Below are 48,345 nucleotides of genomic sequence, written 5' to 3' on the forward strand. Positions count from 1 at the left end.
TCGATATGTCGATACCGATAAAGTAGCAGAAGTTCTGTCTGTTCATAATAGATAGGATTTTAGATAACTAACCAGTATCCAGATAACCATCGAACCCCTGATAATAGGTCTAAAAACCTGAATTTCCATCTGATGCCGTTCTGGAGATAACTGACGGGGGCTTTTATCAAATAAAGTATAAGCCCACAGCTTTGAGTAGCGTATAATTCGCCCCCATCAGTTTGGTCACAGTTTATTATTATTGGGGCTATTCCCCGATAGAAAGTTAACAATTACGGAAACTCACTAACATATAAATAATCCCTAAATAAAGTGCGTTCGCAAAACTAAGGGGGAGTAGCAAGAGGGTAACACGCTGCGCGATGTTACATTTTTATAACTCATTTTATTTCAGGCGATTACGTGTTTATGGATTTGATCGATTTTCATCAATTTGCGACAAATGCGCTTTTAAGCCCTGTAAACAGGCAGGTTTTTGCGACAAATCCTATTTAGATAGCGGTAATGAAGGGTAATTTAGGTAGTCCTCACCACATTCCCCTACACTGGGTTTCGGGGAAAGAGGTTCGTCCAAAAGGTCTTGAACACAGGCCAAAAATGTCAATTTGATAGTATTAAAATCTTGTCAGCCATTTTTGACCTGAGTTCGCTGGGCATCCTAACTTGGAATGGATAATCTTTAACTTTTGTGATTTATTTTCCTTTTTAATACACTCCCAACAGCATACCTTTTTTGATAGAAAAAATACAGGATTCTAAATTAGTCGGGCGCATAAACCGGTCGGCTACGTCTTCCTATTTATAGCCCTCTCCTAATTTAAAATCCCGAAGGTAACAACTATCAAAAAAGGTATTGCGACGGCTCTGGAGGAAGTAAATGAAACACCAAAATCTCGTATGCGTTTTGATCTACAAATCTATTCTGTTGAGCAAAAAAGGATTTGCTCAAGATGAAATAAGTAAATGGTTTATTTCTCATTTTCATTAGTAACAGCATTTGCTTTATTTTTTTTTGTTTTTTGCGGAAAACAAAAATCTTCTATTTTTTTAAAGAATATTGATTAGTTCTTGATATTTTGAAATATTGTCGTGCGGTATTAATTGGATGATTAGTTCTCATACTTGTTGTATAACACGATATCGACTTTTATGGCTTAGAATTTTAAAATTAAAATTTACCTTCTTTTTTTAACTATAAAAATAAACATTCAATAAGGCGGTAGTCCACAACATACAATCTTCAAAATCTTTGGAGTGTATATTTGAAGTTCTAAAATTGGGTACTACAATACGTCTATTTTGCTAGTTTTAGAGTATAAGTTTTTTAGGTTTTTTTCAACAAAATTTTCCTGTGTAAATTATTGAGCTTTGAGTTTTTATTAAGGATAGTGTGAATTTTTAGCCTAACATAAGATTAAAAGTTTGACAATATGAAATATTTAAAGTTAGCGCACTTTTTTAAAACGAATATATTTAGTATAAATCGAAACATTATTTTATTGTGCTCAACATATAGTTTAAACTATTTTTTTTATTTTTGACTCAAGACGATTTAAATATTTACATAATATTTCAGATTGTTTTTCTCACACGTTACAATCTTTTTATCTATAAGTAGCCTTATTTAAAGCAAGATGGTTATCACTATGCTTTTAAAATTTGGTTTTAATTTCTTTATACTAGTTTATTAAATACTTTTTTAGATGAAAAGAATCGGAATAGTTTTAGTGCTTTTTAGTGCGTTTTTAACCGTATCCTGTAAACAAAAAAAACAGGCCGAAAGTTTAAAAACTCCTGATGATCATATCGCGTTTATAGAAAGTCAATTAGAATTTGCAGATAAACAACTTAGTGGTTTGCTGGTTAAAGCAGAAGCTAAAAACCAAAATCCCCGTACTTTAGAAAAGGATTCTTCTATATATTTTATAGATAGTGCTTCATTTGATTGGACCGAAGGTTTCTTTCCGGGAAGTTGCTGGTATCTATATGAAGCTACGGGAGCTGATAAATGGAAAGATGCAGCGATGCACTTTCAGGGATTATATAAGTCTCACAAAGAGTTACCGGCGTATCATGATTTAGGCTTTGTTTTTAATTGTTCATATGGCAATGGTTATCGCTTGCTCGATAAACCTGAATATAAAACGGTATTGATGGATGCAGCCAAAACTTTGGCTAATCGTTTTGATCCAAAAGTAGGTGCGATAAAAAGCTGGGATGCAGATAGAGGTTGGCAAGCAAAACGAGGCTGGGAATACCCGGTGATTATAGATAATATGATGAATCTTGAACTGCTTTACGAGGCAACTGCAATGAGTTCAGATTCGGTGTACGCTAAGATAGCTTCTGCACATGCAGATAAAACAATGGCACATCACTTTAGAGATGACTACAGCTCGTATCATGTTATAGATTATGATTCAATTACGGGCAATGTGCGCAAAAAAGAAACTGCGCAAGGCTTTGCAGATTCTAGTTCGTGGGCTCGTGGTCAAGCCTGGGGACTTTATGGGTATACGATGTGTTATAAATACACTAAGGATCAAAAGTATCTTGATATGGCTAATAAAATTGCCGACTATATTTTAAATGCTTCAGAAATCCCTAAAGATGGAATACCCTATTGGGATTACCACACATCAGATAAAGAAACAACACCCAGAGATGTTTCAGCAGCAGCTGTAACAGCTTCAGCATTGGTGTCACTTAACAATTTTACAGCTGGTAAATATGAACAAGAAGCGCTAAATCTTGTACAAACCTTATCAACTCCTGTGTACCGTTCAGAACTAAATACGAATGAAAACTTTTTACTTAAGCATAGTGTAGGCAGTATTCCTCACGATAATGAAATTGATGTGCCGCTTAACTATGCAGATTATTATTATCTGGAAGCGTTATTGCGAATAAAAACCTACTATTCAAAAAAAAAGAAATAACCAGATTTATGAATGATCCCGTATATCGTGTAAACCAAATAGAAAAAAACTTAGTAAAACTTACCGGTAGGGTAGATGCAGCACAATTGGCACAAGCTAATGCACTTACGCACTTTATATCACCCTGGGATGAGCAGCCTATAAAACCTATAACATTTAAAGCGTTATATGACACAGACTATTTCTATTTTAGTTTTAATGTTGAAGATGATTCGGTATTCACCGAATTAAAAGACGATTCTAAAACCAGCATAGCGCATTCAGATCGCGTAGAACTGTTTATGAGAGCAGATGCGCAAATGAGTCCATATTACTGTTTGGAGATTGATACACAGCCGCGTATTATGGATTTTAAAGCAATGCCTAATCGAAATTTTGACTTAAGTTGGAATTGGCCAAAAGGCGAAATTGATGTAAAATCTTCTGTATTAAAAGATCACTTTAAGGTAGAAGGAAAAATTAGTCTAAAATCGCTAAAAGCACTTAATCTCTTAAAACAGGATGCTCGAGGTACCTTTATGGAAATTGGTGTTTACAGAGCTAAATATAATCAAGACGAGATGGGTAACAATCAGGCCACCTGGATTACTTGGGTAGATCCCAAAACTCCAGAACCTGAGTTTCATATAGCAGACTCTTTTGGGATTTTTCGCTTTGAATCTTAATTTAAGTATTGTGGATAATTTTCGGTATTGATAATATCAATAGGAAGCGTTAAAGATTCTTGTAAAGGCTTATCAAATAAGAAAAACTCAATCAGATTGGTTAAACTTAAATACACTTGTTTTTTAGGATCTTGATGTATTAAAAAGGCAATTTTGTCTTCTTCTAAGTATTTGATATTTTCGGCCACGAGGTCATAACCTATAATTAAACTTTTTGGTAAATAAGCTGCAATATGATTTGCTAGTAAATAGGCTTTAGAAGTTGTAACAAATAATCCGTCAACGTCATCAATAGATTTTAAAAAGTTTTCTATAGTCTGATCAAACGGAATTTTAGATTCTTTTTTAATGTTGTGAACGTTAATGGTATAAGCTAATTCTTTTTGAGCAAAATAATCTTTAAAGCCGCGTTCCTTTTCCTGCATATGCGAGGCATTTTGAAAGGCCTCATCTATATGCAAAACAGCTAGCGTAGCTTTATTTCCTAATAGCATATTAAACAACTTTGCCGCAACACGTCCACTTTGAAACAAATCCTGACCAATCTCGAGGTTAATATGTGGTTCTTTAATATAGTTATTAAATGTAGCGATTTTAATACCTGCAGCTACACACATTTTTGCAACATGCTCTGCTTCCTTATAAAATAACGGAACCATTAATACAGCATCTGGTTTTTCGGCTATGACTAGATCGGCAGCTTTGGTAAATGATTTTGTAGACTTTGGTTTAAATACACCTTTATTTATTTTAATACCAAAATGACTAAATTCCTGCTCGACCTGCTTTATAGCTTCATAACAGGGAAGCCAGTAGGGGTCTGCATCAGCATCGGGTAATAATATGGCAATATTATAGATCTTATTATTTTTAAGACTCTTTGCAATAGGATTGGGTTTATACTCAATTTTATCAAGTACTTTATTTACCTGTTCCAAAGCTTTGGGAGATACTTTTCCGCGCTTATGAATTACACGATCTACAGTGCCTTTAGATACGCCAGCTAATTCTGCGATATCTTTAATGGTGTAATTTTCTTTCATTAAGACAAAGATAATAATCTATATGAATTACCATACCAACGTGTGCTCGATAACATTTTTTAATGTGTTCGAGCACATTTTTATTAAAATTGCTTTTTTTTCACATTCTTTTTAGATAAATTGTACCAGATTTAAAGATTAATAACGTGTGAGAACAAATAATCTTCTAAATAATAAACTGATTTACAGGATTTTATGATTTGTAAATTAATAGGAAATCAAATCGTGTTAATACAGGTTTTTAAACTCAGGTTTAGAAAACTATTAACAATCAACCAAAATTTTTGAAAAACACATTTATGTCAACAGAAATGCAAAATTCTAAAGGACCTACACTTGTCATACTTGCTGCCGGAATAGGGAGTAGATATGGTGGTTTAAAACAGCTAGATACATTTTCGCCGCAAGGGGATACTATAATTGATTTTTCGATCTATGATGCGATTGAGGCTGGGTTTAAAAAAATTGTATTCATTATAAGAGAGAATTTATTAGAAGAGTTTAAGGAGGTTTTTGAACCTAAATTAAAAGGTAAAGCTGAGGTAGATTATGTATTTCAAGAATTAGACCGTGTGCCAGATCTCTATGTAGATTCTAATCGCACTAAACCTTGGGGAACAGGACACGCCTTATTACTAACTAAGGATGTGGTAAAAGAAAATTTTGCAATCATTAATGCAGATGACTTTTATGGGCGAGAGTCTTTTATAATAATGGCAAATGCTCTAAATGATATAGATAGGGATTCTTATCATTTTAATATGGTTGCTTTTCAGCTTAAGAATACAGTATCAAATCACGGGTATGTTTCTCGTGGCGAATGTAAAGTCTCTAAAGATGGCTATCTCGAGGATGTGACCGAACGTACACATATTGAGAAACAAGGGGATAAAATTTTAGTAGAAAACAAGAGTGGTGGCTTAGAGCCTATTGATCCGGAGACATTTGTGTCTATGAACTTTTGGGGTTTTACGCCTAAATGTTTTGAATTTGGATGGGAGCTTTTTAATGAATTTCTGGAGCGCAGTAAAGGCAATATAAAAGCCGAATTTTTTATACCTACCGTAGTAAATGAGATGTTACAATCTGATAAAGTAAGTGTAGAGGTATTAAGTACCCCCGAAAAATGGTTTGGAGTAACTTATAAAGAAGATAAAGCCATTGCGCAAACAGAAATTAAAAAATTAAAAGATAACGCAGTTTACCCGGTGCACTTATGGGATTAAATACAAACAAATTAATAGCTTCAGTTTTTAATGCGTTTAATCATAACTGCACAATTACTGATATAGAAGAATTTTCTAGTGGTCACATTAATGATACCTATTTTATAAGCACTGCCGAAGGACAACAATTTGTATTGCAGCGTATAAATGATGAGGTTTTTAATAATGTAGAAGAGCTGGTTAGTAATAAAGTTAAGGTGAGTAAGCATCTTGCTGCAAAACTTCCAGAATTAGATTCCGAAGAAAAATACAGACGTGTTCTTACTTTTTTACCTGCCAAAACAGGTGCTTACTATTATCAAGATGCTTCCAATAAATATTGGAATTTAACCTACTACATAGCAAAGAGTGTTTCGTTTGATACGGTTACAAATAAAGAAATTGCTTATGAAGGCGGAAAGCTCTTTGGTAAATTTATAAGTCAGACTAGTGATTTTGATGCGTGCCAATTGGTAGAAATAATTCCGGGATTTCACGATGTTCCCAGACGTTTATTGCAATTTGAGCAGGCAAAGAAAAAAGCATCTGCAACGCGCTTAGAACATGCAGCTTCTCAAATTGAAAAGGTAGCGGTATTACAAGAAGAAATGGTCTTGTTACAGCAGTTAAAGGATGAAGGTAAAATTCCAACCCGAGTAACTCATAACGATACAAAAATTTCGAATGCGCTGTTTGACGCAAATAATAAGGGTTTGTGTGTTATCGACACAGATACAGTAATGCCCGGTATTGTACATAATGACTTTGGAGATGCAATACGTACCATCTGCAATACTTCCGAAGAGGATCAAAAAGACTTAAGTCTGGTATCCTTTAATGTAGATTACTATGAAGCATATCTCAAGGGGTTTTTAGAGGAATTACGAGACTCATTAACAGAAGTTGAAATTCAATTTTTGCCGCTAGGCGCAAAAACTATAATCTTCATAATGGGTTTACGATTTCTAACAGATTATCTGGCGGGCGATGTGTATTATAAAACTTCGTATGACGAGCACAATCTAGATCGGGCTAAAAACCAATTTAAACTCATCGAAAGTTTTGAAGATCAATATAATGAGATTTTAAAACTGAGCAAATCTATTGTAAAAGTAAAACAGCTATGAAAAAATATGTAATAACGGGTGGGGCCGGTTTTATAGGAAGTCACATTGCAGAACATCTTGTGGGAGAAGGTCATGAGGTTGTTGTATTGGATAGTTTACGCACTGGATTTCAAAAAAATATCGATCCTTTTAATTTAAAATTTGAGCAAGGCGATATTAGAAATATCGATACTGTAAATAAATTAGTTACCGGTGCATCAGCAATTTTTCATCTTGCGGCATTAGTTAGTGTGCCAGAATCTATAAGTAAAATAGCCGAATGTAATGCAATTAATGCTCAGGGAACAATTAATATTCTCGAAGGGGCAAAAAGCGCAGGAAATTGTAAAGTAATCCTATCTTCTTCTGCGGCAAATTATGGTGATAATCCGGTTTCTCCCAAAGTAGAAACGATGACACCAGAACCTTTAACACCCTATTCTATTACTAAGCTTGATGGGGAGTATTACCTCGATATGTACCGCAATCAGTTTGATGTACCTACCACTTCTTTGCGCTATTTTAATGTATTTGGTCCGCGTCAAAACCCAAAGTCGGCTTATGCTGCAGTAGTTCCTATTTTTATTTTAAATGCATTGCAAAACAAGCCACTTATAATTTATGGTGATGGGCAGCAAACGCGTGATTTTATCTATGTAAAAGATGTTGTAGCAGCAAATTTACTCGCATCACAAACAGGTAAAGGGGTTTATAACGTGGCATTAGGAAACAGTACTTCTGTGCTGGAACTGGCAGAATTTATTATCAAAATCACCAATTCAAAGTCTGAGATACTTTTTAAAGAAACGAGAGCTGGTGATATAAAGCACTCTCAGGCAAATCCAGAAAAATTTCAGAAAGAAGGGTTTAAACCAAAGTATTCTATAGAAGAAGGTTTAAAAGAAACTGTAGCATTTTATGAAAGTGAATTGCTGGCACAAGTAAAACAAGCATAATGGCCGATACTGCAACACATATAAAAGAACCACAGGATTCAAAAAAAGTTTCGATTGCTATTATAGCCGGAATGTTTTTTATACTGGGATTTGTAACCTGGATAAATGGGGCGCTTATTCCATTTATGAAGGCTATTAATGAACTTACCGACCAGCAGTCGTATCTTGTTGCATCTGCATCTTACATCTCGTTTGTGGTGATGGCGCTTCCGGCATCTGCCATATTAAAACGAATAGGCTACTGCAAAGGGATGTCACTGGGTTTATTTATTATGGGGTTAGGGGCATTGGTTTTTGTGCCGGCCGCAGAAGCACGTACATATTCTTATTTTCTCATAGGAATATTTATTCAGGGAGCAGGAATGACGTTGTTACAAACAGCGGTAAATCCTTATATCACCATTTTGGGTCCTATTAAGAGTGCTGCAAAACGCATTGCAATTATGGGGATTTCTAATAAAGTTGCCGGAGCTCTGGGATCCCTGATATTTGGTGCTTTATTACTTTCGGGGATTGAAGCAACTCAAGATAAAATCAAGCTTGTTGAAACTAGTGAGAAAAATATATTACTAGATCAAATGGCAGATAGCGTGGTATGGCCCTATATTATTATGGCTATATGCCTGTTTATTTTTGCACTGCTTATACGTAAAGCACCATTACCCGAGCTAGAAGCTACCGAATCTGATGAACCGGGAGCAGAAGTTTCAAAAAAAACGGTACTTCATTATCCGCATTTGCTATTTGGGGTTTTAGCACTTTTTGTTTACGTAGGTGTTGAGGTTATTGCTGGTGATAGTATCATTTCTTACGGTTTGGCACAGGGGTTTCCTGCAGAACAATCTAAGTTTTTTACCTCTTATACGTTGCTTGCAATGGTTTGCTCTTATGCATTAGGAATATTTTTAATACCTAAGTACATAGAGCAACGCAACGCATTAATTATAAGTGCCACATTAGGTATTGTTTTAAGTGTGTTAATCATCAATACCACAGGATTTACTTCGGTATTACTAATCGCGGCATTAGGTATTGCAAATGCAATGGTATGGCCTGCAATATGGCCTTTATCGCTTAGTAATCTAGGAAAACATACAAAAACAGGTTCTGCATTGCTGGTAATGGGTATTTCTGGTGGTGCGTTAATTCCACCTTTATATGGTAGACTTGTAGATGTTAATAAAGCAGATTTAATACAAGAAGGAACTACCGCTGCAGTTGCTGCGGGAGAAGCAGCAAACTCAGGTTACATCTTATTAATCCCTTGTTACCTTATTATCTTATTATTTGCAATTTGGGGATGTCGCATAAAAAGTTGGTCAAAATAAAAACAATAAAAAGAAAACAAGAATGTTTACTAGTACAATAGACACTGCTACCGAATTTGAAAAACGTTTTGAGAAAATCAATACTCATGTTTTTGATAATTCCGCGAATGCGTCAAAAGCAGTAGCTCAACAAATAGCTGCACTTATTAAAGAAAAGCAAAGCCAAAATAAAACTTGTGTATTAGGATTAGCAACGGGCTCATCGCCTAAGAGCTTGTATGCAGAACTGGTGCGATTACATCGGGAAGAGCAGTTGAGCTTTAAAAATGTAATCACTTTCAATCTGGATGAGTATTACCCAATGAAGGCAGAATCGATACACAGTTATGTACGATTTATGAATGAGCAGCTTTTTGATCATATAGATATTTTAAAAGAAAATATTCATATACCCGATGGAACGCTTGCAAAAAATGAGATTGCTGGTTTTTGTACTCAATATGAGGATCAAATCGAAAAAACAGGAGGGATTGATTTACAAATCTTAGGAATAGGAGGTAATGGTCATATAGGCTTTAACGAATCTGGATCTTTGCAAAATTCTAAAACACGACTGGTAGCACTAGACCACAGTACCCGTATTGCTGCAAGTAAAGAGTTTGAAGGTTTAAAAAACACACCCCGTACGGCAATTACACTTGGCGTTCATAAAATAATGGAAGCTAAGCGGGTTATTCTTTTAGCCTGGGGCGAAAGTAAATCTGCAATTATTGCAAAAGCAGTAGAAGAAGGACTTACTAATCTTGTGCCGGCATCTTTTTTACAAGAGCATCAACACGTAGATTTTATATTGGATAAAGAGGCTGCGTCTAAACTTACCCGTATTAACAAACCGTGGTTAGTAGAAGAAGTAAATTGGACCGATAAACTGATTAGTAAAGCGGTTTTAGATTTGGCCATAAGCTTAGAAAAACCCATTCTAATGCTTACCGATGCAGATTATATTGAGAACGGAATGAGCGATTTGCTGGCACAAATGGGCCCGGCATACGATATCAACATACGCATATTTAATAAACTACAAAATACGATTACGGGCTGGCCGGGAGGAAAACCGGGTGCAGATGATAGCAAGCGACCAGAGCGAGCACTGCCAGCTAAAAAACGCGTGTTAATTTTTAGTCCGCATCCTGATGACGACATCATAAGTATGGGGGGCACGTTTAAGCGATTACACGAGCAGGGACATGAAGTACATGTGGCTTACCAAACATCAGGAAATATAGCAGTAGCCGATGATGAGGCGATACGTTTTGCAAAATTCATTACAGATTATAATGAGGCATTTGGTATTTCTTGTGACGAAGCTCAAAGTATTTATAATAAGAGTTTTGATTTTCTAAAAACCAAAGAAATAGGAGGGATAGACATTCCCGAACTTCGAAAAATTAAAGGGATTATTCGTCGTGGAGAAGCTCGAGCTACCAGTCATTTTGTGGGCTTACCCGATATTCAGATTCATTTTATGAATTTGCCGTTTTACGAAACAGGTGCAATTGAAAAAAATCCATTGGGTGCTGAAGATATAGCGCTTACAATAGATCTTATAGAGCAAATTAAGCCACATCAAATTTACGCAGCTGGAGATCTTGCAGATCCGCATGGAACGCATAAAGTGTGTCTTGATGCTGTTTTTGAGGCTTTAAAACAAATCAAACATAAAGATTTTATGAAAGACTGCTGGTTGTGGTTATACCGCGGTGCTTGGCAAGAATGGGGTATCGACGAGATTGATATGGCGGTACCTATGGGACCAGATCAGGTAATAGAAAAGCGTTTTGGAATATTTAAGCACCAGTCCCAAAAAGACGGAGTTGTTTTTCAAGGGTCAGACAGTAGAGAGTTTTGGCAACGTGCAGAAGATCGTAACCGCGAGACCGCAGAGTTGTATGATAAGCTCGGACTTGCGCATTATGCAGCAATGGAAGCTTTTGTAAAATGGGAATATTAATAGAATAACAATGACATTAATAAAATCAATATCGGGAATACGAGGTACAATAGGTGGTGCTACAGGTGATAACTTAACACCTTTAGACACTGTAAAATTTGCAGCAGCTTACGGTACCTGGTTAAAAGCTGAGAATACAAACCAAAAAATAAAAATAGTAATAGGTCGTGATGCCCGTTTGTCTGGTAGTATGGTAAGCGGATTAATCAGCAACACATTACTAGGGCTGGGAATAGATGTGATAGATTTAGAACTATCTACCACACCTACAGTAGAACTAGCGGTCGTAAGAGAAGCGGTACATGGGGGAATAATTGTAACCGCAAGTCATAATCCCAAACAATGGAATGCCTTAAAATTACTTAATCATAAAGGCGAATTTTTAAATGCTGAAGAAGGAAGTAAAATTATAGCACTCGCTGAGAAAGAGGCTTACGATTTTGCTGAAGTAGATGATTTGGGAAGTTATTCTGTAAATACGAATGCAATTGAGGCGCATATCGATGAAGTATTGGCATTAGAACACGTTGCAGTTGAAGCAATAAAAGCCAAAGGTTTTAAGGTTGTGGTCGATGCTGTAAATTCTACGGGAGGAATCGCTATCCCTGCGTTATTAGACCGATTAGGCGTGACCTGTATACCATTATACTGTGAGCCTACGGGACATTTCCCACATAATCCTGAGCCCCTGGCAGAACATTTAACAGCTATTTCTAAACGTGTAGTTGAGGAGCAGGCAGATTTAGGATTTGTGGTAGATCCAGATGTAGATAGGTTGGCTATTGTAAATGAAGACGGGACTATGTTTGGGGAAGAATATACACTCGTAGCTTGTGCTGATTATATTTTAGGTAAAACACCGGGAACTACAGTATCTAATTTGTCTTCAACACGCGTACTTAATGATGTAACTGTAGGCTATGACCAAGCTTATTTTGCCAGCGCAGTAGGTGAAGTAAATGTGGTTACCAAGATGAAAGAAGTAGAAGCGGTAATAGGTGGAGAGGGGAATGGAGGTATTATTTACCCCGAATCACATTATGGACGTGATGCTTTGGTAGGTATTGCTCTGTTTTTATCGCATCTCGCCGAAACCGGAAAAAGCTGTAAAGAATTACGTAATTCTTATCCTGCATTTTTTATAGCCAAAGAGAAATTAGAGTTACCTGCAGCTACAGATATTGATGCATTATTAATGCAGATACAAAAGGTCTATGCCAACGAAGAAGTTAATACAATCGACGGGACTAAAATAATCTTTAAAAATAAAGAGTGGGTGCATATGCGTAAATCCAATACAGAACCTATTGTACGCATTTATGCAGAGAGTGCTTCACCAAAACAAGCAGAAGAACTTGCTCAATTGATGATAAAAATGATAACAGATTTAATTTAAAAAGCTACCACATTGCAAAATATGCGCTTCTATATATCACGTTTACTGGCTTTACTTCTTTTGATAAGCACGGCTATATATATGACCGCATATACAGAACCGTTATTTTTTAATGATAAAGTTGATAAAGCCATTATAAAAGCTTTTATAAAAGATTCTATTCCCGTGGAAATTGATCTTATTTATGATAATGACTCTTTGCCCGATCAATATTATAGTTATATCGAGACCCCAGTCTGTGAAAAAGGAATTTGTTACGATCTTAAAGTACATTTGTATTGGGATTTATTAGGAAACTTTGTTAACTATAAAGAGGTAGCTTCAGATCCTTTTACAAAATACGAGCACGAGCTTTTTACTGCTGAAGATCACAGTAAACTCCGTAAGATTTTAGCAGATAAAACTTCGCCACTTGCCAATTATAATCCGGAAGATTTAGTCGATAAGAGTAAAACCTTATATTCTCCATTAATAGATGCTGTGGTAGGGGCAACCTATCCTGCTTTAAAAAGTAGTGTGGTGCCGGGAGCAGTTTATAGTACACATACCTTATGGAATATTGTAAACGGTACTTTGGCAGATAAAATTAAAGCTTATACTATAGCACATAGTAATGAAGCTGTTTTATTAAAAATGGCACATTCTTCTAGTAAAGATTTACAACTTTATGCATTGCGTAATCTTGATACAGCTAGTACCAGTTACCCTAAAGTTTTAATACAACTTGTAAAAGATGGTATAGATTACGTTCCTTATTTCGCAATTGCGAAAATCACTCAAGAAATGTGGCTAGATGCATCCCTACAAAATGAACTTATAAGCTTGCTTGCAACTACTGATTTTGAAATGCAAAATGAAATATTAAACGGGTTGAGTGCTACACAGCTGAGTGCTTCAAATACTGCTGTTTTATTAGATCAATACATTAGTTTAGAAGAGAGTCAGTATAAAAAATTAACCTCAATTCTAAAAAATAATATTGCCCATTTCAGCCATAAAGAGATAAAAACATTACAAAAAATAGCTGCAGAAACTAACAATACGTTTGCTCATTTTGCTAACGAATTATTAAAAAGTAAAACTGAATAAACGCCTTAAAAATAACAGTATGAATAAGAGAAGAGGGTTTTTAAAAACATTAGGTATAGGGTCAGGAGCCGTTGCTCTGGGAGGTCCTATAAGTACTTTATTTGCTGCAAATAACAGCGAGTTCTCCTTTGATGGGGATAACAATACGATTAATAGAGGTGAATTTCTTTTAAAAACGGAAGCTTATGCTAAAGTTACTTACAACGTAGATGTTTGTGTCGTAGGCGGTGGAATGTCTGGTATTTGTGCAGCATTGGCCGCAGCGCGTAACGGTCAAAAAGTACTTTTAATGCAAGATCGTTCACGACTGGGAGGTAATGCCAGTAGTGAGATAAGAATGCATATTTCTGGAGCTAGTCAGCTTAAACAAGTATGGCGAGAAACAGGTATTCTTGAAGAGCTGGTTTTAACAGAAGCGGTAACAAATCCTCAGCGTTCTTATGAAATGTGGGACTTTGTATTGTATGATAAAATAGTTTCTGAACCTAATATAACCCTACTGTTAGATACAGCATTTTACGATGCAGAAGTAAGTAATAATACCATTAAGAAAATATGGGGAATCTGTTCTCCTACCGAAGAAATTTCAGAAATTACCGCTACCTATTTTACAGACTGTACGGGTGATGGTTCACTTGCTGCAAAAACCGGAGCAAAGTGTATGCGGGGTCGCGAGGCAAAATCAACTTTTAATGAGTCATTGGCTGTAGATGTTGCAGATCAAAAAACAATGGGTAACAGTATACTGTTTATGGCACAACCTCATGAGGAAGAGATGCCTTATACACCACCCAGTTGGGCTCGTAAATACACCACTAAGGATTTTGTACATCGTAATATAGGTTCTTATGAGTATGGGTACTGGTGGTTAGAACTTGGTGGAGCTATAGATATAATTAGTGACGGTCAGCAAAACAGGCACGATTTACTGGCAACCTTGTTTGGTGTATGGGATTATATAAAAAATTCGGGTAATCATCCGGAGTCTGCAAACTGGGCATTATCATGGGTTGGTATGATTCCTGGTAAGCGCGAAAGTCGTCGTATTGTAGGTCCTTATATTATGAAACAGCAAGACGTACAGGCAGCCACACTGTTTGAAGATCGAGTAGCTTATGGAGGATGGCCACTTGATGATCATCCGCCGGGAGGAATGGATTCTACAGGTGATGTACCTTATGTTTCTATCCCTTTAAAAGAACCTTATTCGATACCATTTAGATCACTTTTTAGTGCAAATATTGAGAATTTATTATTTGCAGGAAGAAACATTAGTGTATCTCACGTAGCCTTATCATCTACACGTGTTATGGCTACTTGTGCAACTTTAGGGCAGGCAGTAGGTACAGCAATGGCATATTGTTTAAACCATAAATTAACTCCGCATAGCTTAGCAACTACTGCAGAGGAAATGTTTAAATTTCAGCAATTGCTACTTAAGCAAGATCAGGCAATTCTAGGAATACGTAATGAAGATGAAAATGATTTGGCTAAGAATGCTAAAGTAAAAAGCTCTTCTGAAACTCAGGATGGTACTGCTTCAAAAATAATTGACGGGATAAACAGAGATATAGCAGATGGAAAAGTACATCAATGGCGTGCTTCGCTAGAAGGAGGCTCACAGTGGATTGAACTGTCCTGGAAAAAGGCGGTAACGCTTAATCATATTCAGCTTACGTTTGACACAGGTCTTGATAGATTTTTACGCATGTCTCCACAAGATTGGGTATATAATGATCAGGTGCGCGGTCCACAACCCGAAACGATTGCAAGCTATACCATAGAAGCAGAAACCAGCAACGGAGCTAAAAAAATTATAGAGGTAGAAAATAACTTTTTGCGTCTTGCTAGTCACACTTTTGATGACCTTAAGGTAAAGGCATTACGCATTACGGTAAGTAAAACTCATGGAGATAAACTAGCCAGATTATTTGAAGTGCGTTGCTACCGCGAAAACCAGATTTAATAAATATATAGTTAAAATATAAAGCCCTTTAAAATGGAAAATAAACGAAGAAAATTCATGAAGTTAACCTCTATAGGTGCAGTAGGCCTAATGGGAGGAAATATATGGTCTGCAGAAGCTGATTTATCATTGCAAAATTCTAAAAGTTTAAACCCAGGTATTTCCTCTTTTAATATGTCTGGTTTTGCAGCACCTAAAATTGATGAGGTTCGTATAGGTTTTATAGGGCTGGGAATGCGTGGACCTGGAGCGGTAAAGCGCATGAGTTTAATAGAAGGAGTTTCTATAAAAGGCTTATGTGATTTGCGCGAAAAAAGTGTTTTAAAATCTAAAGAATTATTAAAAGATACCAAGCACGAACCTGATCTATATTACGGCAGTGCCTATGCCTGGAAAGAAATGGTAGATCGCGATGATATAGATTTAATATACATCGCTACTCCCTGGGATTGGCATACTCCTATGGCTGTATATGCGATGGAAGCCGGTAAACATGTCGCTGTAGAAGTACCAGCTGCCAAAACAATCGATGAAGCCTGGGAACTGGTAGAAACTTCAGAGCGTACGCAAAAGCATTGTATGATGCTAGAAAACTGTTGCTATGATTTCTTTGAGTTACTAACGCTTAATATGGCGCGTCAAAACTATTTTGGCGATATCATACACGGCGAAGGCGCATATATTCATAACCTGCTCGATCTTAATTTTGATAAAGAAAACGGGTATCAAAACATGTGGCGATTGGAAGAAAACGCTACCCGTAATGGTAATTTATATCCTACACATGGTCTAGGACCTGTATGCCAGATTATGAATATAAATCGGGGTGATCAAATGGATTATCTAAACTCTTTGTCATCGGCAGATTTTGATATGCAGCAACGTGCTAAAAATCGCGCAAAAACAGATCCATTTTTTTCTGATTATGCCAATAAAAATTTTAGAGGCAATATGAATACCACCCTCATAAAGACTAAAAAAGGAAGAAGTATTATGGTGCAACATGATGTGAGTTCGCCAAGGCCATACTCACGTATACATATAATTAGCGGTACAAAGGCATTCGCCCAAAAGTGGCCAACCCCGGGAAAAATTGCGGTAAACGACATCTGGCTTACCGATAAAGAAATGAGTGGAGTAGAAGATAAGTACACACCCGAAATTGTAAAAAAAGTAGGAAAGCTAGCCAAAAAGATTGGAGGACACGGTGGTATGGATTTTATTATGGACTGGCGCCTTATAGATTGTCTTCGTAATGGATTACCGCTCGATCAAGATGTATATGATGCTGCTTTATGGAGCGCTATAGCTCCCCTAAGTGAGTATAGTGTTGCAAATAGATCTAACTCTGTAGATGTACCAGATTTTACACGAGGAAACTGGAAAACTAATGACCCTGTAGATATAGGCTTAAAAGGGGCTGGTAATACATCTGTAAATTATAAATAACAACTTATTTTATATGTTTAAGAATAGTTTTTTATTTGGCTTTTTATTCTTAATCCTGATGGAGTGTAATCCTGGGCTTTATGCTCAGGATACAACTCCTGTAAAACTTCAATTTGAGAATCCAGAAGTATTATTACAATTTGATAAAGATGCAAACAGTAAGATAGCGCTAAGCGATACGCATTATCATTTTGGCAAAAAATCATTGCAATGGGTTTTTAAAAAGTCGAGCTATTTACAAACCCATAATTTTAAAATTTTATCTGAAGCTGAAAGTCCGTTGGCTTATGGAGATTATTTTCCAAACAGCCCTACAGTAGTTTTATCGATTTATAACGAACAAATTCAAGCCGGTAGTTTGCGTATATCTTATGGAGATCAAGCAAATCAAGAAGAAGTTTGGTTTGATATACCGCTTAACTTTACTGGTTGGCGCACCGTATGGGTGCCATTTTATGAAATGCAAGGGAATGCTCCACAACCCAATACTCAAATTAATTTTACCTCTTTTAAAATTCAAGCAATCGATGTAGTTGAAGGACGTGTTTTTCTAGACGATTTGGTGTTCTCTCAATATCAAGATGATCGGTATGCTTATCCAGATTTTTTAGTTCCTTTTATAAAGAAAAATTTCGCCCCCGAGCGGGATCATTGGATGCCGTCTTTAGCCTATTATGACAATATATTAAAATTGCCCGTTAAGAGTTTATCACAATCCAGACAAGCTGAACTTGATACTATTGAAGCGCGTTTACAAGCTCGTTTAAAAAGTGCAGATACACTAGATGATAAATTAGCATATGTTACTCAGGTTTATCAGGAACTAGCGCTTGTAGAAGGAGAAACTATTAAAGGCAGACCTATAACCTTTAGAAATAGTGAGACTTATTTTGACGAAACCCCTAAGTATGATGAGGATTATATTGAGGTGCATAGGTTTGGTCAGATTATGTCACAATTGGCGCAAATTTATAGTGTGTCTGATGCTGTAACTCAAGCTAAAATAGCCGATTATTTTACTACAGCAACACGCTATTTTTTAGATCAGGGATGGCAGGCAGGAGCTTCTGGAGGTACTCGACATCATATAGGTTATAGCCTTGAAGATATTGCTGTAGCTTTTTTTATTATGAGAAAACCTCTTGAAGAAGCGCAGTTACTTAATGAAGTAGGAGCAAGTATGCAATGGGTTTTTAATTTGGGTAAAATCTTGGCAGATGAAAAGGATTTTGTTGCAAATATTGATTACTTCAATACACAGTCATTTTATCATTTAATGATTATTTATATGCGTACAGACCCTGAACAAATAGCCGCATTGCTTGAGCATTATAGTAAGTATATGTCTATCACATTGGCTCAGGATGATGCACATGGAGTTTTTAAGGTAGATGGTACTTCCTGGCATCACGGCGGACATTACCCAGCATATGGTATGGGCGCTTTTAAAAACTTACCAAAAGTATTCAGAACGCTTGCCGGCACGTATTTTCAGATAGGAACTGCAGGTCATAAAAACTTTAAAAAAGCACTTTTAACTACACGTTTATATAGCAATACCTATGATTTTGGATTTGCTAATGCGGGAAGACATCCGCTAGAAGATAACTCCATTAAATTTTTACAACCTCAATTTCTGGATATGGTTTTTTCGGGAAATCCAGAGCATACCGCTAAGGTTGATGCAGATTTTGGCAGTGCTTATTTAAGACTTTGGGGAAATGAAGATGCTAAAAATAAAGAGGTTTTGACAAACCACTATAATTTAAAACCAGAACAGCTACCGGGATATCATACATTACCTTATGCTGCTACGGCGATACATCGTCGCAATACTTGGGCTGCAATACTAAAAGGTTACAGTAAGTATGTATGGGCATCAGAAATTTATATTGCTTCTAATCGATATGGAAGATATCCTGCAAATGGAACCATTCAATTACTATCTGAAAAAGGCGAGGAGCAAAGTGGGTACAGTCAGTTAGGCTGGGATTGGAATCGGTATCCCGGAGCTACGATTATAAATCTTCCGTTAGATAATTTAGAGTCAGATTTATCATTGTTGATGTTTAAATCAAATCAAACTTTTGCAGGAGCAGTACAGCAAGATGATAATGGGATTTTTGCAATGATTCTTGATGAAAGTACGGGGTCTAATGCTGATGGACAACGCGGAGCATATGGATTTTCAGGAAAATTGAAAGCACATAAATCGGTGTTTTCTTTTGGAGAAAAATTAATCTGTATAGGAAGCGATATCTCAAGTGTAGATGCAAATCACGATGTAGAAACGGTATTGTTTCAAAACAACCTTGAGTATGCTACTCAACAGCCTTTTAGCAAATACACAGGTACACTAGATAAATCGCCTATAGATACTCATTGGGAAACCACAAAACAAAGTGACTGGTTGATAGATGCTTTTGGAAATGCTTATCACATACTTTCAGATAACTCGGTACATTTAAAACAAGGTCATCAACAATCATATCATAATAAATATTCAATCAATACAGGGAAAATGAACCCTAAAGGAAATGGGGTTAAAGAAACAGAAGGAGATTATGCCGTTGCCTGGATTAATCATGGTAAAGCACCACAACAAGCAAATTATCAATATGTCATTTATCCTTTTATAAGTAAAGAGCGAATAAAAAGTATACAAACAGGAGCCTTTAAAGATGTTAGTTTTAAAATAAAAAGAGCAGATACTCAGGCACATATTGTTTATGATAAAATCTCACAATCTACCGGATATGCAATTTACGATACGAGTTTATATTTAAAAGAGGAGTTGTTGCAAAAAGTTAGTTTACCATCACTAATACTAATTAAAGAGGTAGATAAAAAAACGCGACAAATTAATATTGTACAGCCCGATCTTAATTTTTATAATAAAACGGGTGATTATACTAATGGATTGAGCCACCCTTTACCTTTAAAATTTAATCTAAAAGGAAAATGGAACATTGTAAATAAAACTAAAGAGGTGTCTATAAAGTACAGTAAGATGAATACCATAGTAGGGGTGAATTCAACACACGGTAAAACATACGATTACATTTTTGTGAAGAACTAGTTACATTAGTATATTGCCAAAAAAGTGATATTTAAAAATTAACTAGTGCGATAACGAATACGTTAAATATAAATTAAATAAAAATTGCAAAAAAATATGTGCTCGAACACATAATTAAAAAATTATTAGTAGATTAGTAAAATATTAACAAAGTAGCTGTTGATATTTTGGGCAAGGAATCAAAATCTACTCTTTATAAACCTTGAGAATACGAAAACAAATACATCAAATAATCTAAAGAAACACGAATACAAATCTAAAATCAATAATTATGAATCAACCTGCAATACGGAATTGTCTCAAAGCAAATTTCTTCAAATTCAAATTTCCTGTTCACTATGTATTAATGGGTCTACTATTGCTTGTTTGCCAAAGTCAAGTATTTGCAGATTCTAAAAAAGATAATTCTCAAAACGAGGTACAATCTTTTTTAATTTCTGGAATTGTGCTCGATAACACTGGGATGCCATTACCTGGAGCAACGGTTATGGAAGTAGGAACTACTTCTGGTACACAAACTGATTTTGACGGAAAATTTAGTTTAAATCTATCAGCTGAAGATGCAGTAATTAAAGTTACCTACGTTGGTTTTTTAGCACAGGAAATACCTGTAAATGGTCAAAAAACTATTTCGGTAAAACTTGAAGAAAATGTATCAAGTCTTGAGGAAGTTGTAGTGGTAGGGTATGGTACTCAATCTAAAAAAGATATTACAGGTTCTATAAGTGTTGTAAAAGGAGATGATATTACTTCTAGAAATGTAACAAATGTATCTAATGCATTACAAGGAGCTATAGCCGGGGTAAGTGTTACTCGAAGCAGCAGTGCACCAGGTGCAGGTAATACAATTAATATACGAGGTATAACCACTTTACAAGGAGACAGTTCGCCTTTAATTTTAGTTGATGATGTGCCGGTAGACAATATTAATGATGTAAATCCAGATCAGATAGAAAGTATCTCTGTATTAAAAGATGGTGCTTCATCTGCAATGTATGGGTCGCGTGCTGCTGCTGGTGTAATTATTATCACTACAAAGCGTGGTAAAGAAGGTATTTATAAGGTTTCTTATAATGGAGAATTTATAATGAATACACCTACCGAAAACCGTAAAAATGTAGGGGTTACCCGTTATTTTGAAATGGATAACGAAAAAGCTTGGAATGATAACGGAAACACCGGAGTAGAAGATCCAACCTGGGCTGCAGATTTTATTGCAAATTATGATGCAAATCATCTTGCAAATCCAGATCAATATCCAGATACAAACTGGAAAGATCTTATCTTAAATGATGCTTCTTATGGTTACCGACACAATATTGCAGTAAGTGGTGGTTCAGAAAAAATTAAGTCTAGTCTTACTATGGGGTATGAGTATCAAGATGCTTTGTATGATCACAGCAACTGGAGACGCTATACCGCACGTTTAAATAATGATATTAAGATTTCAGAAAAAATAGGTGCAAATGTAGATTTTGCTGTAAAGCTTACTACAAATAATAATCCTGTTATAGATCCTACCGATCTGGCTTTAAATTCTGGTCCAAATTATCCGGCTGTATGGGAATATGGAAGACTTGCCGGTGGTAAATCTGGCGAAAATGCATATGCCGTTTTACAAAGTGGAGGTTTTCAAACGAGTAAATCGTATTTGTTTTATGGTAAAGTTGGAGCATATTATAAGCCTACAGATTATTTAAAATTATCGGTGAATGTTGCGCCAAACTTCAACTTTAATAAATACAAATTCTTCAATAAAGCGATTCCTTATTATGATTTTGATGATCCTAATCAAACTGGAGTACCTGCTTATATTTCCGGACACAATGCAAGTCAAAATTACTTACTGGAAAACAGAACAAACGACAACACTTTAACAACGCAAGCGCTTATTAATTATGATAAAGATTTTGGTAAGCATTCATTAAGTGGAGTTTTGGGTTACGAGGAATTTGATGCAGATTATGAAACTTTAAGTGTGCGAGGTAATCAATTTGTAAGTGCAGATTATCCTTATTTAAGCCAGGCGCCTATAGACGGAGTTTTTGATAACGGTTCTACAATTTCAGAGAATGCCTATATCTCATACTTCGGAAGAATGGCTTACAATTATAATGATACATATTATTTACAAGCAAATGTAAGACGTGATGGCTCATCAAGATTTGGTAAAGATTACCGTTGGGGTTCTTTCCCCTCTGTTTCTGCAGGATGGGTACTATCAAACGAAAAATTTATGAGTCCGTTAAGTGAGACTATTTCTTTTCTTAAACTACGTGGTTCTTATGGTTCACTAGGTAATGATCGTCTAGGTAATTACTTATACTTATCTGTGTTGCAGTTTAGTAACGCATTAATTGCAAACGGAAGCAATGCAGAAGCTGTACGTTCTGCAGCACAGCGTTTTCTTGCAGTTGAAGATGTGACTTGGGAAACGACTATTTCAAAAAACATTGGTCTAGACCTGTCGATGTTTAATAATTCACTTTCTATTACAGCAGATTATTTTATAAAGGATACAGATGATATGTTACTTAATTTAAGTATTCCTTCATTAATAGGTTATGAAGATCCTACTGTTAATGTGGGTAGTATGAATACAAAAGGTTGGGAACTTGCACTTTCTTATAAAAATGCAATAGGAGATTTACAATATTCAGTTTCTGCTAATGTATTTGATTCTAAATCTATTGTAGGAGACATTAACGGAAAACGTTTAATATCTGGTAATGTAATTTCAGAAGAAGGACAAGAGTTTAGAACGTGGTACGGTTATGTATCTGATGGTATTTATCAAACCCAAGAAGAAGTAGATAACTCTGCTGTTACCAGTGAGTCAGTACGACCAGGTGATGTACGCTATAAAGATATAAGTGGTCCAGACGGTGTGCCAGATGGAGTTATTAATGAGCTTGACAAACAGTATCTGGGAGGTTCTTTGCCACGCTATCAATACGGAGGTACTTTAAATCTTAAATACAAAAATTTTGATTTTGGTTTAACAGTACAAGGTGTAGGAAAACAAAGTTTTTATTTGGCTCAAAATTACATACGTCCATTTTTATATAACTGGCAGGCTGTAAATACAATCTATGACGGTAATTATTATAGCGAGTATAATACCGCAGCGCAAAATGCAAATGCTACATACCCTAGATTATCAGAAAGTTCTTCTAGTAACAACTATCGTTTTTCTGATTTCTGGCTTAAAAATGGCGCCTATACACGTATAAAGAATATCACACTGGGTTATACTTTACCAGGCAGTGCAATACCTAATGCACCATTTACAAGCTTACGCATATTTGCTTCAGGAAATGACTTTTTTACGTTTGACAGCCTTCCAGACGGTATAGACCCAGAACAACAAAGCGGGTACTTAATTACCAAATCATTCATTTTAGGCTTAAAAGCTAACTTCTAAAAATTACAGAGATGAGAAAATATATATTCAATACCTATTATACATTTTTAATATTAGGAGGTTTGCTTCTTAACTCCTGTACCGAGTTAGATCTTGTACAGCAGGATGCAGCAAGTTCGGCTACCTGGTATCAAAGCAAAGATCAATTTAGACAATCACTTAATGAGGGGTACCGAGAGGTTTTCTGGCCACTAGATGAGGTTTATGAAGGGATGGATGATGACTGGCAACGCCGTGATGTACTCAATGCTGTAAAAGCAGGAAATATATCTTCAGAGTATGCAAAGTCTAATACAGACTGGTCTAACCTATACAAAGGGATTGCTCGTGTACTTAAAGTTGTAAATCAACTGGAAAATCAAACCGTTCTTAATGAGGTTGAGGCTAGTCAATTTATGGGAGAAGCAAACTTTTTAAGGGCTTCTTTTTATAGCTATTTGATCACCCATTTTGGCGATGTGCCTTTTTATGAAGAAGAGCTTACAGTAGATGAGTCTTTTGTAGTAGAACGTACATCAAAAGAGACTATAAAGCAAAAGCTTTATGAATATTATGATAATGCAGCTGCAAATTTGCCGGTCTCTTATAATGGATTAAAATATGCTACTAAAGGTGCAGCTTATGCAATGAAAGCTCGTCTAGCATTGTATATGGGTGATTATGAAATTGCAGCTGCAGCTGCACAAAATTGTATGGATCTTAATGAATATGAATTGTATCCCAATTATGCAGAGCTTTTTGCTCCTACTACAAAAAATTCGGTAGAAACCATATTCCATATTCCTCGTAATACCGATTTAAATATCATTAGAAATGACAATGTACGTGACTTTTTACCACGTAATCACGGGGGATATGCTGGTCGTAATCCTACTTGGGAACTTCTTGCTTCGTATGAATGTACAGATGGGTTGCCTATAGATGAGTCTCCGTTATTCGATCCGCAAAATCCTTTTAAAAACCGTGATCCAAGATTATTAGCTACGATAGCTCCTTTTGGCTCACTAGAAGATGGAGATGGTCTTGCGCCAGACTCAGGGTCAAACTTTATGGATATCGAGTACAACCCTCATCCTGAAGCAAAACTAGTGCGCGATTATGAGAATAATGTAGATGTGCGTAATCAAGATACTCGTTCAGTAGGTGCATTTGCGGCCTTTAACGGTCTTGTGTTTAAAAAAGGAGTTACCAAAGACTGGAAAGATTACAGAACAGATCCAGACCTAATTATTGTACGCTATGCAGATGTATTGCTTATGTATGCAGAAGCAAAAATTGAACTTAACCAGATAAATCAATCGGTGCTAAATGCTTTAAATGCTGTAAGAGACAGAGCCTATGCAAACTCATCATTTGTAAATCCAGAAATTACAACGACAAATCAAGAAGAGTTGCGTTATAAAGTGCGTAATGAACGTAGAGCAGAACTAGCTTTTGAGGGACGTCGCTATATGGATTTAATACGATGGAAACTAGCAGAAAAAGCTCTTACAGGCTTTACTTATGGCTTGCTAAATGTTACTGCAGATGCAAATACAGATGTTGCTCCTAGCGGTCCGTTAATGAGTGACCTGGTAGATAAAGATTTATGGTTCTGGGGTGAAACACCAGAAATAGATGAAGATGGCTTACCGGATTTCACAGGACTTCTTAACGCAGGATATTGCCGTACACTCAATGTAATTACATTCCCTGAGCGTCAATATTTATTTCCAATTCCCGAAGAAGATCGTTTGTTAAATCCAAATCTAACTCAAAATTCAGGATACTAATCATTGTCAGTTAAGCTGATAGTACAATCTCTTAATTAAAAAAATCATCTATGATAACTTTTTGTATTGCAATAGTAATCTTGGTGATAAGTTATTTTACCTATGGCAAACTTGTAGAACGCATTTTTGATATAGATACAAATGCAGCTACTCCTGCTGTAACATTAAGAGATGATGTTGACTATATGCCCTTACCCAGATGGCGTATATTTATAATACAATTTCTAAATATTGCTGGTTTAGGCCCCATTTTTGGGGCCATAGCTGGCGCTATGTACGGTCCGTCTGCCTTTTTATGGATTGTACTGGGTAGTGTTTTTGCAGGTGGCGTGCACGATTATTTTTCGGGAATGCTGTCTTTGCGTAATAAGGGTTTAAGCATTAGCGAAGTCGTTGGAGTTTATCTGGGAGCTAAAAGTAAATACCTGGTAAGAATATTTTCATTCATTCTTCTAATTTTTGTGGGTACTGTATTTGTAGTTGGTCCTGCAAAAATTATAGATGGGATGACTGCCCATGCACTGGGAATACAAATGTGGATAGGCATCATTTTAGCCTATTATATAATTTCTACCATTCTTCCCATAAATAAAATTATCAGTAAGATTTACCCACTCTTTGGAGTTGCTATGGTTCTTATGGCGTTAGGACTCTTTGGCGCACTACTTATTAATGATTATTCTATTCCTGAGCTGACCTTATCTGGATTTAAAAATGGGACGTTGCATCCCGAAGATACGCCTATATTTCCCATGCTTTTTATAACTATTAGTTGTGGGGCTATTTCAGGTTTTCATGCTACGCAATCTCCATTAATGGCGCGGTGTATGACTAATGAAAAACAAGGAAGAAGCGTTTTTTACGGTACGATGATTACCGAAGGTATTGTTGCTTTAATATGGGCAGCTGCAGCAATGGTCGTATTTAGAGGAGTACCGGGATTAAACGAGGCGATGTATGCAAATGATAACAATGCAGCCTGGGCGGCAAATGAGATTACCCGGAATTTACTGGGTAAATATGGTGGATTTTTAGCACTTATCGGTATCGTTATAGCTCCTATAACATCTGGTGATACAGCTTTTAGATCTGCACGGTTAATTCTTGCCGACACATTTAAGTTTGATCAAAAAAAGGTAAAAAACCGACTGTTATTGAGCCTTGGGATTTTCGCAATTGCGATACTCTTAACGCAAGTAAACTTTGATGTGATATGGCGCTATTTTGCCTGGAGTAATCAGACGCTGGCAACGATGGTGCTCTGGATGATTACCATCTACCTGGCACAATGCAAAAAAAACTATTTGTTTGTATTTATCCCCTCAGTTTTTATGACACTTGTATGCAGTAGCTATATTCTACTAGCTCCCGAAGGGTTACAGCTAGACAATACACTTTCTTACATTTTGGGAACCTCTTTCACCCTAATAATAGCAATCCTGGCGTTGCGAAAAATAAATACCTATAAACATCTTTAATAGATAATGCTATGATAAATTTTAACAAGATTACTACCGCTATACGATATGGTGTTTTTATACTTATAAGTATACTTTTCTATAGCTGTAATTCTAATGAATATGATACCTATAAGTCCCTCAAATTAGAAGAGGATGCCTATGCAATTATTCCTGCTCCTCAACAAATAACACCACAGCAGGGTGCTTTTATCTTAGATGAGAATACCGTGATCGAGGCAGCTGCATCAGCAACGAATGAGGCAAATTATCTAGTAGAAATTATTTATAATACTGCCGCACTTTCTATTACACCTGCTAAGGATGTAGAAAATAATAAACATCGTATTGTATTGGCACTTTCAGAAGAGGTTAGCGAAGAAGAAGGTTATATACTAGTAGTAAATTATGATACTATTTCGCTTAAAGCGAAAACTACAAAAGGACTCTTTTATGGGGTAGAAACACTACGTCAACTCCTACTAGAAAAAGAAATAGACGGTAACAAGCACCAACTTATTCCGGCAGTAAAAATTACCGATGCCCCACGTTTTGCTTATCGCGGAATGATGCTAGATACGGGACGGTATTTTTATGATGTAGCTTTTGTAAAACAATTTATTGATCTAATTGCTTTACATAAAATGAATACGTTTCACTGGCACTTAACCGAAGATCAAGGCTGGCGAATTGAGATTAAAAAGTACCCAAAACTTACCGAAGTAGGTGCGTGGCGTAATGGTACCGAAATAGGTAGAACACCCGGTGAAGAAAGCGATAATATTAAGCACGGTGGTTTTTATACGCAGGAGCAAATAAAAGAAGTTGTACACTATGCAGCACAACGACATATTACAATTATCCCTGAGATAGATATGCCGGGTCATAATGGAGCAGCAATTGCATCTTATCCGTTTTTAAGTTGCTTTCCTGAAGAGAAAACTAAAATGAACGACAATATAATTTCTGAGAAAACCAAAGAAAAAATGGATGCAGGAGTTCATAAAGTGGTACAGGAATCGTGGGGAATAAAATCGGATGTGCTATGCGCAGGCAAGGAAAGCACCTATACATTTTACGAAAATGTGCTAAGCGAAGTAATGGAGTTGTTTCCGTCTGTTTATATACATATAGGTGGTGATGAGTGTTTAAAAGATAATTGGAAACGCTGTTCAGATTGTCAGCAAAAAATTAAACAATTAGAGCTCGAAGACGAAGAAGGTTTACAAAGTCACTTCATTCATCATATGGAGGCTTTTTTAAATAAAAAAGGAAAGAAGATTATAGGTTGGGACGAAATTCTCGAAGGTGGGTTAGCACCTAATGCTACGGTTATGTCTTGGCGTGGAGTGACTGGTGGCATAGAAGCAGCAAAACTAGGTCAGGACGTTATTATGACACCCCGAGAGCCCTATTATTTTGATTATTATCAAGTAAACGATACCATAAACGAACCTTTAACAATAGGAGGAAGAGGTCCTAATACGGTTAAAGATGTATACACTTTTGAACCTATCCCAGCCGAACTGTCAGAAGAGGAGCAAAAAAATATTTTGGGCATTCAGGCCAATTTATGGACTGAATATATAAGTACTCCAGATTATGCAGAATACATGTTATTACCTAGAATGACTGCGTTATCTGAGGTTGCATGGTCACCTAAAGACCAAGAGAAAAATTATGAAGAGTTTTTAACTCGCCTAACTAAGTTTAAGAAAAACTATGAATCGCGTGAGCTTAATTACGCAAAACATGTTTTTAATTAAGTAATTAAACCTTTCAACGCGCTCAATTTTAATTTATGAAGGTATAATCAGCATCCTATAAAATCATCATTATGTACAAAAAAACTATTTATTATCTACTGTTTTCTGTGGTTACTAGTTTGTGTTGCACAACCGGTTTAACTGCTCAGGAAACACCTCAAATCTGGAAAAAATACATTGGAGAAATCAATGATTCAGAAGTTCCGGATTTGCCAAACTATAGTTATGCAGGCTATAAACTGGGAGAAGAAGCCATACCAGACAGCAATGCTCCTGTATATGATGTTACCGATTATGGTGCAATTGCAAATGATTATTTATCTGATGTAGCTGCTATTAAAGCAGCAATTACTGCTGCAGAAAATTCTGGGGGTGGGGTTGTGTTTTTTCCTAAAGGTGAATTTATTGTCAATGCCACTGCTGGCAATGATGCGTCAATAGTAATTGGTGGTTCGCACATTGTTTTAAAGGGCAGTGGCTCAGGACAAGGAGGCACGGTAATTACAATGCAAAATGTAATGGCTCAAGAGCCGGGAATGACAGGTGAATGGGAGTGTAATCCCATGTTTCAATTTGTAACTCCGGAAAATGCTTCAGCTCCTGCTAACCTTACTGCAGACAGTGATAAAGGAACTAATTATGTAACTGTAGATGATGTAAGTGTATTAAATGGTTATAAGTATGTGCGCCTGTATATGGCTCCTAATACAGCCGCCAATAATCTGTATCTTGACGGTAAAACCCCGTTAAATAGTATATGGACGAGTATTAATCAAACCGGAGTAGAAGCAAAAGAGTTTCACGAGATAGATCATATCACAGGAAACAAAGTTTATTTTAAAGATGAATTTATAAATGATATAAAATTTGCTCACGGGTGGACGATTGAGGGGTGGAATATGATTGAAGAATCGGGTTTTGAAGACATACACTTTAAAGCCAAATTTAGAGGTCCGTTTGTTCATCATAAAAACTATGAACACGATGCAGGATGGCGAGTTATTCGCCTTACAAATACTGCACACAGTTGGGTGAGACGTTCTCGGTTTTCAAATGTGTCATTAATTGCATCTACGGTAGATTGTTATGCGTTATCTTTTGTTGAGCTGCTTCTAGATGGTAATAGAGGACACAGTACCGTAGATATAGCTAAAGCATCCAGAACTTTAGCCGGTCTTATCTGGGACAATACTAATAATGGACAATTTCATGGGATTAATATGTCTGGTGCTACTACCGGGTCTGTTGCCTGGCGAGTAGAGTCTATTTATGGTAGAGGTATCGATTTTCACGGCAGTTTTCCCAGATCTAACCTTTTTGATGTATATCAAGAATATAATGTCGTAGGTAATGGTGGTTCTACAGCATATCTGCCTAACCATCTGGGGGGATTAACACTTTGGAATCTCAGCAAAGAGGGTCCGGCTGTAACCGATTACGATTTTTGGATGTTTTGTAATTATTGTGCTGCAGTGGTTGCAAATCCTATAATAGTAGGGTTTCATAGGACTGAAACTACTTTTTTGCAAGACAATATAAAATATGAAGAAAGTAACGGTACAAAGGTCTTTCCAGAGTCTTTATATGAGGCACAATTAGAACACCGATTAGATACAAAACCAGCCTGGATTGATGCTGCAATTTTAGAATTTGAAGAATTAAAAGAACAGTGGTATCCCAGTGTAGGAGAATCAGATTATACAGAAACTATAAATAATTTGGTTTTAAATGGATGGGGAAGTGAGACCTACACAGGAGATAATGGTTTTGTATGGAATGTAAATGCAAAAGGAGTAACTGATTATATAGATGCATCAAAAGAAGTTTATTTTCAAAAAGGGGTTACCGGTATAACTTCAAATTCTATTAGTGGAGGTATAAACTCATTTTCTATTGAATGTAAAAATCTTTGGGACATCACCGAAGAGCGTAAAGTAGAATTACTTGTAAATGGTGAAATTGTGGGAGCTATGCAACATACAGGAGAGCGTACTTATATTTTTAAAGTTAATGATATTAATATAGAGGGAGATGTTGTAATCGCTATTAGAAATGCAAGCACCCCCGAACCTGGACAGGATTTTAGAAAATTAGCTATTGCATTTGATAACATTAACTGGACTAGGAATACATCTCTTCCTATTGCTGATAAAAACTACGTGAAGGCTAGTTTATATCCCAATCCTTCAGACAACGGAATTTACACGTTAACTGTAAAAGAACTTGCAATTGCAAAAATTCATGATTTACAAGGACGATTTATTAAGCAATCAATACCATTAAATACGGGTGATAATACACTAGATATATCAAATGTAGATACAGGTATCTACCTGCTTACATTAACTACTAATTCTGGGGTAACTACCAGTTTAAAGTTGATACGGAACTGATTAACTTAAAAATAATGAGGCCCTTTTATTTGTGGAAAGTTTTCAGCTTAAATTAAGTTCAGATAATATTTGTAAGTAAAAGTTAATTCTTTTAGTTTATGTAGGAAAGCATCAATAATTCGCAACTAGAATAAAAAGCTCTTTATGCTTATAGGGGAGGGACGTATTACTTGTTATGAAATCAAAGTTGAGAACTAAACCTTTCTGGGATTATTTGACTTCAATAATACTGTCGTTAGAGGCTTAGATTATTTTTTATATTTTTATACTACCAAAGACGATCAAAATAGATCATTTTGAATGTTCTTTTAAGTATAGTGAATTGTTCGGTGAATAAAATGTTTTTTTATCGGTTAGATACAGGAAATACAGGGATTAAGGGGTTTTCTAAATTACCTGCCACCCCGACTTTTTAACATATTAAAATATGTTATTCAAAAGGGTAATTATATGATAAACATATAGTTATCCTTTTTTTTGTGCTTCAATTTAACACAATTAACCATATTTAAATCGTGAGCTCATCGTGAGTTTTAGATACAAATCGTGAGTTAATCGTGAGTTCATTTTTTGTATATTACGTATTGAATTTGCTTTTCAGCAAATAAGGTAGTTTGACTTTCGTATTTAATCATTGTTTCATTTAAACAGTATACTACGATGCGTACTACTCAAACATTCTCTATCTCTTTTTTCATTCGAAAAAAGAAAAACCAGCCAGATCAAGCCCTTATTTACACGCGTATTACCGTAAATGGTAAATCAAAAGAAGTTAGCCTAAAACGAGCCCTACATACAGAAAAGTGGAATCAGACTGCTTGCAAAATGATAGGAACGAGTATTGAATCACAACAGGTAAATCGTAAAATCGATGATGTTCGTTCTAAATTGTATAATATCTATGAAGAGCTATTACGGGATGAGCAAATTATAGATGCTGAAATCATAAAGAATAGATTTCTAGGTATTGACAAAACTCATAATACCCTCATTTCTCTCTTGGATTATCATAATCTTAATATGAAGAGCGTATTAAAGTATGGGACTCTTAAAAATTATAACACTACAGAAAGTTACTTAAAGGAATATCTAAAAAGTAGTCTGAAAGTTTCAGACTTATATCTAAAACATATCGATTATGAATTTACACTAGGCTTTGAAAGGTTCTTAAGAGCTAAAGCTTCTTTAAATAATAATGGAGTAATGAAGCATATGGAGCGTTTTAAAAAAGTAATGCGGTTAGCTGTAGATTTGGATTGGATTGAAAAGAATCCGACTTTACGGTTTAAACTTCGCTTTGATAAGGTAGATATGATTTATCTCAACAAGCAAGACTTGAGTAAGTTGAAAAATGCAACTTTTAATAAAGTAACACACACCACCACTAGAGACATTTTTGTATTTGCCTGCTACACAGGTTTAGCCTTTGCAGATACAAAATCATTAAAAAAGGATAATTTACAAATAGGTATAGATGGTAAAAAGTGGATTTATACCCGACGATTAAAAACTAATACTCAAGTAAGAATACCGCTCTTGAATGAGGCTGAGATCATTTTAGATTTCTATAAAAATCATCCAAGAGTTATTCATAGTGATTTACTATTACCCGTCTATTCTAATCAGAAAATAAATCAATATTTGAAAGAGATAGCTATTAAACTAAAAATCAAAAAGAAACTAAGTTTTCATACGGCCAGGCACACTTTTGCAACGACAGTAACTCTGGCAAATGGAGTTCCAATAGAAACGGTTTCTAAAATCTTAGGGCATCACAAAATAGCTACAACACAGATTTATGCCAGAGTCATAGATTCTAAAATTTCAAATGATATAGATGTATTGAGGGAAAAGTTGGGATAATAAGATTTTAAATTTCGTTTTTAGTTCAATCAGATCTGAAATTCAGGAATAATAGTTTTAAGGAATTTAATGCATTAAATTAAAACCTATTAATTTAAATTCCTATAAGCGCTAGGTGTATATCCGGTATTTTTCTTAAATAACCTATTAAAATGCTGTGGATATTTAAACCCCAGTTCATAAGCGACTTGACTTATAGATTTATCAGCATCAAAAATGCGGTCTTTTGCGAGGTCAATTAGTTTTAAGTGAATGTGATCTATAGCAGATTTTCCGGTTTCTTTTTTGATGAGATCACCCAGATAATTTGCAGATAAATTCAATTCTTCAGCAAAATAAGATACAGAAGGAAGTCCGATTTTTTGTGGCTTTTCAGAATTGAAGTAAGCATGAAGCATGCGTTCAAAGTTTGAAACAACACCTTGGCTTAAAACTTCTCGGGTGATAAACTGGCGCTCATAAAAACGCTCACAGTAATTTAGAAGTAACTCTATGGTATTGCATACGATCTGTTTACTGTGTTTATCTATAGACTGTTCTAGTTCATAATCTATTTTAGAAAAGAGATCCTTTACGATCTGTTGCTCCTTTTCAGAAAGGTGAAGCGCTTCGTTCAGTTCATACGAAAAAAATGTATAGGAATGAATTTTAGAGGCAAGGGGAGTTCCTTTAATAAAATCCGCGTGAAAGAGTAAGGCATTACCTTTAGGATTGTAATCCTTTTGACTTTTGATTTCAACCGCTTGTCCCGGCCCCATAAAGACTAAAGTGCCCGCTTCATAATCATAGGTATTACGCCCGTATTGTAATTCTCCACAGTTTACACCCTTTAGAAAAATAGCATAAAAACCAAAGTTGAATTTTCCGCTTTTTAAGGGTTTTGCATCGGCACTATCAAAACATGTAATTAACGGGTGCCTGTTAGGAATATCCTTTAATGCATTATACTGTGATATCGTTTCTACTTTCAGAATGTCTTTCATAAACCAAATGCCATTGTTTACCAGCAAATATACCGAACTGGTTTTAAGAATTTTGGAACTCACGCTGCAAACGGTAAAAATGGTAATAAAGGAAGTAATTTATATACAACCAAGAGCGGTAAAGTAATTGAACTTTGTAAGGAACAAAATAAAAAGCTATGAAAAATCGAGAATTGGGAAAAAGTGGTCTAGAAGTTTCGGCTTTAGGATTGGGATGTATGGGGCTTAGTTTTGGTTACGGCCCTGCCACTGAAAAAAGTCTTGCTCTAAAATTGATACGAGATGCTTATGATAAAGGTGTTACGTTTTTTGATACAGCAGAAGCCTATGGGCCATTTGAAAATGAAAAGCTCTTAGGTGAAGCATTAGAGCCTTTCCGTAAAAAGGTGGTGATCGCGACTAAATTTGGTTTTAAAGAAGGTATTCCTGGTAAGGGTTTAGATAGCCGGCCAGAGCGTATACGCGAAGTTGCAGAGGCTTCTTTAAAAAGATTGAATACAGATGTGATAGATCTGTTTTATCAGCATCGTGTAGATCCTAATGTGCCCATCGAAGAGGTGGCAGGTACTGTTAAAGATCTTATTGCAGAAGGAAAAGTAAAACATTTTGGTTTGTCTGAAGCGGGAGCAAGCACCATCAGAATGGCACACGCTGTTCAACCCGTAGCTGCTTTACAAAGTGAATATTCGCTTTGGTGGCGAGAACCCGAACAAGAAATTATTCCTACCTTAGAAGAATTGGGTATTGGTTTAGTTCCCTTTAGTCCTCTAGGAAAGGGTTTTCTAAGCGGAAAAATTGATGATAAAACGAAGTTTAGTGAAAACGACTTTAGAAATAGTGTTCCGCGGTTTAATGAAGAAAATAGAAAAGCCAATCAGGCTTTAGTAGAATTATTAGGAAAAATTGCAAAAGAAAAAGAAGCTACTTCTGCACAAATAGCTCTTGCCTGGCTGCTTGAGCAAAAACCTTGGATCGTACCCATTCCCGGTACGACAAAATTGCACCGCTTAAAAGAAAATATAGGGAGTGAAGCCATTAAATTAGAATCAGCGCATTTAGAAAAAATTGAAAATGTGCTGAATACAATTGATATTCAGGGTGCACGCTACCCAGAGCAAATGCAAAAAATGATAGAAAATTAATTGACTTTAAAAATAGAATAGAATGAAAAACACATATAAAATAGTAGGATTTTTTATGTTCCTCTTTACTCAGGTAGGCTTTTCACAGGATAGTGATGTAGCAAAACAGGTTAAAGAACTTTCCATAAATAAATGGCAGTGGATGGCAGATAAAGATGTAGATAAGCTTAAAAACTTATTTGATGATGATGCTCGTTTTGTGCATATGAGCGGCTCTTGGGACAAGAAAAGAGAATTAGAGATCATAGAAAGCGGGAGTATCTGGTACAAGCAAGCAAATGTGCATGATACTGTTGTAAAAGAATTTGGAGAAACAGTAATCGTCTGGAATCGAATTACACTAGTGGCGCATGTGCGAGGCGATGATGTTTCAACCGAGTTTACAGTAACTGAAGTGTATCAAATGCAAAATGATGCCTGGAAGCTGCTTGACTTAACGTTTAGTAGCGTTCGTGATACTCATAAAATCGTTCATTAAAAATTAAAATTATGAAACAGCTAAAAGTTGTAAAGAATGTGGTTTTGGTCTTAATGGTTTTAATGACCATTCAATTACATGCGCAGGATACCGAATCTAAAATTAAAGAGCTATCCGCAAACAAATGGCAATGGATGGCAGATAAAAATGTAAGTGAACTTAAAGATTTTTTTCATCCTCAAGCTCAGTTTGTACATATGGGCGGCAGTTGGGGTACAGATCGCGAATTAGCAATTATAGGTAGTGGAGGAATCTGGTATAAAAAAGCAGACGTTCATAGTGTATCAGTTGATGTAATCGGTGATACGGCAATTCTTTTGAATCAAATTACACTTTTAGCTGAAGTAGGAGGTAAAGAAGTAACTAATCCTTTTATGGTAACTGAGGTTTATGTAAAAGAAGAAAGTGGCTGGAAGCTGGCGAACTTGTCGTTTGTGAAACTGTTAACAAGACAACCCGGAGAATAAAAAAATAATGAGATATATAGTTTTACTAACAATTTTATTATCTGTTTCCTGTATGGGCCAGGCAGATAATCCTTTGGGAAAACCTATAGAAAATAAAACACAGCATATTTTGATTGTTTATTTGTCGCGAACAAATAATACCCGGGCGGTAGCTCAAATGATACAGAAAAAAACCGGTGGTGAAATGACTGCTATAGAACTGCAAGACCCTTACCCTGAGAACTATCAGGAAATTGTAGCTCAGGTAGCAGAAGAAAACGAAACCGGTTTTTTACCTCCTTTACAAACTAAAATTAATAATCTGGATCATTATGATACGGTTTTTATAGGGTTTCCCACCTGGGGAATGCAACTCCCACCACCTATAAAAAGTTTTTTGACAGAATATAATCTTTCAGGTAAAACCATTATACCATTTAATACCAATGCTGGATACGGTTTGGGCAGCACCATAAGAACGATTAATGAATTGTGTCCTAATTCTAAAATAGTGGAAGCATTTTCGGTAGAAGGAGGCATAGAACGGGACGGGATCCTCTTTGTTATGGAAGGAGAAAAAGCAGCACAAGTAGAAGAAAAGTTAGATGATTGGCTGGCTAAGATCGTCTTCTAAAAAAAAGAATCATAAAAAAATTTAATGTAAAACAGTCAACCCTTTTAATTGTAATAAGTATGCTAACCTTTTACAGCTTATCATTTGGTTCTGCATATGCACAATCTAAAGATGAACTTAGTCCTGTTGAACAAGGGATTGCCTCAATAGCAATCGCTACAGCAAAGGGCGATACTCCATTGCTTAATAAAGCATTACATAGAGGTCTTGATTTTGGGATGACCATAAATCAGGTAAAGGAAGAATTAGTACACCTCTACGCTTATTGTGGTTTTCCCAGAAGCCTAATGGCCATAAATACATTGTCTGAAGTTCTTCAAGAGCGAAAGGCTAAAGGTATTCAGGATCAGGTGGGGCCGGCAGCAATTGATTTGAATGCGGGAAATAAATATGAAATAGGGAAAGAAGTTCTGGCTGATTTAACAGGAGTTACGGATAGGCCAAAGGCCGGTTACGCGGAAACTGTTCCCATTATTGAGATTTTTTTAAAAGAGCATCTTTTTGCAGATATTTTTAAGCGAGGAGTACTTAACTATAAAGAGCGTGAGATTGCAACTGTAGGTGCATTACTACGTATGGGAGATCTTGATCCAATGGCACGTGGACATATGGCAATTGCGATGCACCAGGGAGTTACTGAAGCTCAAATGAAACAAATTATTGAGATGGTAGAAACTCAAGTAGGACCGGAAAAGGCTTATATAGGTAAATTGCTTCTAGCAGCACTTACCGATAGCAAGGAGCCGACGCCTTCTTCCGCATTAAGCGAAATCGAAAATTTAATATTCCCCAGAGGAGAAAAATTAGACAATCCTGTATTTACAGGTAATGCATATCTCACTTCACTAATAACAGCAGATGAGGTGAATACAACTGCTGCAGGCGTAGTGACTTTTGAGCCCGGTGCACGTACTTTTTGGCACCAGCATCCTACGGGTCAGATCATTATTACAATTTCTGGTACCGGTTTTTATCAGGAAAAAGGAAGTCCTAAACGCATCTTGAAAAAAGGGGATGCCGTGAAATGCCTTCCAAATACGCCGCATTGGCACGGCGCAAGTGATACCGAAGCTTTTGTTCAGATTGCAATTACAGATAGGTCAGAAGGGCCTACTCAGTGGTTTGATGTGGTTACAAAAGAAACCTATTTATCAAAAAAATAATATATATAGGTATTTAGTATCTTTAATAGAATTGAACAGCTTAAAATATACACTATGATTTCACTAAACGTTAATGAAAAAGATCTGCAGGTAGATGTTGATCCCGAAACACCTCTTCTATGGGTATTGCGAGATCATTTAGATCTGCCGGGTACAAAGTATGGATGTGGTGTGGCACAGTGTGGGGCGTGTGTTGTACATCTTGAGGGCGAAGCCGTGCGCTCTTGTGTTACAAAAGTTAAGCGCGCTGAAAACAAAAAGGTAGTCACGATCGAAGGTCTGGCAGAAAATAACGATCATCCCGTACAACAAGCCTGGACGGAAGTAGACGTACCACAATGTGGGTATTGTCATAGCGGTCAGATTATGTCTGCAGCAGTATTGTTAAAGGAGAATCCCAATCCAACCGATGAGGATATAGATCTGGCGATGGCAGGTAATATTTGCCGTTGTGGAACCTATTCCAGAATTCGTAAGGCGATTCATGTTGCCGCAGAAATTAATAAAAGCAGTACTTAATAATCGTTCAATTAGAAATTATGAATCCATTTAAACCTAAAAATCAAGGAAAAATTTTAAGTACTGTAGGAGGGGTCTTTCTAATTCTTTTGGTAGTAGGCATTTCAGTAGGAATGTCTGAAAAGAATTTTTCAACTGAAGACTATATAGAACTTTCAAGCCTTAAAAAAGACAGTGTAGTTTCTAAGGAAGCCTTTAAGAAAGTCTACTCTGTATTGATGCACCCACGCTGTATGAATTGCCATCCTTCGGGAGATATTCCGCTACAGGGTGATGACAGTCATTTACATGGAATGTCACCACAACGCGGTGAAGACGGAAAAGGGGTATATGCAATGAAATGTGCCAATTGCCATCAAAATGAAAATACACCCGGTATACATGCTCCCCCGGGAAATCCCGAATGGCATTTGCCACCCGCGGATATGAAAATGATCTTTCAAGGAAGAACCGCTAATGAATTGGCTAAACAATTAATTGACAAATCTAAAAATGGAAATAAATCCATTAAAGATTTAATTGCACATGCTGAAGATACTTTAGTAAAGGCTGGTTGGCATCCCGCTGAAGGGCTATCCTTGCCGCCAATGAGTCATAAAGAATTTAAAGAAGCTTGGGTAACCTGGCTTAAAACCGGTGCTTACGCTCCTGATAATTCTGAATAACCCAATTAGAAGAACTGGACCTGAATAAAGTAAGTCTCATTTTAGTTACCCTTCTAAGTATTTCCTGTAGAAAAGAGGTTGGACATAGTCAAAATCTTGACGTGGATAAAATGATGATTCGAATGGCTGAAATTGAGATTGAACCTGCCTTTCTAGATGATTATAAATCAATACTTAAGGAAGAGTCTAAAGTCTCCGTCAAATTGTAACCCGGTGTGATTTCAATTTATCCTAGGTATCAAAAAGGAAAACCCACTGAAATTGAAATATTATTAGATATCTGCAGATAGTAACGCATACAAAGCACATTGGGAAACACCACATTTTAAAAAGTATAAAACGCAAACCTTAAAAAGGGTAAGGTCTTTAAAATTAATTGATTTGAATGGGATTGATGAAGAAACGATGCCTATAATTTTTAAGAAAATGAACTAAAAAAGATCCGCCAACGGGTCAGTAAGGGTCGGGTCTGTAAATTAAACTGGGTCTGAGTTTCTAAAACCGGATGGTTGTAAAACCTTATTTTTTGCTGGAGATGGCTCATTGGTTTACGCCGCAATAATAGTAGAAAGCAGCGGTTCTATAATTATCATTTTAATGTAAACCATTACGTATATCAAATAATATTCTAAATCTTTATTATTTGCCTAGAAACTAATTTTTTCTGATTGGTTTCTCAAAGAATTTACCGCTTTATTTCTTGCAACCGCTATTATTTCGCTAATAATGGCATTTGCAATTTCTTGTGGTGTTATTGCAGAAATATCTAATCCCGCTGGACCATATAATTTATCAATAATACGGTCTGCCTTTTCAGAATGAACTTCTATGAGTTCATTTATTAACTTTTCTCTTCTTTTGACAGAACCGAGTAGCCCAATATAAAGGGGGGTGGTTTCTGCTAGATTATAAAGAAAATTTAAGTCTGTAGCATAATTATGATTCATCAGTACTATTGCAGAATTATCATCTATTTCTAATATTTTAGTATCAATGGGATTTAGATGTTTTACAGACTCAACACCGGGAAAGTGACTCTTATTTCTTGGATCTTTTGGTGATGCGATAAGAGTGACCTTCCATCCCATATAAGAACCGATTAATGCCAGTTGGACGGCGTCATGTTCCGAACCTATTATGAACAGCTGGAAAAGCGGCGACAACTCCTGAATAAACATTTTCAATATTGGGGATTGCCCGTTAATAGAAGCTTCTGAAATAGAGTTTCTGTCTTTTAGTGTGAATATTGATCCTAATTCATTGGAGTAGGTTTCTGTATCTAAGGTGTAGGTAACATAAATCTTGATGATGACTCTATTATTTATAGCCGATAGGATTTTCTTAAATTGAGCTTCATCTGTAAAAAAGGGCTCAATCAGAATATACAAAATCCCCTCGCAACCTAATCGATAACGTCCGTCATAAGTCATCATCTTTGCCTTACCGGTTCTAAAAACAGTTGCAGCTTGAAAATAAATTTCCTTTTCTACACAACCACCGCTGACAGCACCGGTCATTTCTCCTTTTTCAGAGATTAACATTCTAACTCCTGGTTTGCGGTAAGAAGATCCCTCTAAATGAACTACTGTAGCTAAAACAGCAGCCTTATTCTGCTTGAAATATTGATAAGAGGTTTCAATAATTTTTTTAAACTCGTGAGTCATTAATAACTTTTCTAAAGGAGTTTACAACATTTCTTCCTCGAAAGGATGGTTGTAGTGTCGTTTATTTTTTGCCCGGGACAATGCATTAGTATACGCGGCAAAAATAGGAGGGAACGGGGGTTCTCCTAAACCGGTAGGGTTTTTACCATTTTCAACAAAATGCACTTCAATATCTTTAGGAGCTTCCGGCATACGTATCAATCTATAATTGTAAAAATTACTTTTCTGTGGCACACCGTCTTTAAAAGTCATTTTGCCAAACATCGCATTTCCCAAACCATCGGTAACCGCGCCTTCCACCATATTTCTTGCAGCATCCTTATTGATAACAATGCCACAGTCTACAGCACTATACACTTTATCAAAAACTAATTTTTCATTTTCGTTTTTTAAATCAACTACGTGACCTACGTAACTGTTGTGGCAGTAGTAGGCCGCAACACCCCGATGAACACCGGGTTTTGAAATTTCCCAGTTTGATTTATCACGTAACAATTCAAGTAGCGCTATAAAGCGATCTGCTTCGTAATCATTGTCTTTGCCTACCGGACTTGTTTTAGCTTTTTCAAACAATTCTAGTCTAAATGCAATAGGATCCTTACCGGCGGCAACAGCAACCTCGTCCAGAAACGCCTGTTCAGAACCGCCCATAAAATTAGAACGCGGAGCTCTAAAAGCTCCGATGGTAATGTTTGAATTAATTTGCCAGCTTTCAGCTAGATAATTGTCAACCGCTCCTGCCGGGAAACGGTTTGCATGCAGCGGACTCTCAGGTATACCGCCTGTTTTTATGTGGTAGGCAACCATTTTATTATTTTCATCCAAAGCTGCTCTAAAAGTAGCGTGGTAGGCAGGACGGTAAATGCCGTAAGTCATATCGTCCTCGCGGGTATACACCAACTTGACCGGATTTTTTATTTTTTGAGAAATTACAGCAGCTTCAACGACCTCGTGAGAATATGCCCGTCTGCCAAAACCACCACCCATACGGGTCATAATAATTTCAATTTGATCTTTACTCATTCCTAGCCGTGCGGAAACCGTAGGCTCTGTAAGTTCGGGAGCCTGTAAAGGACCGGCTAATATTGCTTTATCTTCAGTAACGTGAGCAAAAAAGTTTACCGGTTCCATGGCATTATGTGCTAAAAAAGGAGCGGTATACGTACTTTCAATAACCTTAGCGGCATTTTTAAAAGCTGTTTCAGGATCACCATCTTTGCGTACTACAGTACCAGGTTCTTTAGATTTAGCATCCATCTGTTCCCAGTGATCTTCAGAACTCTCCAATCCTGCCGGAACTACCTGAGTCGATTTATTGCCAAAGACATTGAGTTTAAGCGTATGTTCTTCAAAGGGTTCCCACTCCAGTTTTAATGCTTTTTTTGCTTGCATAACTTGCCAGGTAGAATCGCCTACCACTACCACTAGATTGGGAAAGGTAGCGGTGTCAAAGATGTTTAACTCATAGCCTTCATTGTAAATGTCAATATCAAAAATATCAGTTATTCCAGGCATTTTTAAAGCTTCCGTACCGTCGTAAGATTTCAATTTAAGTCCAAATGCAGGAGGATGTGCTATGGTAGCATACTTCATTCCCGGAACCTTATAATCCATTCCAAATAAGGATTTTCCGCTTACAATGTCTGGTAAAGCAACATTCTTTTTAGAGCTGCTTATGATCGTAAAATCTTCGGTATTCTTTAATTCTACAGACTCTGGAACTTTTTCTTGCGATGCTGCTTCAGCCATTTCGCCATAAGTACTTGTTTTACCGGATGTATGCTTTAAAATGCCTTTTTTGATTGTAATTTCTGAAGCTGAAACATTCCAGACTTTTGCAGTGGCATTAATTAGCATCTGGCGTGCTGTTGCTCCCGCTGTACGTAAGGCATTATAGCCTTGCCGTACAGATTGACTGCCGCCAGCAAATTGTCTCGTATATAAATCGGTACGAAAAGGGGCTTGCTCTACAACAACTTGATCCCAGTCGACGTCTAATTCCTCAGCAACAATCATAGGTAAGGATGTTAATACATTTTGACCAAATTCTGGATTGGGAGCCATTATTGTCACTGTCCCATCTGTAGCTATTTTTAAATAGGCATTCATTTCAAACCATCCTTCAGGAATTTGTTCTTCAGCAATCGCTTTGATGTTAGAATGCAAGAGCCAATTGAAACTTAATAGCATTCCGCCACCGGCTAAAGCTGAGGTTTTAAGAAAAGAACGACGATTTACGGAAGTTTTTATTGTACTCATAATTTTTGGTTTAAATTTCTGAAGTTGAGAAATGCTAACCAATTTAGTGAATTAAAATACTATCTGAAACCTCTTGATATGCAAACCAGTAAAAAGGGTTAGCAATGCCGTAGAATAATTAAGTTAATTGTTTAAGTTTAATATATTAGGACAGGATCTTAACTATAGATACTTCAAGTCTAAACTCATAAGCGGTTTCTTATAAAATAGACAATCCATAATAAAGCTTTGAGCCGATTAGCACTTTTAATCGGCTCATTTTTTAATTATATTTGAGCCAATTAAATAATTTAATCGGCTCATCATGTATAACTGGCAACAGAAATACTGGCCTGATTTTAAGTATACTACAACTGAAATTAAAGAGAAGCTTATTCTTTAAGTTTAGCCAAAGAGCCGGTCGCGTTAATGGTCTATTAGAAGGACTCTCAGATACGATGCAAATGGAAGCTATCTTTTCGCTAATGGTAGCCGAGGCTGTTAAAACCTCAGAAATCGAGAGAGATTATCTAAGCTGGGAAGATGTGATGTCTTCCATACGGAACAATTTGGGCTACGGTAACTCAAAATTCGTTAAAGATCCAATGGCGCGGGGTGTGGGAGAGTTGATGGTGCGGATTAGGCAAAATTTTGCAGAACCTTTGACAGACCTGGTATTGTTTGAATGGCACAGAACGCTATTAGCGAGTGCTAAACGCATTAATACCGGACAATGGCGTAAGCAATCCGAACCGATGCAGATCGTATCCGGTAGCTGGGGCAGGGAGAAGATTCATTTTGAAGCTCCGCCTTCCCATATGCTTCCTAATGAAATGAAAACTTTTATAAAGTGGTTCAATGAATCTCATCCATAAAGAGCCAACCCTATAAAAAAACCACTATGGAGAAAGGGAGTTTTAAAATACTATCCTCTAAATGATAATGAAATTTTCACAAATTAAACATTTAATCTAAACATTTGAAATTTTACGCCACATCGAAATTACTAGATTATAGTTATTTGTACTTAAATCTTCAGAAAAGGAAATTGGCAACTAGGAATATGCCCATAAGGTTGGATAATAAGAGCCGTGTAAGGGGAGACTCTTACGCACGTTTCTGTGAGGGCTTAGAAGGGAAGTTCTTCCACGCTAGTCGACTGGCAACTTGCTTTATTTCGTTCGTTTTATTTTTGCTGGATTTTGTCGAGTATCGAAAACATCATTTATTTCAATTCGGTTTTCCTTTTCGTTAATCCAATAAATGACTTTATAATTTTTATAAACTAAATATCTAAATTCTTGTTTTCTGTTCTCTAAAAATTCTTCTTCTTGTCCGATTCTCGGCTGATTTTTTAATTTTAGCGTTTCATTATAAATTCCGTTAACGAGGTTTTTAGCAACTCTTACTCCTGCGTTTTCTCGATAATATTCATAGATTTTTTCGAGCTCTTTTTGAGAAAAATCAGTCCAAAATAAATTTAATTCCATTTATCAATTTTGGCTTTTAATTCACTTGCTTCGATTAATCGACCATTTTTTGAATCTTCCATAGATTGGTCAATTCGAGAATTAAACTCTTCAATTGTCATTTGCTTAAAATCCTCATGTCCAGACTCTTTGTTTTCTTTCCTTAAAATCTTTTCCAGACGTGAGATAACATCTTCACTTTGAATTTTTAAAAATTCTTGAATAAGCTCTAATTTTCTCTTTTGCAAATCCATTTTATCAGCTTTTTATCAAAGATACAAAATTCTCGTTTTCGGTTGTTTAATTTAAATCTAAAGAGGGAGATCAATATACTTCAATCTTGTAGAATTGGGGATCTTCTTTTTCAAATGTAGGAATAACACCTTCAGAGATTATTTCTATAAAGTATGTTAAGCGGATTCTTCATTCCGTCTTATTTTATTTTTTAACGGTAGCACAACTATTTTTAGTTAGCTTTCAGCAAAAACAATAATTAGAACTTGGTAAGAATTGCAGCTGAAAGTTCTGCCATAGGACCTGATAAAAGAAGTTAATTTAAAAGGTACCTTAAATAATAATTTGATTTTAAGCTTTTCCTGTTACGGGTTAATTAAAGGGAACAAACCCTTAATTTTATGTATGTTCAAAAGTAAAGAGAGCCTTTTCAGGCAGCCTCTTAGTTTAATAAGACAGTTTGTTGATTAGTCCTCTGTAGCGTTGGCTCCTATATTTCCTTGTGCTGCCAAAGTGTCCAGATTGTCTTCACTTTCATGAACATTGATATACCCGTCAAAATCAATTAGATCTTCATAAGTAATTGCTTCACCTTCTTCTTCAGTATCATCGGTTACAGCTATGTTAGTAACACTTAGACCGGTTGAACCATTCACTGGATTAAAGGTAATAATAATGGCTCCCGGAGCGTCTTCTATAGAACCTGCATGAATATGTGCAGGGTGTGTATTACCTTCTTCGGTACCTTCAAGCATAATGGTAACCAAAGTTTCACCATTTTCACGCTCTTCAAAGGTAGCAGTGCCAATTACTCCCTCAATATCAGCTTCAGCAAGATCGTAGGATTCAGATTCAGCGGTTAGTTCATTTTCTCCTATATCTGTTTGAGCAACAATTGTTTCTAATTCATCCGCACTTAGATGAACTTTAATGTATCGGTCAAACTCGATAAGCTCTTCATAGGTGACTTCCGTACCGTCTTCAAGTTCCGTGATCTCAGTAGTACTCATTCCAGTTTCACCATCAACAGCTTCCAGTGAAATGGCAATTTCTCCGCCATCTGCCGCATTGCCAAAGTGAATATGAGCAGGATGCATATTACCATCCTCTGTACCTTCAAGTTCAAAAGCTACACTAGTGGACCCATCATCATTCTTTGTAAAGGTTACGGTACCACTTACTCCGGAATCACTTTTTTCAATCAGTGTATACTCTTTTATATCAACTGCAGGCGGGTCAATTATGCTATCATCGTCGTTATTACAACTTGTTAAGCCTGCAATCATTGCTAATGTCAATACTAATTTTTTAATTCTTATGTAATTTTGAAATTATTGTTTGTTCTCTTAGGAGATGTATTTTAAAGAAAAACGTTGCGTGTTTTTTTTTGCTATCCTTAAAGGAAAATCAATTAACTACTGAGTCATAGTAATCAACTAAGCTAGGTTTAACAAATATTTAAATTTTCTTTTATCCTATAGTTTTAAGCGATTTGAGTATCAAAGAATTTAGATATAATTATAGATTTTTGAGCTGTTTGTAGTAATAGGATAATATGTATAATAAGGCTTTCCAACTTTAATAATGCTACTGAATGTCAAGCACCTATCTATTTCAAGAAAAATAGTAATTAAGAGGTTATATTAATCCGGTGATGTTTTATAAAGCCTATTATTTTAAGAAAGATTTACGGAAATAATTGAAAACAAACATCTCATATGCCTCAGTACTTATAAATTTAGTCAGTGCATTAATGTACATGTCAAAGTCTTGAAACTATCAACTATTTTTAAGCTGTAAAACATGTGGATTTTTAAAGTTTCATAATAGAATCCCGCACCATTATATTCCTTTTGATCCCACTTCTGACGTTTTAAAACTTCCCATACTTTCTTTTTGAATTCCCTTTAGCAGCATCGCTGTACATCTCTTTTTTTGAACGCAAAATACCAAGAGTTTGAAGTTAGCCGGACAGCATAACCGCTTGTACCGCGCTTTTATATGTCCTTACTAATTCAAACTCTTGAAAATGTATCAGCAACAAAAAAAGGTAACAGCGGAAGGCACTAAGGGAAGTAAATCAAAAACAAGCATTATGAAATCAGTTCAAAACATACAAAAAGAAGCGGAATCAAAACAAACAAAAACAAAAAAGGAAAACGCTCAGGATAAAATAAGTAAATCAATTTGTCAAAATATAAACGCAAACTGTCTGAATAGTTTAGGCAGCATTTTAATTAATCTTTAAATACTACTGTTATGAGTACGATCAGAAATCAAGTTCAATTAATCGGAAATGTAGGACAAGAACCTACACTAACCACGCTGGAAAGCGGAAAAAAAGTAGCTCGTTTTTCACTGGCTACCAATGAATTTTATAAAAATTCAAAAGGCGAAAAGGAGCAGGATACGCAATGGCACACCGTTGTGGCTTGGGGTAAAACCGCTGATCTTATTGAGAATTATGTCACCAAAGGCAAAGAACTCGCTTTGAGCGGAAAACTCAAGTCTAGAAGCTACGAGGACAAAGACGGCATCAAACGCTATGTAACGGAAGTGGAAGCCTCCGAAATTCTTTTACTCGGATCTAAAGCTTAAATCTAAAAAGAGGGCGTTCCCGATCAAAGTTGCGCCCTCTAATTAAACACTTTAAAACTTAATAAAATGTGTACGCAAAGTAAACAAATACAAGAGCACTTGCAAGGGTTTTGCGGCAGTGAAACCTGCTATAGCATCCCGATGTTTAAAACCCGATACACCGAAGGGGTGAAGTACCTAGCCGAAGCAGCTCAATGCTATTGGCTGATAACTGATGCAGCTGTAATTACTAAAAGCCTAAAGCACAAAAGCTCTTTTCTAGTGATTTATTTCAAACGCTTTTCTAAAGAAGTACAAGCGCGTTTGCAAAAAGAAGCTCAAATCACCTATGCCGATGGAAGTGGAACTATTCTGTTTCAACAAGATTATGAGCTAACAGATTTACCTCTGGATGAATTGAGGCTGTTTTTTGTAGAAAATATGCTGATGCTGCCTAATGAATATTAAACCTTTTAGTTATGGAAACACGTATCAATGAAATAAGCTTAAGGTATCGCCCAAAACTAAAAGCGGAACACTGGCCTAAAATTAGCTCCTCCTCACTCGCCGCTCGGGTGGTTTTTGAAAACTGGGATCACAACACCATTGCGGTTTATGAATCCTTTAAAATTTTGCTGCTCAACAACAGCAATAAAGTCAAAGGAATCTACCAGATATCGCACGGAGGAATAACCGGAACTTTAGTGGATTTACGCCTGCTTTTTGCAGTGGCTTTAAAATCGTTATCGGTGGCTTTAATTTTAGTCCATAACCACCCCAGTGGAACCTTAAGACCCAGTGAAGCTGATAAAAATTTAACCCGAAAAATCAAGTCGGCTGCTGACTTTTTAGACATCAAAATTCTGGATCATTTAATTTTAATTCCAACAGGGGATTATTACAGTTTTGCAGATGAAGGCATTTTATAAACTCAAAAAGTATAAATGAAAAGACCTCGAAAACAGAGGTCTTTTTTTTATGCTAATATTTCAATTTTATTCGAAAAGTTGTATATTTAAACAGCTGTACTTCAGCTATTAATTATACTAGTGTTATCCACTTTTTGACTTTCGCCGATAGCACTAAATATCGAATATAAACATATCGGAAAATCATTTTCCCTGTAAATGGCAATTGGTCCCGCTATCGGGATTGACCAGATTGTATGAAATTTTGTTCGCCTGGGGCGAACGAAAAGATTTCCATGTTAAAACCAAGAAAAAATGCAAAAAGGTTTAGGCTACATTTTTGACATAGGGTTGCTCTCTTTTAACGACGGCACATAT

The 48,345-nt window shown here is 36.2% G+C and carries 36 protein-coding genes and 1 pseudogene; 30 read left to right on the forward strand and 7 right to left on the reverse strand.

From position 1 onward, the window contains the following. Nucleotides 1-1,703 precede the first annotated feature (1,703 nt). On the forward strand, nt 1,704-2,939 hold the full coding sequence (locus BUB91_RS19700; protein ID WP_073101021.1) for a glycoside hydrolase family 88 protein: 1,236 nt from the start codon (nt 1,704-1,706) through the stop codon (nt 2,937-2,939). Between the two features lie 8 nt (nt 2,940-2,947). Then, the gene (locus BUB91_RS19705; RefSeq protein ID WP_073101023.1) at nt 2,948-3,604 is read left to right on the forward strand and encodes a sugar-binding protein; all 657 of its coding nucleotides are present in this window, start codon (nt 2,948-2,950) and stop codon (nt 3,602-3,604) included. Here BUB91_RS19705 and BUB91_RS19710 read toward each other — a convergent pair. Continuing rightward, nucleotides 3,601-4,647 (reverse strand): LacI family DNA-binding transcriptional regulator, encoded by a 1,047-nt coding sequence (locus tag BUB91_RS19710; RefSeq protein ID WP_073101025.1) that lies wholly within the window; start codon nt 4,645-4,647, stop codon nt 3,601-3,603. The two genes, BUB91_RS19705 and BUB91_RS19710, sit on opposite strands and share 4 nt — an antisense overlap. Nucleotides 4,648-4,946: 299 nt before the next feature. On the opposite strand from BUB91_RS19710, the gene BUB91_RS19715 reads away from it, so the two are divergent. The 16 genes and pseudogenes from BUB91_RS19715 to BUB91_RS19790 all read left to right on the forward strand — a co-directional run bounded on the left by BUB91_RS19715 (nt 4,947) and on the right by BUB91_RS19790 (nt 32,847). Beyond that, nucleotides 4,947-5,873, forward strand: a complete 927-nt coding sequence (locus BUB91_RS19715; RefSeq protein WP_083558071.1) for a sugar phosphate nucleotidyltransferase — start codon at nt 4,947-4,949, stop codon at nt 5,871-5,873. Then, nucleotides 5,864-6,979 carry a phosphotransferase enzyme family protein gene (locus BUB91_RS19720; protein ID WP_073101027.1) on the forward strand — a complete coding sequence of 372 codons (1,116 nt, stop codon included), beginning with the start codon at nt 5,864-5,866 and terminating at the stop codon, nt 6,977-6,979. Before BUB91_RS19715 ends, BUB91_RS19720 begins: the two co-directional genes overlap by 10 nt. Beyond that, on the forward strand, nt 6,976-7,914 hold the full coding sequence (locus BUB91_RS19725; RefSeq protein ID WP_073101029.1) for an NAD-dependent epimerase/dehydratase family protein: 939 nt from the start codon (nt 6,976-6,978) through the stop codon (nt 7,912-7,914). Before BUB91_RS19720 ends, BUB91_RS19725 begins: the two co-directional genes overlap by 4 nt. After that, nucleotides 7,914-9,242 carry a sugar MFS transporter gene (locus tag BUB91_RS19730; RefSeq protein WP_073101031.1) on the forward strand — a complete coding sequence of 443 codons (1,329 nt, stop codon included), beginning with the start codon at nt 7,914-7,916 and terminating at the stop codon, nt 9,240-9,242. The genes BUB91_RS19725 and BUB91_RS19730 overlap by 1 nt, the downstream gene beginning before the upstream one ends. Continuing rightward, nucleotides 9,241-11,193, forward strand: a pseudogene (gene nagB, locus BUB91_RS19735) (glucosamine-6-phosphate deaminase); the annotation flags it as partial. The gene BUB91_RS19730 and the pseudogene nagB, both read left to right, overlap by 2 nt. A 10-nt stretch (nt 11,194-11,203) precedes the next feature. Then, the gene (glmM, locus tag BUB91_RS19740; protein WP_073101036.1) at nt 11,204-12,589 is read left to right on the forward strand and encodes a phosphoglucosamine mutase; all 1,386 of its coding nucleotides are present in this window, start codon (nt 11,204-11,206) and stop codon (nt 12,587-12,589) included. A 21-nt stretch (nt 12,590-12,610) separates the two neighbouring features. Continuing rightward, on the forward strand, nt 12,611-13,678 hold the full coding sequence (locus BUB91_RS19745; RefSeq protein ID WP_073101038.1) for a hypothetical protein: 1,068 nt from the start codon (nt 12,611-12,613) through the stop codon (nt 13,676-13,678). A 19-nt stretch (nt 13,679-13,697) separates the two neighbouring features. Continuing rightward, on the forward strand, nt 13,698-15,644 hold the full coding sequence (locus tag BUB91_RS19750) for an FAD-dependent oxidoreductase (RefSeq protein ID WP_073101040.1): 1,947 nt from the start codon (nt 13,698-13,700) through the stop codon (nt 15,642-15,644). Between the two features lie 33 nt (nt 15,645-15,677). Beyond that, the gene (locus tag BUB91_RS19755) at nt 15,678-17,093 is read left to right on the forward strand and encodes a Gfo/Idh/MocA family protein (protein ID WP_073101042.1); all 1,416 of its coding nucleotides are present in this window, start codon (nt 15,678-15,680) and stop codon (nt 17,091-17,093) included. 13 nt (nt 17,094-17,106) lie between these two features. Continuing rightward, nucleotides 17,107-20,172: a chondroitinase family polysaccharide lyase gene (locus tag BUB91_RS19760; protein ID WP_073101045.1), complete on the forward strand. Its 3,066-nt coding sequence runs from the start codon at nt 17,107-17,109 to the stop codon at nt 20,170-20,172. A 271-nt stretch (nt 20,173-20,443) separates the two neighbouring features. Then, on the forward strand, nt 20,444-23,596 hold the full coding sequence (locus BUB91_RS19765; protein WP_083558073.1) for a SusC/RagA family TonB-linked outer membrane protein: 3,153 nt from the start codon (nt 20,444-20,446) through the stop codon (nt 23,594-23,596). Nucleotides 23,597-23,607: 11 nt separating this feature from the next. Next, on the forward strand, nt 23,608-25,368 hold the full coding sequence (locus BUB91_RS19770; RefSeq protein WP_073101047.1) for a RagB/SusD family nutrient uptake outer membrane protein: 1,761 nt from the start codon (nt 23,608-23,610) through the stop codon (nt 25,366-25,368). A gap of 50 nt (nt 25,369-25,418) precedes the next feature. After that, nucleotides 25,419-26,846 carry a carbon starvation CstA family protein gene (locus BUB91_RS19775; protein ID WP_073101049.1) on the forward strand — a complete coding sequence of 476 codons (1,428 nt, stop codon included), beginning with the start codon at nt 25,419-25,421 and terminating at the stop codon, nt 26,844-26,846. 11 nt (nt 26,847-26,857) lie between these two features. Beyond that, nucleotides 26,858-28,591 (forward strand): beta-N-acetylhexosaminidase, encoded by a 1,734-nt coding sequence (locus tag BUB91_RS19780; RefSeq protein ID WP_073101051.1) that lies wholly within the window; start codon nt 26,858-26,860, stop codon nt 28,589-28,591. A 71-nt stretch (nt 28,592-28,662) separates the two neighbouring features. Further along, nucleotides 28,663-30,984, forward strand: coding sequence for a DUF4955 domain-containing protein (locus tag BUB91_RS19785; protein ID WP_073101053.1), 2,322 nt, complete (start codon nt 28,663-28,665; stop codon nt 30,982-30,984). Nucleotides 30,985-31,644: 660 nt separating this feature from the next. Beyond that, nucleotides 31,645-32,847: a site-specific integrase gene (locus BUB91_RS19790; protein WP_073101056.1), complete on the forward strand. Its 1,203-nt coding sequence runs from the start codon at nt 31,645-31,647 to the stop codon at nt 32,845-32,847. Nucleotides 32,848-32,936: 89 nt separating this feature from the next. On the opposite strand, the gene BUB91_RS19795 is transcribed toward BUB91_RS19790, so the two are convergent. Continuing rightward, nucleotides 32,937-33,830, reverse strand: a complete 894-nt coding sequence (locus BUB91_RS19795) for a helix-turn-helix domain-containing protein (protein WP_073101098.1) — start codon at nt 33,828-33,830, stop codon at nt 32,937-32,939. Nucleotides 33,831-33,988: 158 nt separating this feature from the next. Between BUB91_RS19795 and BUB91_RS19800 the strand changes: the two genes are divergently transcribed. The 7 genes from BUB91_RS19800 to BUB91_RS19830 are packed head-to-tail and all read left to right on the forward strand — an operon-like array spanning nt 33,989 to nt 38,877. Then, nucleotides 33,989-34,972, forward strand: coding sequence for an aldo/keto reductase (locus tag BUB91_RS19800; protein ID WP_073101058.1), 984 nt, complete (start codon nt 33,989-33,991; stop codon nt 34,970-34,972). A 22-nt stretch (nt 34,973-34,994) separates the two neighbouring features. Next, nucleotides 34,995-35,450: a nuclear transport factor 2 family protein gene (locus BUB91_RS19805; RefSeq protein WP_073101060.1), complete on the forward strand. Its 456-nt coding sequence runs from the start codon at nt 34,995-34,997 to the stop codon at nt 35,448-35,450. Nucleotides 35,451-35,461: 11 nt separating this feature from the next. After that, nucleotides 35,462-35,917 carry a nuclear transport factor 2 family protein gene (locus BUB91_RS19810; RefSeq protein ID WP_073101062.1) on the forward strand — a complete coding sequence of 152 codons (456 nt, stop codon included), beginning with the start codon at nt 35,462-35,464 and terminating at the stop codon, nt 35,915-35,917. 7 nt (nt 35,918-35,924) lie between these two features. Then, entirely contained in the window at nt 35,925-36,530 is a 606-nt protein-coding gene (locus BUB91_RS19815; protein ID WP_073101064.1) for a flavodoxin, read from the forward strand. 59 nt (nt 36,531-36,589) lie between these two features. Further along, on the forward strand, nt 36,590-37,693 hold the full coding sequence (locus BUB91_RS19820) for a carboxymuconolactone decarboxylase family protein (protein WP_073101067.1): 1,104 nt from the start codon (nt 36,590-36,592) through the stop codon (nt 37,691-37,693). Between the two features lie 54 nt (nt 37,694-37,747). Beyond that, nucleotides 37,748-38,212, forward strand: a complete 465-nt coding sequence (locus BUB91_RS19825; RefSeq protein ID WP_073101069.1) for a (2Fe-2S)-binding protein — start codon at nt 37,748-37,750, stop codon at nt 38,210-38,212. Between the two features lie 20 nt (nt 38,213-38,232). Then, the gene (locus tag BUB91_RS19830) at nt 38,233-38,877 is read left to right on the forward strand and encodes a hypothetical protein (RefSeq protein ID WP_073101071.1); all 645 of its coding nucleotides are present in this window, start codon (nt 38,233-38,235) and stop codon (nt 38,875-38,877) included. A 647-nt stretch (nt 38,878-39,524) separates the two neighbouring features. Here the strand turns inward: BUB91_RS19830 and BUB91_RS19840 are convergent. Together BUB91_RS19840 and BUB91_RS19845 are read right to left on the reverse strand one after the other, a co-directional pair. After that, a complete protein-coding gene (locus tag BUB91_RS19840; protein WP_073101074.1) occupies nt 39,525-40,541 on the reverse strand; it encodes an XdhC family protein in 1,017 nt (338 codons plus the stop codon). A gap of 21 nt (nt 40,542-40,562) precedes the next feature. Then, entirely contained in the window at nt 40,563-42,800 is a 2,238-nt protein-coding gene (locus tag BUB91_RS19845; protein ID WP_073101076.1) for a xanthine dehydrogenase family protein molybdopterin-binding subunit, read from the reverse strand. A gap of 272 nt (nt 42,801-43,072) precedes the next feature. Between BUB91_RS19845 and BUB91_RS19850 the strand changes: the two genes are divergently transcribed. After that, the gene (locus BUB91_RS19850) at nt 43,073-43,654 is read left to right on the forward strand and encodes a DUF4172 domain-containing protein (RefSeq protein ID WP_073101078.1); all 582 of its coding nucleotides are present in this window, start codon (nt 43,073-43,075) and stop codon (nt 43,652-43,654) included. A gap of 297 nt (nt 43,655-43,951) precedes the next feature. On the opposite strand, the gene BUB91_RS19855 is transcribed toward BUB91_RS19850, so the two are convergent. The 3 genes from BUB91_RS19855 to BUB91_RS19865 all read right to left on the reverse strand — a co-directional run bounded on the left by BUB91_RS19855 (nt 43,952) and on the right by BUB91_RS19865 (nt 45,780). Continuing rightward, nucleotides 43,952-44,269: a type II toxin-antitoxin system RelE/ParE family toxin gene (locus BUB91_RS19855; protein WP_073101080.1), complete on the reverse strand. Its 318-nt coding sequence runs from the start codon at nt 44,267-44,269 to the stop codon at nt 43,952-43,954. Then, a complete protein-coding gene (locus tag BUB91_RS19860; protein WP_073101082.1) occupies nt 44,260-44,502 on the reverse strand; it encodes a hypothetical protein in 243 nt (80 codons plus the stop codon). The genes BUB91_RS19855 and BUB91_RS19860 overlap by 10 nt, the downstream gene beginning before the upstream one ends. 447 nt (nt 44,503-44,949) lie before the next feature. Continuing rightward, on the reverse strand, nt 44,950-45,780 hold the full coding sequence (locus BUB91_RS19865; RefSeq protein WP_241652690.1) for a superoxide dismutase family protein: 831 nt from the start codon (nt 45,778-45,780) through the stop codon (nt 44,950-44,952). Nucleotides 45,781-46,511: 731 nt separating this feature from the next. Between BUB91_RS19865 and BUB91_RS19870 the strand changes: the two genes are divergently transcribed. From BUB91_RS19870 to BUB91_RS19885, 4 genes are all read left to right on the forward strand, one after another. Next, entirely contained in the window at nt 46,512-46,730 is a 219-nt protein-coding gene (locus BUB91_RS19870; protein ID WP_073101086.1) for a hypothetical protein, read from the forward strand. Nucleotides 46,731-46,741: 11 nt separating this feature from the next. Then, entirely contained in the window at nt 46,742-47,080 is a 339-nt protein-coding gene (locus tag BUB91_RS19875; RefSeq protein ID WP_073101088.1) for a single-stranded DNA-binding protein, read from the forward strand. Nucleotides 47,081-47,146: 66 nt separating this feature from the next. Further along, nucleotides 47,147-47,527 (forward strand): DUF6876 family protein, encoded by a 381-nt coding sequence (locus BUB91_RS19880; RefSeq protein ID WP_073101090.1) that lies wholly within the window; start codon nt 47,147-47,149, stop codon nt 47,525-47,527. A gap of 11 nt (nt 47,528-47,538) precedes the next feature. Beyond that, on the forward strand, nt 47,539-47,988 hold the full coding sequence (locus tag BUB91_RS19885; protein ID WP_073101092.1) for a JAB domain-containing protein: 450 nt from the start codon (nt 47,539-47,541) through the stop codon (nt 47,986-47,988). Nucleotides 47,989-48,345 lie beyond the last annotated feature (357 nt).

This window comes from Leeuwenhoekiella marinoflava DSM 3653 (assembly GCF_900129005.1).
Taxonomy (GTDB): Bacteria; Bacteroidota; Bacteroidia; order Flavobacteriales; family Flavobacteriaceae; genus Leeuwenhoekiella; species Leeuwenhoekiella marinoflava.

Bases quoted from the DNA above. Each gene is read 5' to 3' on its own strand.
- BUB91_RS19700 (WP_073101021.1), top strand. From the start codon at position 1,704: ATGAAAAGAATCGGAATAGTTTTAGTGCTTTTTAGTGCGTTTTTAACC.
- BUB91_RS19705 (WP_073101023.1), top strand. From the start codon at position 2,948: ATGAATGATCCCGTATATCGTGTAAACCAAATAGAAAAAAACTTAGTA.
- BUB91_RS19710 (WP_073101025.1), bottom strand. From the start codon at position 4,647: ATGAAAGAAAATTACACCATTAAAGATATCGCAGAATTAGCTGGCGTA.
- BUB91_RS19715 (WP_083558071.1), top strand. From the start codon at position 4,947: ATGTCAACAGAAATGCAAAATTCTAAAGGACCTACACTTGTCATACTT.
- BUB91_RS19720 (WP_073101027.1), top strand. From the start codon at position 5,864: ATGGGATTAAATACAAACAAATTAATAGCTTCAGTTTTTAATGCGTTT.
- BUB91_RS19725 (WP_073101029.1), top strand. From the start codon at position 6,976: ATGAAAAAATATGTAATAACGGGTGGGGCCGGTTTTATAGGAAGTCAC.
- BUB91_RS19730 (WP_073101031.1), top strand. From the start codon at position 7,914: ATGGCCGATACTGCAACACATATAAAAGAACCACAGGATTCAAAAAAA.
- glmM (WP_073101036.1), top strand. From the start codon at position 11,204: ATGACATTAATAAAATCAATATCGGGAATACGAGGTACAATAGGTGGT.
- BUB91_RS19745 (WP_073101038.1), top strand. From the start codon at position 12,611: ATGCGCTTCTATATATCACGTTTACTGGCTTTACTTCTTTTGATAAGC.
- BUB91_RS19750 (WP_073101040.1), top strand. From the start codon at position 13,698: ATGAATAAGAGAAGAGGGTTTTTAAAAACATTAGGTATAGGGTCAGGA.
- BUB91_RS19755 (WP_073101042.1), top strand. From the start codon at position 15,678: ATGGAAAATAAACGAAGAAAATTCATGAAGTTAACCTCTATAGGTGCA.
- BUB91_RS19760 (WP_073101045.1), top strand. From the start codon at position 17,107: ATGTTTAAGAATAGTTTTTTATTTGGCTTTTTATTCTTAATCCTGATG.
- BUB91_RS19765 (WP_083558073.1), top strand. From the start codon at position 20,444: ATGAATCAACCTGCAATACGGAATTGTCTCAAAGCAAATTTCTTCAAA.
- BUB91_RS19770 (WP_073101047.1), top strand. From the start codon at position 23,608: ATGAGAAAATATATATTCAATACCTATTATACATTTTTAATATTAGGA.
- BUB91_RS19775 (WP_073101049.1), top strand. From the start codon at position 25,419: ATGATAACTTTTTGTATTGCAATAGTAATCTTGGTGATAAGTTATTTT.
- BUB91_RS19780 (WP_073101051.1), top strand. From the start codon at position 26,858: ATGATAAATTTTAACAAGATTACTACCGCTATACGATATGGTGTTTTT.
- BUB91_RS19785 (WP_073101053.1), top strand. From the start codon at position 28,663: ATGTACAAAAAAACTATTTATTATCTACTGTTTTCTGTGGTTACTAGT.
- BUB91_RS19790 (WP_073101056.1), top strand. From the start codon at position 31,645: ATGCGTACTACTCAAACATTCTCTATCTCTTTTTTCATTCGAAAAAAG.
- BUB91_RS19795 (WP_073101098.1), bottom strand. From the start codon at position 33,830: ATGAAAGACATTCTGAAAGTAGAAACGATATCACAGTATAATGCATTA.
- BUB91_RS19800 (WP_073101058.1), top strand. From the start codon at position 33,989: ATGAAAAATCGAGAATTGGGAAAAAGTGGTCTAGAAGTTTCGGCTTTA.
- BUB91_RS19805 (WP_073101060.1), top strand. From the start codon at position 34,995: ATGAAAAACACATATAAAATAGTAGGATTTTTTATGTTCCTCTTTACT.
- BUB91_RS19810 (WP_073101062.1), top strand. From the start codon at position 35,462: ATGAAACAGCTAAAAGTTGTAAAGAATGTGGTTTTGGTCTTAATGGTT.
- BUB91_RS19815 (WP_073101064.1), top strand. From the start codon at position 35,925: ATGAGATATATAGTTTTACTAACAATTTTATTATCTGTTTCCTGTATG.
- BUB91_RS19820 (WP_073101067.1), top strand. From the start codon at position 36,590: ATGCTAACCTTTTACAGCTTATCATTTGGTTCTGCATATGCACAATCT.
- BUB91_RS19825 (WP_073101069.1), top strand. From the start codon at position 37,748: ATGATTTCACTAAACGTTAATGAAAAAGATCTGCAGGTAGATGTTGAT.
- BUB91_RS19830 (WP_073101071.1), top strand. From the start codon at position 38,233: ATGAATCCATTTAAACCTAAAAATCAAGGAAAAATTTTAAGTACTGTA.
- BUB91_RS19840 (WP_073101074.1), bottom strand. From the start codon at position 40,541: ATGACTCACGAGTTTAAAAAAATTATTGAAACCTCTTATCAATATTTC.
- BUB91_RS19845 (WP_073101076.1), bottom strand. From the start codon at position 42,800: ATGAGTACAATAAAAACTTCCGTAAATCGTCGTTCTTTTCTTAAAACC.
- BUB91_RS19855 (WP_073101080.1), bottom strand. From the start codon at position 44,269: ATGGAATTAAATTTATTTTGGACTGATTTTTCTCAAAAAGAGCTCGAA.
- BUB91_RS19860 (WP_073101082.1), bottom strand. From the start codon at position 44,502: ATGGATTTGCAAAAGAGAAAATTAGAGCTTATTCAAGAATTTTTAAAA.
- BUB91_RS19870 (WP_073101086.1), top strand. From the start codon at position 46,512: ATGTATCAGCAACAAAAAAAGGTAACAGCGGAAGGCACTAAGGGAAGT.
- BUB91_RS19875 (WP_073101088.1), top strand. From the start codon at position 46,742: ATGAGTACGATCAGAAATCAAGTTCAATTAATCGGAAATGTAGGACAA.
- BUB91_RS19880 (WP_073101090.1), top strand. From the start codon at position 47,147: ATGTGTACGCAAAGTAAACAAATACAAGAGCACTTGCAAGGGTTTTGC.
- BUB91_RS19885 (WP_073101092.1), top strand. From the start codon at position 47,539: ATGGAAACACGTATCAATGAAATAAGCTTAAGGTATCGCCCAAAACTA.